Source organism: Porphyromonas sp. COT-290 OH860, assembly GCF_000768935.1.
Lineage (GTDB): Bacteria > Bacteroidota > Bacteroidia > Bacteroidales > Porphyromonadaceae > Porphyromonas.
In genome coordinates this window covers 1-44,576 of the sequence record NZ_JRAR01000038.1, presented here as the reverse complement: position 1 = coordinate 44,576, position 44,576 = coordinate 1, and the positions used below count along the sequence as shown (strand labels likewise).

35 protein-coding genes are annotated in these 44,576 nt (G+C 49.7%); 24 read left to right on the top strand and 11 right to left on the bottom strand.

Annotation, left to right across the window (positions count from 1 at the left end):
* Positions 1-230: 230 nt before the first annotated feature.
* From HQ41_RS04130 to HQ41_RS04105, 6 genes are all read right to left on the bottom strand, one after another.
* A complete protein-coding gene (locus HQ41_RS04130) occupies positions 231-1,274 on the bottom strand; it encodes a ribonucleotide-diphosphate reductase subunit beta (protein WP_044188300.1) in 1,044 nt (347 codons plus the stop codon).
* A 107-nt stretch (positions 1,275-1,381) separates the two neighbouring features.
* Entirely contained in the window at positions 1,382-3,889 is a 2,508-nt protein-coding gene (locus tag HQ41_RS04125; RefSeq protein WP_044188297.1) for a ribonucleoside-diphosphate reductase subunit alpha, read from the bottom strand.
* A gap of 275 nt (positions 3,890-4,164) precedes the next feature.
* Entirely contained in the window at positions 4,165-4,758 is a 594-nt protein-coding gene (locus tag HQ41_RS04120) for a chromate transporter (protein ID WP_044188294.1), read from the bottom strand.
* Complete coding sequence (locus tag HQ41_RS04115) at positions 4,755-5,321, bottom strand: chromate transporter (RefSeq protein WP_044188289.1); 567 nt, start codon at positions 5,319-5,321, stop codon at positions 4,755-4,757. The genes HQ41_RS04120 and HQ41_RS04115 overlap by 4 nt, the downstream gene beginning before the upstream one ends.
* A 12-nt stretch (positions 5,322-5,333) precedes the next feature.
* Complete coding sequence (locus HQ41_RS04110) at positions 5,334-7,379, bottom strand: family 20 glycosylhydrolase (protein ID WP_044188287.1); 2,046 nt, start codon at positions 7,377-7,379, stop codon at positions 5,334-5,336.
* 14 nt (positions 7,380-7,393) lie between these two features.
* Positions 7,394-9,331: a DNA topoisomerase IV subunit B gene (locus HQ41_RS04105; RefSeq protein WP_044188284.1), complete on the bottom strand. Its 1,938-nt coding sequence runs from the start codon at positions 9,329-9,331 to the stop codon at positions 7,394-7,396.
* 1,356 nt (positions 9,332-10,687) lie between these two features.
* Here HQ41_RS04105 and lysS point away from each other — a divergent pair.
* From lysS to cbiD, 24 genes are all read left to right on the top strand, one after another.
* A complete protein-coding gene (gene lysS, locus HQ41_RS04100) occupies positions 10,688-12,412 on the top strand; it encodes a lysine--tRNA ligase (protein ID WP_044188281.1) in 1,725 nt (574 codons plus the stop codon).
* A 56-nt stretch (positions 12,413-12,468) separates the two neighbouring features.
* On the top strand, positions 12,469-13,473 hold the full coding sequence (locus HQ41_RS04095) for an NAD(P)H-dependent glycerol-3-phosphate dehydrogenase (RefSeq protein ID WP_044188279.1): 1,005 nt from the start codon (positions 12,469-12,471) through the stop codon (positions 13,471-13,473).
* Between the two features lie 19 nt (positions 13,474-13,492).
* Positions 13,493-14,848, top strand: a complete 1,356-nt coding sequence (locus HQ41_RS04090; RefSeq protein ID WP_052405277.1) for a glucose-6-phosphate isomerase — start codon at positions 13,493-13,495, stop codon at positions 14,846-14,848.
* A gap of 15 nt (positions 14,849-14,863) precedes the next feature.
* On the top strand, positions 14,864-15,469 hold the full coding sequence (locus tag HQ41_RS04085) for a DUF4290 domain-containing protein (protein ID WP_044188276.1): 606 nt from the start codon (positions 14,864-14,866) through the stop codon (positions 15,467-15,469).
* A 27-nt stretch (positions 15,470-15,496) separates the two neighbouring features.
* Positions 15,497-16,807, top strand: a complete 1,311-nt coding sequence (gene murA, locus HQ41_RS04080) for a UDP-N-acetylglucosamine 1-carboxyvinyltransferase (RefSeq protein WP_044188274.1) — start codon at positions 15,497-15,499, stop codon at positions 16,805-16,807.
* 266 nt (positions 16,808-17,073) lie between these two features.
* The gene (locus tag HQ41_RS04075; protein WP_052405276.1) at positions 17,074-17,682 is read left to right on the top strand and encodes a DUF4254 domain-containing protein; all 609 of its coding nucleotides are present in this window, start codon (positions 17,074-17,076) and stop codon (positions 17,680-17,682) included.
* Positions 17,683-17,713: 31 nt separating this feature from the next.
* Positions 17,714-18,799, top strand: coding sequence for a glycosyltransferase family 9 protein (locus HQ41_RS04070; protein WP_044188271.1), 1,086 nt, complete (start codon positions 17,714-17,716; stop codon positions 18,797-18,799).
* 10 nt (positions 18,800-18,809) lie between these two features.
* A complete protein-coding gene (locus tag HQ41_RS04065; RefSeq protein ID WP_044188269.1) occupies positions 18,810-19,295 on the top strand; it encodes a S4 domain-containing protein in 486 nt (161 codons plus the stop codon).
* Between the two features lie 72 nt (positions 19,296-19,367).
* Positions 19,368-19,901, top strand: coding sequence for a histidine phosphatase family protein (locus tag HQ41_RS04060; protein WP_044188267.1), 534 nt, complete (start codon positions 19,368-19,370; stop codon positions 19,899-19,901).
* Positions 19,902-19,967: 66 nt separating this feature from the next.
* On the top strand, positions 19,968-20,453 hold the full coding sequence (locus HQ41_RS04055) for a ferritin (RefSeq protein WP_044188264.1): 486 nt from the start codon (positions 19,968-19,970) through the stop codon (positions 20,451-20,453).
* Between the two features lie 209 nt (positions 20,454-20,662).
* Positions 20,663-21,253 carry an ATP synthase subunit E gene (locus tag HQ41_RS04050; RefSeq protein ID WP_044188261.1) on the top strand — a complete coding sequence of 197 codons (591 nt, stop codon included), beginning with the start codon at positions 20,663-20,665 and terminating at the stop codon, positions 21,251-21,253.
* Between the two features lie 33 nt (positions 21,254-21,286).
* Positions 21,287-22,201 carry a DUF2764 family protein gene (locus HQ41_RS04045; RefSeq protein WP_044188258.1) on the top strand — a complete coding sequence of 305 codons (915 nt, stop codon included), beginning with the start codon at positions 21,287-21,289 and terminating at the stop codon, positions 22,199-22,201.
* Between the two features lie 227 nt (positions 22,202-22,428).
* Entirely contained in the window at positions 22,429-24,183 is a 1,755-nt protein-coding gene (locus tag HQ41_RS04040) for a V-type ATP synthase subunit A (protein ID WP_044188256.1), read from the top strand.
* Positions 24,184-24,192: 9 nt separating this feature from the next.
* Positions 24,193-25,521 (top strand): V-type ATP synthase subunit B, encoded by a 1,329-nt coding sequence (locus HQ41_RS04035; protein WP_044188255.1) that lies wholly within the window; start codon positions 24,193-24,195, stop codon positions 25,519-25,521.
* Between the two features lie 172 nt (positions 25,522-25,693).
* Positions 25,694-26,212: an HU family DNA-binding protein gene (locus HQ41_RS04030; RefSeq protein WP_052405275.1), complete on the top strand. Its 519-nt coding sequence runs from the start codon at positions 25,694-25,696 to the stop codon at positions 26,210-26,212.
* A gap of 300 nt (positions 26,213-26,512) precedes the next feature.
* Entirely contained in the window at positions 26,513-26,773 is a 261-nt protein-coding gene (locus tag HQ41_RS04020; protein ID WP_044188254.1) for a hypothetical protein, read from the top strand.
* 1 nt (position 26,774) lies between these two features.
* On the top strand, positions 26,775-27,392 hold the full coding sequence (locus HQ41_RS04015) for a V-type ATP synthase subunit D (RefSeq protein WP_044188253.1): 618 nt from the start codon (positions 26,775-26,777) through the stop codon (positions 27,390-27,392).
* Positions 27,389-29,188, top strand: a complete 1,800-nt coding sequence (locus HQ41_RS04010) for a V-type ATP synthase subunit I (RefSeq protein WP_044188251.1) — start codon at positions 27,389-27,391, stop codon at positions 29,186-29,188. Before HQ41_RS04015 ends, HQ41_RS04010 begins: the two co-directional genes overlap by 4 nt.
* Positions 29,189-29,231: 43 nt before the next feature.
* Positions 29,232-29,693, top strand: coding sequence for an ATPase (locus tag HQ41_RS04005; RefSeq protein WP_044188249.1), 462 nt, complete (start codon positions 29,232-29,234; stop codon positions 29,691-29,693).
* A gap of 210 nt (positions 29,694-29,903) precedes the next feature.
* Positions 29,904-31,181, top strand: a complete 1,278-nt coding sequence (gene glyA, locus HQ41_RS04000) for a serine hydroxymethyltransferase (protein ID WP_044188247.1) — start codon at positions 29,904-29,906, stop codon at positions 31,179-31,181.
* A gap of 129 nt (positions 31,182-31,310) precedes the next feature.
* Positions 31,311-33,662: a family 20 glycosylhydrolase gene (locus HQ41_RS03995; RefSeq protein WP_044188245.1), complete on the top strand. Its 2,352-nt coding sequence runs from the start codon at positions 31,311-31,313 to the stop codon at positions 33,660-33,662.
* 221 nt (positions 33,663-33,883) lie between these two features.
* Positions 33,884-34,975 (top strand): glycine cleavage system aminomethyltransferase GcvT, encoded by a 1,092-nt coding sequence (gene gcvT / locus HQ41_RS03990; protein WP_044188244.1) that lies wholly within the window; start codon positions 33,884-33,886, stop codon positions 34,973-34,975.
* A 207-nt stretch (positions 34,976-35,182) separates the two neighbouring features.
* Complete coding sequence (gene cobM / locus HQ41_RS03985) at positions 35,183-37,000, top strand: precorrin-4 C(11)-methyltransferase (protein WP_044188242.1); 1,818 nt, start codon at positions 35,183-35,185, stop codon at positions 36,998-37,000.
* Positions 36,997-38,826 carry a cobalt-precorrin-5B (C(1))-methyltransferase CbiD gene (gene cbiD, locus HQ41_RS03980; RefSeq protein ID WP_044188240.1) on the top strand — a complete coding sequence of 610 codons (1,830 nt, stop codon included), beginning with the start codon at positions 36,997-36,999 and terminating at the stop codon, positions 38,824-38,826. Before cobM ends, cbiD begins: the two co-directional genes overlap by 4 nt.
* 92 nt (positions 38,827-38,918) lie before the next feature.
* Here cbiD and nrfA read toward each other — a convergent pair whose 3' ends face one another.
* The 5 genes from nrfA to HQ41_RS03955 are packed head-to-tail and all read right to left on the bottom strand — an operon-like array spanning position 38,919 to position 44,314.
* Entirely contained in the window at positions 38,919-40,400 is a 1,482-nt protein-coding gene (gene nrfA / locus HQ41_RS03975) for an ammonia-forming cytochrome c nitrite reductase (protein WP_044188238.1), read from the bottom strand.
* 30 nt (positions 40,401-40,430) lie between these two features.
* Positions 40,431-41,015 (bottom strand): cytochrome c nitrite reductase small subunit, encoded by a 585-nt coding sequence (gene nrfH / locus HQ41_RS03970; protein ID WP_044188236.1) that lies wholly within the window; start codon positions 41,013-41,015, stop codon positions 40,431-40,433.
* Between the two features lie 39 nt (positions 41,016-41,054).
* Positions 41,055-42,110: an ABC transporter ATP-binding protein gene (locus tag HQ41_RS03965; protein ID WP_044188235.1), complete on the bottom strand. Its 1,056-nt coding sequence runs from the start codon at positions 42,108-42,110 to the stop codon at positions 41,055-41,057.
* Positions 42,111-42,113: 3 nt separating this feature from the next.
* Positions 42,114-43,145: an iron ABC transporter permease gene (locus tag HQ41_RS03960; RefSeq protein ID WP_044188233.1), complete on the bottom strand. Its 1,032-nt coding sequence runs from the start codon at positions 43,143-43,145 to the stop codon at positions 42,114-42,116.
* Entirely contained in the window at positions 43,142-44,314 is a 1,173-nt protein-coding gene (locus tag HQ41_RS03955) for an ABC transporter substrate-binding protein (RefSeq protein WP_044188231.1), read from the bottom strand. Before HQ41_RS03955 ends, HQ41_RS03960 begins: the two co-directional genes overlap by 4 nt.
* Positions 44,315-44,576: the final 262 nt, after the last annotated feature.

Sequence of the window (44,576 nt, the reverse complement as noted above, 5' to 3'; positions counted from 1 at the left end):
CTTGCAACGACCCACTACCCGTGGGTCTTCTACCTTAGAAAAATAATCTTGTACATCCATAACTCAAAGATAAGCCTATTTTGATGCGGGTGCCCTGCAGGCTTATAAGCAAAATGCGTCTAGATAGAATACGAAAAGCGGCGTATCCTCGCACCGAAAGGTAAGAAGATACACCGCTTGCGTAGCGTAGAGCTCTCTCGTTGAGAGCCTACAATTATTGTTTATACAACTTACAAGTCGTCTTCAATAGCACCACTCTTGGAGTAAGCGCTAGGCTTAGCCTCGAAGAAGTCGGTCTTGATCAGGTTAGCATTACTATACTGAGATACCCAGTTCATACTTGGTGGTTCAGACTCATAGCCCTCGAAGAGCACCCCGAAGCCGAGGTTCTCACTACGTAGATTGGCTAGGTACTTGATGTAGTCGCTAACCATTTGTACTGTCAAGCCCTCGATTTGATCTCCGATGACATATTCACCCCAAGCAATTTCTTGTAGCGCACCTTCTTTGATCATGCCACGAAACGTTTCAATCGCTTCGGGAGTGAATAGCTGTGGTTCTTCCTTCTTGAGTTCTAAGATCATTGAGCGGAAGAGCCAAAGATGTGTATTTTCATCACGATTGATGTAGCGGATCTCCTGTACAGACCCCGGCATCTTACCATTGCGGCCAAGGTTGTAGAAGAACATAAAGCCAGAGTAGAAGTAAACCCCCTCTAGGATATAGTTCGCCACCATCGTCTTGAGTAGCTGCTGTGGGCTCTGATCTTCTTGGAACTCGTTGTAGATATCACCAATGAACTTATTGCGACGTAGCAGATGTTCATCGTCCTTCCATTGGTAGAGGATAGCCGAGCGCTCCTCAGGAGAGCAAATCGTATCGAGCATATAACTGTAGCTCTGCGAATGGACGGCTTCTTGGAAGGCTTGTATCGTCAAGCAGAGGTTAATCTCATTGGCTGTGATATACTCCGCTACGTTAGGTAGGTTGGCAGTTTGGATACTATCTAGGAAGATAAGGAAAGAGAGGATCTTATCGTAGGCCACCTTCTCGGCTTGAGATAGTTCTCTATAGTCTTTGACATCCTGACTGAGGTTGATTTCCTCGGGGATCCAAAAGTTATTCATCGCTTGGCGATACCAGTCCGACACCCAAGGGTACTTCATGTTGTTGAAGTCATTGAGGTTTGTCGTATTACCGTTGATCATACGACGCTTGCTGACATCGACATCACCATGCTCGTTGAAGAGCGCTTTTTTCTTTAATTCAGACATAATTGACGGTCTTTTAAGTGTATGTTGATAGTTTGAGAGAAATTATAATAGCCCTGCTCCCTATCTCATAAGCATTGTATTGCCTAGAAGATCGGAGCAGGTTTACTTTAGCTTGAGCAACTTGTACACTCTTCGACTTCGAGAGATCGGCTACGGATATAGTAGAGTGTCTTTACTCCACCCTCCCATGCTCTCAGATAGAGGTCTAGGATGCGACGGAAGCTATAGTCGTGTGTGATAAATAGATTGACAGACTGCGACTGATCCAAGTGACGCTGACGAACAGAAGCTGCATCTACGACCCACTCTTGGTCTATCTGATGGGCTGTCTTATAGAGCCAGAAGGTAGAATCGGAGAGCTGAGGTGCCACACGAGGAATGATATTACCCTTTTTCTCTTCTAGGAAGTAACGATTCATCACAGGGTCGATACCTGCCGTTGTGCCAGCGATGATAGAGGTCGAGCTAGTAGGTGCAATAGCTAATAGATAAGCGTTGCGCATTCCTCTGCGTGCAACATCCGATGACAGACGCTTCCACTCAGGCGACTCATATTTGCGCATACGAAAGTAGTCCCCTGTCTGCCAGTCACTACCCGGGAAGCGCAGGTAAGAGCCCTTCTCCTCGGCAAGGAGTGAGGATGCTTCGATGGATAGATAGTTGATGCGCTCGTAGAGCTTGTCCATAAACTCAAGGTGCTCTGGGCTCTCCCACTTGATACCCTTCTGGGCAAGCAGATGATGATACCCACTTGTCCCTAGGCCAATGGGGCGCATCTTCATATTCGTAATCTCGGCATAAGGGATTGGGTAGAAGTTCAGGTCTATCACATTGTCCAAAGCTCGAATAATGGTGTGAATTACCTCACGTAGTTCATCTTGATTGTCGGTATTTATATTGCCAAGCACTAGAGAGGCTAGGTTACATACTACGAAGTCGCCAGCCTCAGTCTCGGTCGTGATGATTTCCTTGCCGTTTTCTATGCGTACGGAAACCTTGACATCTTTGATTTCACTTTGGTTCTGAGCGATCTCAGTACATAGGTTGGAGCAATAGATGATACCTTGGTGTTTATTGGGATTGAGTCGATTGACCGTGTCTCGGTTGAAGATAAAGGGTGTACCAGTTTCTACGGCACTCTTAATAATCAATCGGATCATATCCTTGACCTTGATAGCGCGCTTACTGATGCGTGACTCATTAAGGCATTCTTGGTAGCGGCGCTCCCACTCCTCACCGTGGTAATCTTCTAGAGAGTATCCTTTGATAGCTAGTATCTCGTGCGGACACATCATATACCAATTGCCCTCAATATTCTCCTTGACCATACGCCAAAAGAGGTCGGGCACACAAACACCGGGGAAGACGTCGTGTGCCTTCATGCGGTCGTCCCCATTATTTGTGCGTATTTGTAGGAACTCTGGCATATCTCTATGCCAAATATCTAGATAGATGGCCACAGAGCCTTGGCGTACGCCCAGCTGATCCACGGCTACCGCCGTGTCGTTACAGAGCTTAATCCACTTGAGCACTCCACCAGCCACACCCTTGAAGCCTCTAATGTCAGACCCCACGGCGCGTACCTTACCCATGTAGATGCCCATGCCTCCGCCAAACTTAGAAACCTGAGCGAAGTTATCAATAGTACGATAAATACCAGTTAGACTATCTGGCATTACATCTTCGAAACAGCTGCTTAGTTGGCTCAATGGCTTGCGTGCATTGCTCATAGTGGGAGTGGCCATTGTTACCTTTAGGCTACTGATGATGTCATAGATCTTCTTAGCCCAGATAACTCGTGAGTCGCCCTCTGGGATAGCCAAATGCATGGCAATCCCCATAAACATTTCTTGTGGGCGCTCAAGCAACACGTGGTTATTGTCCGTGATTAGGTAGCGCTTAGATACTAGATGTAAACTACTATAGGTGAGTAAGTAATCCCTTGAGCTGTCCAAATAGCGGCCCAGTTCCTCAACTTCACTCTTGGTGTAATGCTCAAGGATGTAGCGGCCGTACAGATTCTGATCTGTCAGATAGGAGATCTTGCCGTAGAATGAATCTATGTATAGCTTCGCTTCCTCACGAGAGATACCACGCTCAATCTGCATAAGCAAGAGGCGAGAAGCGATAAACTCCCAATTAGGAGCCTCGGGTGTAATAAGCTCCACGGCCGCTTTGGTAAGTATTTCTAGTGTATCTGCCTGTTCCTTGTAGAAAGCTTGATACTTAGCATAGAGGAAATCTAGCGAATAAGCTTTGCTCTGGAAGCTAGCTTGAATGTCTTTGAGGAGGCTAATAATCTCTTGGTCCGAGATTGTTTGGCAGAATTTATTGATAACCTGGCGATACTCGGTACGCTTCTCACGATAGAGAATGTAGTTCTTGGCTACTCGATAGTATCCAGCAGCCATTAAGGCATTCTCAACCATATCTTGGATTGTTTCTACCTCTACCATCTCTCGATCGGCAAGTTCAGACTCTAGCTTTTTACATAGCTTGGCGATCTCTTTCTCAGGCATTTTCTCCCCTGAGGCAGTGAAGGCGCGACGTATGGCGTTGGAAACCTTAGATAGAGCGAAATCTTCCTCTGCCCTATCTCGTTTTATTATCCTCATAGTGCTTATATCTAAATGTTTATCTTTTATGCTTATGACAAAGCTCCATTGCTTATAGTTATTAGAATGGAGCCTTATTCGTCTCCAAAGTTACTCAAAAATACCCAACAATTCCTAGCCTCAGGATGAAGATTGCGCAAAAAAAGATTAATAAAAACATGGGCTTACTATACTATCTACTCAACACTACTTGCTATGGATGCCTGTAGATAACAGGATTGCGAGGAATGCTCAGTGGGAAGTAACGGACACCTCCTATTGATAGACAAAAGCTATCAGATGATGGGTGGCAATAATGAATAGATGAGTAGCCCCAAGAGAGCGGCTACACTGAGAACCAATAAAGGACTTTGCTTGTATCGATACACAGCGACGAAGCCCGCAACGAAGAGTACGAGGCTAATAACTAGTTGCAGAGGGGAAGTTTCCCACCTACCGAAGTTCTCGGGTGTCATCAAGATGAGGGCTGCTGCTGCGATTAGCCCTACGATTGTAGGACGAAGAGCACCAAAGAGGCTACGCATGAGAGGCTTATCCTTATGCCGAAGTAGGACAAAACTCAGAGCAATCATGAGCGTGAAAGGTAGCCAAACCACGCCTAGGGTTGCCACAAGTGAGCCGACAGCTCCTAGTAGAGGCGAGTAGCCTGCCTCTACTACAGAGGTGTAACCCACATAAGTGGCCGTGTTGATGCCGATGGGTCCCGGGGTCATCTGGCTTACCGCCACGATATCGGTGAACTCCTGTGCCGTGAGCCAGCCATGCTGCTGCACTACCTCGGCTTGTATGAGCGAGAGCATCGCATAGCCTCCTCCGAAATTCACAATTCCGATCTTGGTAAATACCCAGAATAGCTCTAGAAAAATCATCGTTTACTTCTGCTTTTGATGTTGCGCCCAAAGGCCGTAAGGCGTCCGTAGGTTAAACCAAGGAACGCAGCACACAGGATGATGTACACGGGCGAAACTCCAAACAGATAGATAAGACCAGCCGAGAGCACCGGGATCCACCATGTGTAACGATTGAGCTTGGCCGAACGAGCCATGGTGAAGACAGGCACTGCAATTAGAGCAACCACCACTGGACGAATGGCTCTGAAAGCATACTCGACCCAAATATTGTCCTGTACGTGACGAAAGCCAAAGGCTAAAGCTAGAATAATCAAAAAAGAAGGCAAGATATTGGCAATCGTAGCAACGATGCCAGAGGTTATCCCCCCGAGCTTATGCCCGATATGGCTAGACATATTTACGGCGAAAACCCCCGGGGCGGTCTGTGCCACAGCCATAATGTCCATAAACTCCTCTCGACTGATCCACCCTTTGCGATCGACCAGCTCACGCTCCATCATCGGAATCATCGCATAGCCACCACCAATGGTACCAATACCTATCTTAAAGAAGATACCGAATAACTCTCGATTAAGTCCCATAGTCCTTGAGAATTAGAATGTATGGTAACGTAGGGGCAGTGCCTCTCCAGTTTCTAGGCTCACCAGACTCGCCGTAAACATCCACTTGACTAGACGTGTCTCTGGCGTGCCGAAGCGATCTACAGGTAGCTTGACGAGCACCCTATTCCACCCTGCACGTAACTGTACGGGGATCGGTGGGCGAGCCGTCGCATTCTCATTGCCTAGAGGTATTTCCAGCGAGAGTTCGGTATGTACACTCGTCCACTTGGGAGCAGGGATAGATGTACCATTAATCCAAATCCGACTCTGCCGGTAGTCCCAATGGCCTAGAGGTGGCGGCAAATCGGGTTCGCTGCGACTATAATTCTGCGTTTCGAAGATTAGTCCAGCAGTTTGTGCCTTAGGGCTATGCACCCAAGCCATGGCGTAAGCGGTATGCTGCTCCTCGGGATGCCCATAGACACCCGGCATGATGCGCTCACCCCAAACGTGACGCAGGTAGAAGCCCGAGCCTTGATAGGATCTTGAGCCATAAGTTCGCCCCTCATAGGTATAGCTAGGTCTCTGTCTAGGGGGCGCGAGCCTACCAGAGCGTATATCACTGAGGTACTGCGTCTCTATCGGGAAGATCTTAGCAAGGTCTCCTTGGTTGGATATAGGATCGACGATTACCCAACTAGCTTGGGTCTGTGCCACGTAGGGGAAGGGCTCTTGGGCGAAGTAACGCCTTTTGTACCACAAGAGGCGACGCTCAAAATCGGCAAAAGCCTTGTAGAGAGGTAGCTCACGGCTCTCTAGAATGGAGCTTGCCCTATCGAAGTAGCCATAGCCACCCCCAACCCAAGCACGCTCGGCCAGAGCTAAGGTAGAGGCATAGAGATTATTTTGCGCCGTGATGCCTCGCTCGTCGGGGGCGAAACGATCATTCCAAATGGCAACGATTGCCCCTGCATGGTCGGGCGAACCCTCATCTTGACGAAGAATCCGGCTTCCGAAAAGCGCTATCGGGTCGGCAAAGAGGTCGTAGTGATTGAGGTAGTGCAGGCGGCTATCTATTGCAGGAATGCCGTGCTGTGCCTTGCCTCGATAGCTCCAGAGCTGTGTCATATCAATCTCGCCAGCCTTATACTGCCAACCCGGATTCCACGAGATTACCTTGCGGCCTAGGGAGCGAATGAAAGCCACCATCTCAGGGACAAACTCTGGATCTGTAAACTCTACCTCATCGGTACCTATATGTATGTAGGGGACGTCAAGGGTCTCTGCTACCTCACGCAGAAGGACCTTGAGTACTTCCTTCCCTTGTGGTGTCTGCATCCCAAATCCCATAGCTCGCTCAAAAGCTGAGCTATGTCCCGGCATATCTATCTCGGGAATTAGTAGGACCTCGTGCTGTTTGCACCACTGAACCAAATCTCTGGCTTCATTTAGTGTATAGAATCGTCCCGGCATACGCTCGGTAGCAGCGATACCATTGAGCTGGGGGTAGACCTTACTCTCTAGGCGCCATGCTTGATGCTCGGTTAGGTGCCAGTGAAAGACATTGATTTTGAAGCGAGCAAAGAGGGCAATCTGTTTTTTTAGCTCCTCCATGGAGATGTACGTCCGTCCCACATCGTGCATGAAGCCTCTGATACGCCACGAGGGCCAGTCCACGACTCGACAAGCTGAGAGAGCTTGCCCAGCAGTAGCATCTATCAGTTGTCTAAGCGTCTGTAGAGCTCGATAGGCTCCAGCTCCTGACGCAGCCTCAATAGCGATCCCTTTGGGGCTAATTACTAGACGATAGGCCTCTTCCTCATTGAGGAGTGCTTCATCAATATGCTCGACTAGTTTGATAGTTAGCTTAGTCGGATACATTGAGCCGACTTTGAAGAGCCTCTCCTGCATTAGCGCTACGGCTGTTTCGGCATGTACATCTGCCTCTATGGCAATAGTCTTCGACCTAAACTCCCCCTCTAGCTTAGTGTAGTACTTGGGGCTAGGCAGGAGGTATTGCTCCTGTTGGGCAGTGTGAGAAGGCTCGAACCCTAGTAGGAGTATCCCTAATAATATCCAAACTCGTGAGCTACTCATAGAGATCGGGGTATTTAGTCCTCGGTAACGAGGTTGTCAATGATGAAATTCTGCCGCTCGGGGGTATTCATACCCATATAGAAGTCGAGCAAGTGTTGCAGATTGTCCTCTTTTTTGAGCTTAATAGGGTCGAGCTTGATATGCTCCTCACTGATGAACTCCTTAAACTGCTCGGGCGAAATCTCCCCTAGCCCCTTGAATCGGGTTACTAGAGCCTTCTTACCCAGCCTCTGCAGAGCGGCCTGCTTCTCAGCCTCGTTGTAGCAGTAGATATTGGTTATCTGTGGCTCTTCTTCGCTCTCCGCCTTACGCTTACCACCTCGCTTCTTAGTGGCTGTAGCGGTCTTGTCGGCGAAGCTATCGCCTCGCTTAGCTTCTTTGGGTAGGAAGACACGGAAGAGTGGCGTCTCTAGAATATAGAGATGCCCACGGCGTACCAGCTCGGGGAAGAACTGCAAGAAGAAAGTCATAATCAGCAGACGAATGTGCATGCCATCGTCATCGGCATCGGTAGCGATGATGATGCGGTTGTAGCGTAGACCATCAAGACCATCTTCGATATTCAAGGCCGCTTGTAGCAGATTGAACTCTTCGTTCTCATAGACAATCTTCTTGTTTTTGCCGTAGCAGTTGAGCGGTTTACCTCGCAGACTAAAGACAGCTTGATACTTGGGATCTCGGCAGGTCGTAATAGAGCCACTGGCAGAGTTCCCCTCGGTGATGAAGAGGCTCGTGAGCTCTGGCTCCTTGGCCTTGGGGTCGTTGTAGTGAATGGTGCAGTCTCGTAGCTTCTTGTTGTGTAGACTAGCCTTCTTGGCACGCTCACGGGCAAGCTTGGCTACCCCACTCATCGACTTGCGTTCACGCTCATTATCCTGAATCTTTTGCAGTAGTGTGGTAGCATCTTCTGCGTGCTTGTGTAGATAATTGTCTAGTTCTCGGCTGAGAAAGTCGCTCAGAAACTTCTGAATGCTTGGTCCCTCGGGGCCCATATCCTTAGATCCTAGCTTCGTCTTCGTTTGGCTCTCGAAGACTGGTTCCTCGACCTTAATACTGATAGCAGCTACCATACCATTGCGAATATCGCTATACTCGAAGCCCTTGCCATAGAAATCTTTGATGACGCGAGCCACAACCTCTCGAAAAGCCGAGAGGTGCGTCCCTCCTTGGGTTGTATTCTGCCCATTGACAAAGCTATAGAACTCCTCGCCGTACTGATTGGCATGAGTGAGCACAATCTCGATGTCGTCCGCTCGGAAGTGGATAGGCGTATAGAGCGGCTCTCCCGTCATATTCTCATCAAGCAGGTCCACCAGTCCTCGCTTGGAGGTGTAGCGCTTGCCGTTGTAGACGATGCTCAGCCCCATATTGAGGAAAACGTAGTTTTTGACCATCGCCTCGACGTAGTCGTCTCTATAGCGATAGCCTTTGAAGATCTCGGGGTCTGGGCGGAAGCGCACCTCTGTGCCATTGATCACCTCACTGGGTGTCGATGGGCTCTCCTCAAGTAGCTTGGCGTGGCTATAGCGCACAGACTTGGTTTGCCCATCGCGCCATGCGGTTACTTGGCAGAGCACAGAGAGTGCATTGACTGCCTTAATCCCTACACCATTGAGCCCAACCGATTTCTTGAAGGCTTTGGAGTCGATCTTCCCCCCTGTATTCATGCGGCTGGTGGCATCGACTAGCTTGCCCAGAGGAATACCTCGGCCATAGTCACGCACACAGACCTCCCCCTCGGCGATCGTCAGCTCTATCTTCTTGCCGGCCCCCATGACGAACTCGTCGATCGAATTGTCGAGCACCTCCTTGAGCAGGACATAGATCCCGTCGTCGGCATGTGACCCATCACCGAGCTTGCCGATATACATACCGGGGCGGCGACGTATGTGTTCGTCCCACTCGAGAGTTTTGATGTCTGTATCGCTGTAGCTAACTGGCAATTCGTTCATGCTTAGTTTTTCTATCTATATTTTTAGTTTAAGCGCAAATATACCGAAAAAAGGCTATTACCTGAATACCCCCAAGACAGGGAGCGGCTTTGGTTGCTCCGAAAAAGCTAAGGCGGTGTGCTGAAAGGGAGCTTAACGCACCGCCTTGAGCGATAATTTATAATAATCCTAAGTTAGAGCCAATGGCTAAGCTCTATTCTTGAGCTTCGGTATTGGCTTGAATGAGCCAGCCAGAGTTCTGATACAGATTACTATTAGCTGCCGTCTTGTCTGGAGAAACTAGCTGCATCTCTAGCACGGGAAATGGAGCAATATATTGAGCCTGAATCTATTGATTAATGGAAATCATTTTGATAATCGAGATATCGTCCGATGTGAAAATTTAGGTGTCCAATTTATATTTTCGCTCACTTCTCGGAGTATTAATGGGAAAAGACAAGAGTAGCGAGGAGAAAAAGTATAAACTGCATATTTGCCTTCTAGCAAGCCTAGGATTGCATTCAACCTCGTTTGGGCTCCTCACCTCCGGCCACCCTTCAATACCCTCCTAAATCGCCTATTCTACAACAGACTGACAGTCATATATATAGCAGGATTATTGAAGTCGTTTTTATGTTATACTACCTCACTTCTTGGGTTTTCTTCCCATGAATCTTTTGAGATCAGTGGATATATCCTAGCATATCTGTCCTAGAATCCCTCCCAGTTAGTCCTTCAATTTCTCCAGAGGAACTCATCAGGCTTGGGGAATTGATTCTATTTGCGCTCAAAAGTGGCGCTATTCCTTTTACAATAATTAACCTTAAAGATGAAATAGTTATGGTAGATGTTGGACTTGCTGAGCTGACGCATGACCGAGAGGTCACGCTCATATTTTAACTATTTTTGCGGATCTCTAAGAGGTTTCGATAGTATAATTGAATAGATGTGTTGCTATCAGTAACTATAATCGAACTAGAATGCTAGCTAAATTTATCTTTCTTCTGCTGGGATTGTGTTGTGTCTTCATCGCCCAAGGTCAAATGTTATTCACAGAAAGTATGACAATGGCCATCGACAGCACCAAAACTATACAAGGGACTATCTCTCCTACTATAATACAGTAGAAACTACTCTCGACATTTCGTTCTAATAGCGATCCGAGGGGTATCGGGATAATTGAGTATCTTTGTGGAAATTTAGAGATTATGATTTGTCTTGGCCTCTGCATTATAGACTAGGACAGTCGGGTATCGTGCTCCTCTTACCTTGCTCGATAGTTGGTAAGTGGCCAATTCGTATTATATTTACACCATAGTGCTATTGGCAGTATAAATTGAGCGAATGAGGAGCACAGCCTCAGTAGGAAAATTGAACATGAACGTTTTAGAGTTAAGCGAACAAGAAATTATCAGGCGACAGAGCCTAGAAGAACTAAAGAATATCGGCATAAACCCCTACCCAGCCGAGGAGTTTGAGGTAACGGCATATAGCCAAGAAGTGCTTGATGCATTCGAAGACGGTGCCCCTAGGCGAGATGTTCGGATGGCTGGCCGTGTTATGGGCAAGCGTATCATGGGTAAAGCTTCGTTCTTGGAGCTACAAGACACGACAGGACGCATACAGATCTACATCAGTCGTGACGAGCTTTGCCCAGACGAAGACAAGACAGTGTATAATGCACTCATCAAAAAACTACTTGACTTCGGCGACTTCATCGGTGTAGAGGGGCATGTCTTCCGCACCCAAATGGGCGAAATCTCGATCCATGCCTCCAAGATTACTTTTTTGGCCAAGAGTCTGCGTCCTCTGCCCATCGTCAAGGTCAAGGACGGACAGACGTTCGATGCTTTCACCGATCCAGAGCAGCGCTACCGTATGCGCTATGTGGACTTGGCGGTCAATGAGCACATCAGAGATATATTCGTCAAGCGCACCAAGATCTTCAATGCAATGCGCACCTTCTTCAATGAGAGGGGCTACCTAGAGGTAGACACACCAGTGCTACAGCCCATACCCGGTGGTGCTGCGGCACGTCCTTTCATCACCCACCACAATACGCTCAATATGCCCCTATACCTACGTATTGCCAATGAGCTATACCTCAAAAGGCTGATCGTGGGTGGCTTTGATGGTGTGTATGAGTTTAGCCGCAACTTCCGCAACGAGGGTATGGACCGCACCCACAACCCCGAGTTTACGGCCATGGAGATCTACGTAGCATACAAGGACTACAACTGGATGATGAGCTTCACCGAGGAGCTACTCGAGTACATCTGTATGCAGGTACTCGGGACAACGAAGGTCAAGGTAGGCGATAGAGAGATTGACTTCAAGGCGCCTTACAAGCGCATCAGTATGTTCGATGCGATTAAAGAGCATACGGGCATCGACATCAGCCAGATGAACGAAGATGAGCTACGCCAAGCCTGTAAGCAAATCGGCGTGGAAGTAGACGAAACGATGGGTGTGGGTAAGATCATTGACGAGATATTTGGTGAGAAGTGTGAGGGCAACTATATTCAGCCAACCTTCATCACAGACTACCCCAAGGAGATGTCCCCTCTAACCAAGGAGCATCGCAGCAACCCTCGTCTAACCGAGCGCTTTGAGCTGATGGTCAATGGCAAGGAGATAGCTAACGCCTACAGCGAGCTCAACGACCCAATCGACCAAAGAGAGCGGTTTGAGGAGCAGCTTCGCCTCTCGGAGAAGGGAGATGACGAGGCGATGTACATCGACCACGACTTCCTGCGTGCTCTAGAGTATGGTATGCCTCCAACTAGTGGTATGGGGATCGGTATGGACCGCCTAGTGATGTTCCTCACAGGGCAAGAGAGCATCCAAGAGGTATTGTTTTTCCCTCAGATGCGCCCCGAGAAGGTTATTCAGAAAGACAAGGCAGAGGCCTTCGCCGAATACGGTGTCCCACCCGAATGGGTACCCGTACTGTACAAGGCAGGTTATCTGACAGTAGAGGCTATGCGCGCCGAAGAGAAGCCCGGTCGTATGCATCAGAGTCTCATGGATATTAAGAAGAAGTATAAGCTAGAGGAGCTCCCAACCATTAAGCTGGAGGATGTAAACTCTTGGTTACAATAAAGACACGAGGGCAACCTCAGCGCAATCGTAACCTATTATAGGGATATATAACAGCTATGAATCCAATAGGTAAGATCGGCATCATCGGTGGAGGTAGCTGGGCCACGGCTCTGGCCAAAATCGTTATGCGCACACAGCCACGCATATCGTGGTGTCTGCGTACCTCCAACCATGTCAAGGAGTTTAAGCGACTGGGGCACAATCCGAGCTACTTAACCTCCGTTCCTTTCCCCATTGATCGAATAGATTTCTTCACCGAGGGGGACGTCAATGATTTTGTTCGTTCATGCGACACGGTCATCTTGGCAGTCCCATCGCCGTACGTCAAGGGCTACCTCAAGCGTATTCGTAGTACACTGCTACGCACCAAGCTCGTCTTCAACGCCATCAAGGGTATGGTACCCGATGAGAATATGCTCATCTCGGACTATCTACAGACCGTCAAAGATGTACCACAAGCTCAGGTCGGGGTAATCTCTGGTCCTTGCCATGCCGAGGAAGTGGCTCGTGACAGACGCTCCTACCTTACCGCAGGCTGCTTCGACATAGAGAAAGCTAAGGCTATGAGCCAAGTACTGACCAATGACTTCGTCAATTGCGTTGTGAGCCGAGATGTGATCGGTATAGAGTACGCCTCGGTATTGAAGAATATCTATGCCATAGCAGCAGGGATTTGTAACGGTATGAACTATGGGGACAACTTCCAATCTGTCCTTATATCGAACGCCATCGCAGAGATGAGCAACTTCGTCAATTCGGTACACCTCTTGCGTAGAGATGTGACCGAGAGCGTCTATCTAGGCGACCTGCTCGTCACGGCCTACTCCAACCATAGTCGCAATCGCACCTTCGGGAATATGCTTGGCAAGGGATACAGCGTCAAGGCAGCACAAATGGAGATGAGTATGGTGGCTGAGGGGTACTATGGGGCTAAGTGTGTGTACGAGGTCAATCAGAGCTATCAAGTTAATATGCCCATTGCTCGCACTGTCTACGAGATACTCTACCAAGGTAAGAGGATTGAGGACGCAATAGAGAGCCTAAGCAAACGATTTAAGTAAAACAACGAACTTAAGAGTAATGAATCACGATACTAAGACGATCCGTTTGGATCTATCGGGCATCAGCAGTTTTGTGAGCGATGCCGAGCTAAAAGTATGGCATGACAAATGTCAGGGATATGTAGAAGCGCTACACCAAGGGACTGGGGCTGGGAGTGACTTCCTAGGCTGGATAGAACTGCCAATCCAAATCACAGAGGCCGACTTGGAGGAGATAGAGGTTGCTGCTAAGGCTCTAGCCGACCAATGCGACTACATAGTGAGTGTGGGCATAGGTGGTAGCTACCTCGGCACACGAGCCGTCCTAGAGGCTATGACTAGTAGCTTCGAGGCCTACAAGAGCCATCACAAGCACCCTCAGCTCCTATTCGCTGGGCACAATATCGGCGAGGACTACCTCTGGGAGCTATGCGACTTCCTTCGAGGCAAGCGCTTCGGCATCATTAATATCTCCAAGAGCGGTACGACGACGGAGCCAGCCATCGCATTCCGTGTCCTCAAAGCTCTACTGGAAGAACAAGTTGGTCGCCAAGGAGCCAGAGAGCGTATCCTAGCCGTTACAGACAAGGCCAAGGGGGCTCTGCGCACTTTGGCAGACAAGGAGGGCTACAAGACATTCGTTATCCCCGACGATATCGGTGGCCGCTTCTCTGTACTTACTCCCGTAGGCCTACTCCCTCTAGCTGCCGCTGGCATCAACATTAGAGCTCTCGTGGAGGGCGCCAGAGCTATGAAAGCAATGGTAGATAGCGGTGTGCCCACTGAATGTAATATCTCCGCTCTATATGCCGCCGCCCGTACGGCTCTGTATGTGAAGGGTAAGAAGATCGAGATCTTGGCCAACTACCACCCCAAAATGCACTATATAGGAGAGTGGTGGAAACAGCTCTATGGAGAGAGTGAGGGAAAAGACGGCAAGGGTATCTTCAACGCCTCTGTAGACCTCACCGCCGACCTACACTCTATGGGGCAGTGGATCCAAGAGGGAGAGCGTTCGATCTTCGAAACTGTTATCTCGGTGCTCAACTCAGACAGAGAGCTACGTATTCAGCCTGACAAAGAAGACCTAGACGGTCTCAACTATCTAGCAGGTAAGCGTATAGATGAGGTTAATAAGATGGCTGAGCTGGGCACACGTATGGCGCATATCGACGGAGGTGTCCCCAATATCCGCATCACACTACCCAAGCTCGATGAGTACTACATAGGTCAGCTCTTCTACTTCTTCGAGAAAGCTGTGGGTATTAGTGGTTATATGATTGGGGTTAATCCTTTTAATCAGCCGGGGGTAGAGGCATATAAGAAGAATATGTTTGCCCTACTCGAGAAACCGGGCTTTGAGGAAGCTACCAAAGCAATCAAGGAGCGCCTCTAAAAAACAAGACAATCAATGGAATACAACAATAAGCTAACCCCTATCGCTATGCCCGAGTACGGGCGTCATATCCAGAAGCTGGTGCAGTACTGCATGAGCATCGAGGATAGAGACAAGCGTAACCTATGTGCACGCAAGATCGTACGTACGATGAGTGGTCTATCGCCCGAGCGACGAGAAACCCCAGACTCCGATACGGTCTACTGGGATCACTTAGCCATCATCTCTGGCTTCAAGCTCGACATTGACTACCCCGAGGGAACAATCACCGAGGATAGAATGCTCGAGAAGCCCAAGCCTCTACCCTACATCAACAACCGCATCAAATTTCGTTACTATGGTCATATTATTGAGGGTATGATCAAGAAGGTATGCAAGATGGAGGTCGGTCGTGAACGTGCGATGCTTGAGTACTTCATCGCCACTCAGATGAAGCGTTCTTATATGACGTGGAATAGCGACACCGTAGATGATCTACAGATCTTCAAAGATCTCTTTGAGCTATCCGAGGGGGAGATCATGCTCACTCCTGAGAACTGCAAGCTCGTCATCAATCCCAATAGTATCGACCGAGGCGGCAAGCAGAAGGTTAGCAAGAAGCAACTTAAACAGCGTCGATAAGTTTTACACCAAACAACACCTGTATCAATGGCATCATACGTGATCGAGGGAGGCTACAGCCTCAGCGGAGAGATCCGACCACAGGGAGCCAAAAACGAAGCTCTGCAAATCATCTCTTCGGTACTTTTAACTCCCGAGGTAGTAACGATACACAACATTCCCAACATCCTAGATGTAAATAATCTGATCGAGCTACTGCGTCAGATGGGGGTGAAGGTAGCCAAGCTAGAAGAAGAGGGGAGCTATAGCTTCCAAGCCGACGAAGTCAATCTAGACTACTTGCAGAGCGAACAGTTCCTACAGAGGAGCCGTGCACTCAGAGGATCTATTATGACGGTTGGAGCTCTACTCGGGCGTTTCGGCTATGCTATTTTCCCTAAGCCCGGCGGCGACAAAATCGGTCGCCGTAGACTTGATACGCACCTCATCGGCTTCATGGAGCTTGGTGCTAGCTGTCAGTACGATGCACAGAAGCAGAGCTATATACTAGAGGGTAAGGCGCTCAAGGGGAAATACATGCTTCTAGACGAAGCCTCCGTCACGGGGACAGCCAACATATTGATGGCAGCCGTGATGGCAGAGGGTACGACCACGATCTACAACGCAGCCTGCGAGCCTTATCTGCAACAGCTAAGCAAGCTGCTCGTACGTATGGGGGCAAAGATCGAGGGCATAGGTTCCAACCGTCTGACGATTGAAGGCGTCAAGTATCTAGGCGGTGCAGAGCATAGTATGCTCCCAGATATGATTGAGATTGGTAGCTTCATCGGTATGGCTGCTATGACCAAGAGCGAGCTCCTCATCAAAGATGTAAGTATCCCCGACTTGGGGATTATCCCCTCGGCTTTTCGCCGTTTGGGTATTACAGTAGAGGAGCGTGGTGATGACTTGTATATTCCTAGGCATGACAAGGGGTATGAGATTGATACCTTTATGGACGGCTCGATCCTCACTATTGCCGACGCACCATGGCCGGGCCTTACACCGGATCTACTTAGCGTCTTCCTCGTGACAGCGACACAGGCTAGGGGCTGTGTCCTCATTCATCAGAAGATGTTTGAGAGTCGACTTTTCTTCGTAGATAAACTCATTGATATGGGGGCTCAGATTATGCTGTGCGATCCTCATAGAGCCACGGTTATTGGTCTTGGTCAGAAGCACAAGTTAAGGGCAGCCACAATGTCTTCGCCTGATATTCGTGCAGGGATTGCTCTGCTGATCGCTGCGATGAGTGCAGAGGGCACGAGCACGATACACAACATTGAGCAGATAGACCGAGGCTACCAAGATATCGCCGCTCGCCTAAATGCTCTCGGAGCTCGCATCACCCGCATCTAATCTGTTATGGAGTAGAAATAGTAGCTCCCAATCACCGAAGTAAAAGGGAGATAAGAGCATATCGAGCTCTCCACAATACTCTAGAGGCTACAGGACGCAGCAGAGAGGCGTTTGTGTAGCCTCTGCCACCGAGTGACCATTGCGTTTGGGCTAACCTCGAGGCAAGTACAGAAGCCTACGTGGTAAGGGAAACGAAGTGATGGGAATAATCCTTTTTTACCTATCTTTGAGCCAAGCAATCAGAAGATTATTTATTTAATAGGCTTATGACTACTTTTAGTTCGTTGGCTAAGCAAATATTTGCCGAAGCCATTGAGGTGTATTTACGTGAAGGGGGTATCGACATAGTGGCTCCCAACCCCTACCCTGTACGTACGATCGAGCACGATCTCTTCCGTAAGAATTGGATTGATCATGCCCAATGGGCACTCGAAGATATTATCCGTGACCCCGAGATTTACCCTGAAGAAGCACTACGCATCAAGCGCCGCATCGACAGGAGCAATCAAGATCGGACTGACTTGGTTGAGCTGATTGACAGCTTCTTCCTCGAGATGTACCAAGACGTCAAGCCTCAAAGCGGAGCTAAGATCAATACGGAGAGCCCTGCATGGGCCATAGATCGTCTATCCATACTCAAACTCAAGATATACTACATGGGTCAAGCTGAGGCTAATGCAGCAACGGAGGAGATCAAGCAGAAATGCGCTCAAAAGCTATCCGTGCTACGTGAGCAGGAGTTAGACCTATGTACTGCTATCGACGAATTGCTCGAAGATATTGGGGCGGGGCGTAAGTACATGAAGGTCTACAAGCAGATGAAGATGTACAATGACCCCCAACTAAACCCGATGCTCAAGGGGCAAAGTATCTAATTGCTCAAGTAAACACAGACACTCCCCAATCGTGGCGAAGTTCTTGATCGCTCGTCTATCAGCCATAGGAGATGTGGCGATGGCTATCCCTACTATATATGCTATAGCAAGATCCAACCCAGAGCACCAGTTCACGGTGCTTACTCAACCTTTCTTAACAACGATTATCGTCGAGCCTCCTCGGAACTTGGAGGCTATGGCCATAGATATCAAGCGTGAGGAGCGCAGGTTGCCGGGGCTACTCCGCTATGCTATTAGGCTTAGAGGTGAGGGGTTCGATGGTTTCATTGACTTACATGATGTCCTGAGAACTAAAATCCTACGTGGTATCGTCGGTTTCGGCAAAACTCGTGTCTGGCACCTGCGCAAACCAAGAGCTATGCGAGGGAAGCTATTAGCTCCACCTCCTACCAAAGAGCTAACGCCCCTGCCCAATATGCAGGAGCTATACATAGACACCCTAGTACGTGCTGGCCTACATCCTCCACTAGGGTTGATAGAGTCGATCAAAATAGAGAGTCCGCGTTACTGGAGTGCACTAGCTCGCTATCCAGAGCTAACTAAACCCCAAGGACTAATCCCTATTGGAGTGGCACCGTTCGCCTCTACCGACAGCAAGACCTACGACCTAGGCCTTATGGAGCAGGTCGTCGCTAAGCTAAACGATAGCGGACAATACTATGTATTCCTATTTGGAGGTAGAGGCAAAGAGGCCGATACCCTCTGCCAATGGGCAGAGCGATACCCTAGGGTCAAATCTTTAGCTGGTCAGCTAGAGCTAGCCGACGAGCTAGCCATCATGAGTCGCTTAGGAGCTATGCTCTCCATGGATAGCGCCAATGCACATCTAGCAGCTATGGTAGGTACTCGAGTGGTTTCCGTTTGGTGTGGTACACACCCCTACGTAGGGTTTATGGCCATGGGGCAGAAGTTTGAGGATTGCTTACAGACTAGTGAACTAGACTGCCGTCCGTGCTCTATCTTCGGCAAGGTGAAGCGTTGTTTGCACGGCGATATGCCATGTCGGAGAGCAATAACACCAGAGTATATTGCAGATCGAGTGGCCGCAGCCGCACAAGAGGAAACAAATAAAAGACAACATCAAACAATAAAATAGCAGAAGGTAAATGAGACTGCGCATTAACAAACTGATCAGTGATGCAGGGCTTGGCTCTCGTCGCGATGTAGAGGAATTCATCAAAGCAGGCCGTGTAAGGATTAACGGCAAGCGAGCTAGACTGGGAGATATGGTAGAGCCGACAGATGTTGTTCTCTTCGATGAAGTCGATCTACCCGTCAAAGACCTCATTCGAGAGCATGCATCATTAGAGAAGCTACAAGCCAGAGAACGAGAGCAGCAGGGACGCCCACGCACCAAAGACAAAGCGGCCGAGCGTGCCGAGAGCCAGCGCATCAAGGCGTCGCCCAAAAGTGCAGCTTTACGCAAGACTAGCAAGAATAATCCCGAGAATAAACGCCTAGCTCGCCTACGTCGTGAGCGCATGGAGGAGGACGAGGATCTAGGACTATACCAAGTTCGCCACAAGAACCCCTACAAAGAACAGGCACGTCCAAGCAAATTTGGTCGTCATAGACATCACCACGACGACTAATGAATACCTCCTTTTCGACTAGAGAAAAGGAAGTTTACAAATATGATTTATAGAAATAGTAACCCCCAATAAATGATTGTATATATAGTACGCCATACATCCGTTGTCCTAGATGGCAACGAGATATGCTATGGCTTCACAGACATAGCCCTACGTGATACATTCGAGCAGGAAGCTGCCGTAACCAAGTCCAAACTTCATGGTTTATCTTTCGATGAAGTTTTCACCAGCCCGCTCTCTCGTGCAAGTAAACTCGCCGATTTTTGCGGACACCCCGATGCCGAGCGAGATGATAGACTCAAGGAGATGAACTTCGGAGAGTGGGAGCTTCGCCCATGGGCTGACATCATCGTGGGGCAGTCTACCGAGGAGTTTTTCCTAGAGTACATCACTAAACCTGCTCCCGGCGGAGAGTCCCAGCTGATGCAATACGAGCGAGTATGCGACTTTATCCTAGAGAAGCAGGCGGAGGGACTAGACCAAATCTTAGTTTTCTGCCACGGAGGTGTGATTAACTGTGCCAAGACTATGGCTGGTCTGTGCGATCTAAACGAAGCCTTCGCTACGATACCTGACTTCGGCTCAGTGACACGCCTTGAGTTCTGAACTAAAGGCCTAGGTCGGAGGTTGATTAACTGAAACGGTTTAACTATTTACACAAATTATAGAATTATGAAGTTTACACAAGCAATGCAGGACGCTATCAATGCACAGATCAAACTTGAGATGTGGTCGGCTAACCTGTACCTATCTATGGCGATGCATTTCGCCAAGAACGGCCTAGACGGCTTTGCACACTGGTATAAGAAGCAATCTGAAGAAGAGCTTACTCATGCTTATGATATGATGAACTACATCGTCCTACGTGGTGGTGAAGTAAAGATCGAAGCGATCCCAGAGGTAGAGAACAACTTCGGCAGCTATCTCTCTATCGTGGAGAAAGCATACGAGCACGAATGCCTCGTATCGGAAAAGATTGAAGAAATGGTGCGTATCGCAAGCGCCGAAAAAGATATGGCTTCGCAAGATTTCTTCTGGAAGTACATTCGTGAGCAGGTAGAAGAAGAAGCTACAGCATCTGGTCTTGTCGATCGTGTACGTATGGCAGAGGGGCATGCTATTATCTTCCTAGATAAGGAGCTAGCTAGCAGAAAATAGGCGCCTCGCCACTTCCCTACTCCTCATTGAAGAGTAAACAGAATCGGACGTCCCCACACAAAGGTAGGACGTCCGATTTTTATTTAACCTTTTGCTGCTCCAACTTATTGTACCTCTATGGAGTTTATAAGGAAATTACTTACCTTTGCTATGCTCATTTTTTCAGATGGGGCGTATAGCATAGATAGACATTAACTAAATAGCATATTATGGACTCAAAAATTCAAGAACTGACCGCTAAGATCTATAACGAGGGTGTACAGAAAGGCAACGAAGAAGCCGCTAAAATACTCGCAGAGGCTAAGCAAAAGGCTCAAGAGATAGAGGCTCAGGCACGCCAGCAGGCTGAAGAAATCCTACGCAATACGGAGAAACGCACACAAGAGCTCCGCCAAAATACAGAAGGCGAACTCAAACTCTATGCAGGCCAAATGGTAGAGTCCGTAAAGTCCACTCTGCTAGACAAACTGAACGGTGAGATCGCCTCATCAAGCGTTCGTGCAGCCATGGCAGACCCAGCTTTCATGCAAAAGGTAATTCTTGAACTAGTCAAAGGCTTCGACCTAAACAAGGGAGTAGTGATCGAAACAGCACAAGCCGCCGAGCTAAAGGCTTATTTCGCCTCCACTGCCAAGGGTATCCTAGAGCAGGGATTAGAAATCAAGAGCGTTGCTGGCAAACCCACAGACTTCGTGCTAAAGCCTGCCGATGGTGCCTTCAAGATCCAGATTGGTGAGGCCGAGTTCGTCGAACTATTCAAAAACTTCCTGCGTCCTCAGTTAGCCGAGATGCTATTTTAAGTCGATATATAACCACCATAAATAGCATCGCTAATGGGTAAATACTACGCTTTGGTAGCAGGACTGCCTGTGCTATCAGCAGACGGCCAGAAGCTACCCTACGAGCAAGAGGAGTTCTATCTAGAGCTACAAGACGTCCTAAGCTCCAAGGATAAGGAGCTACTAGAGTGGCTTCACCTAGAGGACGCCAATAGGGAGCTACTACGCTTGCACCAAGAGGAGCTACTGCTCGTCGAGCAGAAGCAGGACGAGGACACCGAGCAGATAGATACGTTGCTACCCCTCGAGGAACTACGTCATATCGCCCGTACTGCAGCCGCAGGCGGAAAAGCTGGCAGAAGTAAGCAGGTACCTAACTATATGCGCCAGTTTGTGCACGAACTCTACTACGAGCCTCAAGACGAGGACGAAGCCGAAAATCTAAAGAAAAGCCCTCTCTCTGCCGAGGATCGGCTTGCTCAGCTCTACTATGCTGAGGCGAGCAAGTCGAGCAACCAGTACCTAGCCGACTGGTTTAGGCTCAATCAAACAATTCGCAACGTCATGGCTGTCTACACGTGCCGCCGTCTTGGCTGGCCAGTAGACCAATTTGTTGTGGGCAACAGCCATATCGAGGAGCAGCTACGCACTTCTCGAGCCAAAGACTTTGAGCTTGGGGAGGAAGTGCCCTATATGCCACAAATCATTCAGGCTGCCGAGGAGGAAGATATTACTCGCCGCGAGCGCATGATTGACATGCTCAAGTGGCGCTGGCTCGATGACGAAACGTTCGTCAAGGTTTTCGACATAGAGAACGTGCTCAGCTACTACATACGCCTCGGGATCATCGAGCGCTGGCTCAAGCTAGACGAGAAGCAGGGCGAAACTCGCTTCCGTAGTATCGTCATGGGACTCAAGGCCGAGAGTAATGCCTCGCTCGACGAGTTTCGCCGTAGCACCAAGAAGTAAGCAGCAAGTACCTAGAGAGCTCGATCGGTTATGAGCTATGACCTAATCGTTTTCTAGCTCCCTAATTCCCGCCCCATCGCAATATAGGACTACGAAGTCGGTCGATCGCCGTACGGAGCTACCTCCAACAGTGCGTTGTCTGTTTGCTCACAAGTACCAAGGGGCGCAGATAGGTTTCGATCTAGGCTCAAAAGGTTTTTTCACAGGAAATAAATAACATTATATATATGGCAACAAAAGGTATTGTTAAGGGGATTGTCTCCAACCTCGTCACCATCGAGGTAGATGGCCCCGTGGCACAAAACGAAATTTGCTACATCACCGTCGCAGGTACACCTCTGATGAGTGAGGTGATTAAGGTGATCGGGAAGAACGCCTACGCACAGGTCTTCGAGAGTACTCGTGGCATGCGTATCGGCGACCCCGTTACTTTTGAGGGGCACATGCTCGAGGTAACCCTCGGGCCCGGTATGCTCGCCAAGAACTATGACGGCTTGCAGAACGACCTCGACAAGATGGATGGTGTCTTCCTGCAGCGAGGCTCATACACTTATCCGCTAGACGAAGGCAAGAAGTGGGCGTTCAAACCCATTGCTAGCGTAGGCGACCGAGTACAAGCGGGTAGCTGGCTCGGTGAGGTTGATGAGAACTATCAGCCGCACAAGATCATGGTACCATTCGTACTCGAAGGTAACTACACGATCAAGGCACTCAAGGGCGAAGGCGACTACACCGTCAAGGAAGTGATCGCCACCCTGACGGACGAGGACGGCAAGGATATTGATGTAACCATGGAGCAGAAGTGGCCCGTGAAGAAGGCTATACAGTGCTACCGTGAGAAGCCACGCCCCTTCAAGCTCCTAGAGACTGGCGTACGTGTGATCGATACTCTTAACCCAATCGTAGAGGGAGGCACCGGCTTCATACCCGGTCCCTTCGGTACAGGTAAGACGGTACTCCAGCACGCTATCAGTAAGCAGGCCGAGGCGGATATCGTGATTATCGCAGCCTGTGGGGAGCGTGCCAATGAGGTGGTAGAGATCTTCAAGGAGTTCCCAGAGCTACTCGACCCACATACAGGTCGCCACCTGATGGAGCGTACGATCATCATCGCCAATACCTCCAACATGCCCGTAGCCGCTCGTGAAGCCTCCGTTTATACCGCTATGACGATCGCCGAGTACTACCGCTCGATGGGGCTCAAGGTGCTCCTGATGGCAGACTCTACTAGCCGCTGGGCGCAGGCTCTGCGTGAGATGAGTAACCGTCTAGAAGAGCTGCCGGGGCCTGATGCCTTCCCGATGGACCTATCGGCCATTGTGGCTAACTTCTATGCTCGTGCTGGTTTCGTGTACCTAAACAATGGCAAGACTGGCTCAGTAACTTTCATCGGTACTGTGTCGCCAGCAGGGGGTAACCTCAAAGAGCCCGTAACCGAGAATACCAAGAAAGTAGCACGTTGCTTCTACGCCCTAGAGCAGGAGCGTGCCGACCGCAAGCGTTACCCTGCGGTGAACCCCATTGATAGTTATTCCAAATACCTAGAGTACCCCGAGTTTAAGGAGTACGTAGCCGAGCGTGTAGGTGCTGGCTGGGTAGAGAAAGTAGGTGAGATGAAGCAACGCCTACAGCAGGGTAAAGAAATCGCCGAGCAGATCAACATTCTAGGGGACGACGGTGTACCCTTGGAGTACCACATTACGTTCTGGAAGGCGGAGCTCATCGACTTTGTGATCCTACAGCAAGACGCTTTCGATAGTATCGACTGCAATTGCCCAATAGAGCGCCAAGAGTATATGGTGGCTCACGTGATCAAGGTATGTAATACAGAGTTTGAATTTGAGTCCTTCGCAGAGGTAGCTGGCTACTTCAAGGAGATGATCAATACCTTCAAGCAGATGAACTATGCCGAGTATCAGAGTGATGACTTCTACAAAGCAGAGCAACAGATGCTCGAAATCGTGAACCAACGTGCTAAATAGAATAAGGATATGACAGCAACAGCTTTTCAGAAGATATACACTAAAATTAGTAATATCACCAAGGCCACTTGTATGCTCCACGCTAGCGGTGTGGGCAACGAGGAGCTTGCAACCATAGACGGCCGTCTGGCTCAGGTAGTACGCATCATGGGTGATGAAGTAACCCTACAAGTCTTTGGTGGTACGGAGGGTATCGCAACCAATGCCGAGGTCGTATTCCTAGGCAAGGCTCCCTCGCTCAAGGTAGGCGATCAGCTCGTAGGGCGCTTCTTCAATGCCTACGGAGAGCCTATTGACGGCGGCCCCGAAGTATCGGGCAAAGAAATCGAGATTGGTGGCCCATCGGTAAACCCCGTGCGCCGTGAGCAACCCTCCGAGCTTATCGCCACAGGTATAGCAGGTATCGACCTAAACAATACCCTAGTGACGGGGCAGAAGATCCCATTCTTCGCAGACCCAGACCAACCTTTCAACGAGGTAATGGCTATGGTGGCCCTCAGAGCCAAGAGCGACAAGATTATCCTTGGGGGCATGGGTATGACCAACGATGACTTCCTGTTCTTCAAGAATACATTCAGCAACGCAGGTGCGCTTGACCGCATCATCAGCTTCATCAATACCACCGAAGACCCATCGGTAGAGCGTCTACTTATTCCCGATATGGCGCTGGCTGCTGCCGAATACTTCTCGGTAGAGAAAAAGGAGAAGGTACTAGTTCTGCTCACCGATATGACCAACTATGCCGACGCCTTGGCTATCGTATCCAATCGTATGGACCAGATTCCCTCCAAGGACGCTATGCCCGGCTCGCTCTACTCCGACCTTGCCAAGATTTACGAGAAGGCAGTACAGTTCCCCGACGGTGGTTCGATCACGATCATTGCCGTAACGACCCTCTCCGGTGGCGACATCACGCACGCTGTACCCGACAACACGGGGTATATCACCGAGGGACAGCTCTATCTGCGTAGGGACACCAACGTAGGCAAGGTGATCGTAGACCCATTCCGTTCGCTCTCTCGCCTCAAGCAGCTCGTTATCGGCAAGAAGACCCGAGAAGACCACCCACAGGTGATGAATGCTGCCGTACGCCTATTCTCTGATGCCGCAGGCGCACAGACGAAGATGGAGAACGGCTTCGACCTGACCGACTACGACGAACGTGCGCTTAGCTTCGCCGACGACTACTCTCGTGAGCTACTAGCTATCGACGTAAATGTAGACACCGAAGAGATGCTTAATACTGCTTGGCGACTCTTTGGCAAGTACTTCAAGCCCTCGGAGGTTAATATCAAGCAGCAACTCATAGATACTTATTGGACTAAGCAAGAGGCCTAAACAAATAACCTAACACCTTCCGCTTGCACCCATTATAGAGTGCCAAAGCACGGTATATAGGGTGCAGATGCAACCACCATAGGGTGCAAATGCACGCTATATAGGACGCAAAGAGGAGGTATTAGGCTAGCGAAATAAGAAGCAGGTATAATAAAATAATCAGTTACTGAATATGGCTATCAAATACAGAGTACTTACTAGAGAAGTACTACTAGGCAAGGATAAGGGCAAGAAAATGCAATTTGCCCAGTCGATCACGTCGAAGAAAATCACGTTCAAGCGTTTCTGCGAGGAGATTGCAGACGGAAGCACCGTGGGCAGCGCAGACGTCAAGGCGGTGCTGGACCGCATGGTTACAGTGCTGCGCCGACACATGCAGGACGGCGAGAGCGTGGACTGCGGTGAGCTAGGCACGTTTAGCCCTACATTCGGCTCGTCGGGCGTTCCCGTTGGCGAGGACTTCTCCGCCAAGGCTAGCATCCGTGATCCCAAAATTTCCTTCCGCCCCAAGCCCGCCTTCAAGGCACTTACGGACGTGAAGTTTGAGCGCATCAGCGCGGAGGAGGAGGCAGCTCGCAACGCAGCTACTGCCAAGAAGAAAGGCATCAAGCCCGGTGCGCCAAATACTGGTGGCACTGCGCCCGAAGGTGGCAACCCCGGTGCGTCCCCCCTACCAGAGGCTGGGCTGTAGCCACTAGAGGCGATTAGTCAGCAAATACGATAGTTGTATTAGCACTATGAAACTGCAAAGTATTAGAAACCGCATTGAGTATTTTCTGGCGACTTCAAGTGGCAGGGTGACTGCCTACATCGCTGGAGTAGTACTTGTTATTGTAGCAGGACTATCTCTTCTGCAGACATTCCATGTGCTTGAGAAGGGAACCATTCCCCTTCATTCACAATGCGAGTATTCATCGTCGTTGTCTGCTACCGTATTGTCAGGAGCTATATCCGTATCAGTAAAAAGGACAACTAAAGTAAGCATTAGGTTATGGCAGAAAATAAATTGGGAGGTGCTTTAGTGCGCTTCTTCGCCAGTCAATTATGGCGAGTAGTTACCTATATCTCATTAGCTATCTATGTGCCAACGGTAGTGATTAGCTTCCTTGAGTTTATCGGAGTGGTTGATGGCGTACTGAGTAGGCTTCCGCAGGGCATGCTATTCTTCATTATACTGTTCCTGCCTGCTCCACGCATGTTGTACACTGACGCTCGCAAGAAACAACAAATAAGTTCGCAAGAACACAGATAAAATGGCTATTAAGTTTCAGTATAACAAGACTTCGCTCCAACAACAGGAGAAAAACCTGAAGATGCGCGTGCGCACCCTGCCTACGATCAAGAGTAAGGAGAGCGCACTGCGCCAGCAGGTGAAGCAAACCAAGCGGGAGGTCGAGGCATTGGAACTAAAGCTCGAAGAAGATATTCGGGGCTATCAGAGCATGATGAGTTTATGGGACGAGTTCAATCCCGAGCTTATTCGTGTGGATCGTGTAGACCTATCCGTGCGCAAAGTCGCAGGTGTGGTACTACCCGTACTAGACGACATCCACTACGAGATCAAGCCCTTCAGCATTTTTAATGCACCCTCGTGGTACGCCCAAGGCATTGACCTGCTCAAAACCTTGGCCACTACGGGCATACAAGCCGAGTTCCTTCGCCTGAAGATGGAGTTCCTCGAACACGCCCGTAAGAAAACCACTCAGAAGGTTAATCTATTCGAGAAGGTTCAGATACCCGGCTATCAGGACGCTATACGTAAAATCAAACGCTTCCTAGAGGACGAAGAGAGTCTGTCGAAAAGTTCGCAGAAGATCATGCGTGCCAATCTGGAGAAGCGTGCGCAAAAAGAAGAGGAGGAAGCCGTATGATACAACGCATGAGCAAATACTCCTTCGTCATCTACCATAGAGAGTACGAGGAGTTCCTTCTGGCATTACGGGACTTGGGCGTGGTGCATATCACCGAGCGCAACAACCCCAAGGAGGTCGATCACCTCAAAGCGATGCTCGATCGGCGAGCCAACTTGGTGGCTCTGCGGCGTACTCTAGCGGACTATCTGCCAGAGGATATGCCAGAGCCTAAGCCTCTGCCTACTATAAGCGAAGAGGCAGGTGAGGCCGCTGTACAACAGCTCGAGCATGATCTAGCACAGCGCAGCAAAACGCTCTCGAGCATACAGCTCAAGCGTCAGGAGATCGCCGAGCAGGAGATTTGGGGCGACTTCGACCCTGCACAGATAGAGCGTCTAGGCGAGGCGGGCTACCGTCTGGCATTCTACACGATGCCTGCGACCGCTTTCACCGAGGATTATCAAGCAGAGTACGATGCCATCGCCATAGCTCGCAATGGGGCTAGCCAGTACTTCGTACGTCTAGAGCAGGCTGGCACTTCCCCCGCACCCGATGCCGAGGCGATCAAGCCACCAACCCATAGCCTTACAGATCTGCACAACGACCTTGCTATGCTAGAGCAGCGTCTAGAAGCCGAGAGTGAGGCTCTGCGTGCGACAGCTCTAGATAGGCTCATCGAGCTCAAGGCCTACGATAAACTCATAGATGACGACTATATGCTCGGCGCAGCACGCCTGCAAGCCGTAGGTCAAGCCGATGACAAGCTGATGCTCCTTGAGGGCTGGGTGCCAGCCGAGGGTGCCGAAGCGATGGAGCAGGCTCTTGCCCAGACGGGCTACTACTACCAGCAGGTAGAGATAGTCGATGAGGACAAGATCCCTATTCTTCTGAAGAATAACTTCTTCGCTCGCCTTTTTGAGCCGATTACTTCGATGTTTTCGCTACCGAATTACAGCGAAATCGACCAGACAGCACTCTTCGCTCCATTCTTCCTGCTCTTCTTTGGGCTTTGCTTCGGCGACGGAGGGTACGGGCTACTGGTATTTGTCCTTGCGACGATCTACCGCATCAAGACCAAAGACGGCAAAGATATGGCTCGCCTCTTGCAGTGGCTAGGCGGTGGTGCCTGTGTCATAGGCCTCTTGATGGGGACGTTCTTCGGTGTGACGTTAGGGTATGCCAAGGCGGAGGATTACTTCCTCAATCAAGACAATTTGATGAAGCTATCGGTCGTGCTGGGGCTTATTCAGATTTTCTTTGCCAAGGGGGTGGCGGCTTATAAGATCAAGGTGCAGCGTGGCGTCAAGTACTCGCTTGCTCCCTTCGCTTGGATTGCGATGCTTTTGGGGTTGGGTGCTATGATTCTACTACCTCGTTTGGAGCTAGAGCTACCTGCTTTCGTACCTTATATTATATATGGTATCGTCGGCGTGTCTGCCCTTGTGGCATTCTTCTACAATATGCCGGGCAAGAACCCATTCCTCAACTTCGGTTCGGCACTATGGACGGCCTACAATATGGCATCGGGCTTGCTGGGAGATACCCTCTCCTACATTCGTCTTTTTGCCATCGGTCTGACAGGGGGTATCCTTGGCGGCGTATTCAACCAGCTTGCCGTAGAGCAGACTGAGGGTTTGCCTTGGCTGGTACGTGTGCCCATGATGCTCCTAATCCTTCTGGTTGGCCACGGGCTAAATATCAGCTTGGCGATGATTAGTTCGTTCGTTCATCCGCTTCGTCTTACCTTTGTGGAGTTCTATAAGAATAGCGAGTTCGAGGGTGGCGGTAAGGCCTATCAACCTCTCAAGAAATAATTAAAAACAAAATCAAATAAACAACCTAAAAAGTTTTATCAGTATGAATGAAATGTTGGCGTACTTAGGCGTGGCTCTCATGGTCGGCCTAACTGGCATCGGTAGCTGTATCGGTGTGACGATTTGCGGTAACGCAGTAGTGGGATCTCTCAAGAAGAATCCCGATGCCCTAGGGCAATACATCGGTCTGACGGCTCTCCCCAGCTCTCAGGGGCTGTATGGATTCGTAGGCTTCTTCCTTGCCAAGCTAGCGATTGACAATATGATCGGCGCAGGTGGCGTAACGCCCTTTGCCGCATGGGCAATCCTAGGTGTAGGTCTAGCTCTCGGTGTGGTAGGTCTATTCTCTGCGATCCGTCAGGCTCAGGTTTGTGCCAATGGTATTCAGGCTATCGGTAATGGTAATAACGTATTCGGTAGCACTATGGTGGTAGCCGTATTCCCAGAGCTGTATGCGATCCTAGCTCTGCTGGTAGTGATCCTAACGATGCTCCCAATGATCTAATCTAACTTCGTAAGTCCATCAAGGCTGCACCACGACAACTCCTCGAGAGCTCGTGGTGCAGCTTTTATTTTATATCCACAAATAAGGCAAAACAAAAGAAAAATAAAGGTCTAGGGAGCTATTCATCAAAAGGTATTTAGTATCTTTGCGCTACATGTGTGCGCATTTTAATTAAATAGTTCTCAATACTAACAATAAACAGAAACAACAATGAAGGATTCTGTCATCTCTAACCTCATTCAAGAGGAGTATCAAAGGCAACTAAAGGGCATTGAGCTGATTGCCTCCGAGAATTTCGTAAGCGAAGACGTGATGCAGGCTATGGGTAGCTGTATGACCAATAAGTATGCCGAGGGGTATCCCGGTCGTCGCTACTATGGAGGCTGCGAGGTCGTAGACAAAAGCGAACAGATTGCAATCGATCGTCTCAAGGAACTATTCGGAGCTGAATGGGCCAACGTGCAACCTCACTCTGGAGCGCAGGCCAATATGGCTGTCTTGCTCGCTTGCCTAGAGCCCGGCGACACATTTATGGGACTAAATCTAGCACATGGCGGACACCTCTCGCACGGCTCACTGGTCAATAGCTCAGGGATACTCTACAAGCCAGTTGAGTACAACGTGGGCGAAGAGGACGGACGTGTAGACTACGATCAGATGGAAGCACGTGCCCTAGAGCATAAGCCTAAGCTCATCATCGGTGGGGGCTCGGCCTACACCCGTGAGTGGGACTACAAGCGTATGCGAGAGATTGCAGACAAGGTGGGAGCTATTTTCTTGGTAGATATGGCTCACCCAGCAGGGCTAATAGCTGCTGGCCTGCTCGATAACCCAATCAAGTATGCTCATATCGTTACCTCTACGACACACAAGACCCTGCGTGGCCCTCGTGGTGGGATTATCCTCATGGGTAAAGACTTCGACAATCCTTGGGGCAAGACCACACCCAAGGGCGAAATCAAAAAGATGTCTGCCCTACTCGACTCTGCCGTATTCCCCGGCGTACAGGGCGGCCCACTAGAGCATGTGATCGCTGCCAAGGCTGTTGCCTTCGGGGAGGCACTCAAACCAGAGTTTAAGCAGTATCAAGCACAGGTGCAGAAGAATGCTGCGGCTATGGCAGAAGCCTTCGTTAAGCGTGGATACAAGCTCATCTCTGGAGGGACAGATAACCATTGCTTGCTGATCGACCTACGTGCCAAATTCCCAGAGCTAACAGGTAAGGTGGCAGAGAAGGCTCTCGTAGAGGCAGATATTACTGTGAATAAAAATATGGTTCCTTTCGATAGCCGATCAGCTTTCCAAACGTCGGGTATCCGCATCGGAACTCCTGCGATCACGACACGTGGCGTCAAGGAGGATATGATGGAGATCATTGTAGATAAGATAGATCGTGTACTCTCGGCTCCAGAAGATCAGGCTGTGATCGCAGCCGTCCGTAAGGAGGTCAATGAGATGATGACTAAGTATCCAATCTACGCTTGGTAAGCCTCGACATATTCGCAAATAGCAAAGCAGTCAAGAAGAAGGAGGCTCGTTGCTTCGATTAGCTTAATGGTCGGGGCAAGGAGCTTCCTCCTTGTGCTTAAAATCAAACATCAATCAATATAAATCCGTATGAAAAAAACTTTGCTTAGCGTAGCTATGGCAGTAACTGGTCTACTCGTGGGCTGTACCCCACAGGTAGAGAAGACAACGCCCGAGTACGACAAGGGAATCAACATCATTCCTACTCCAAAAGAACTCGTAGAGGCCACAGGGCACTACGAACTAACCGAGAAGAGTAAGTTTATGGTCGAGGGCGACGAGGCCAAGACAATAGCCGAGTTCTTCGCTGCCAAGATCAAGAAGTCTACAGGCTATACCCTTGCCGTTGAGCAAGGGAGCAAGTCTTCTGGTACGATTAGCCTACGCATTGACCCCAGCCTTGGGCTCAAGGACGAAGGCTATACGCTCAAAAGCTCAGCCGAGGGCGTAGAAATCGTAGGTCAGACCGCCCATGGCCTCTTCTATGGTATGCAAACATTCTTGCAGCTACTGCCTGCCGAGATTGAGAGCCCCAAGGTGGTAAACAACGTACATTGGTACGCCTCTGCCGTAGACATCAAGGACGAACCCGAGTTTGGTTACCGTGGTATGCTCATAGATGTGTGCCGTCACTTCCTCACGGTGGACGAAATGAAGCGCCATATCGATGTGCTATCTATGTTCAAAATCAACCGTCTGCACTGGCATCTCACAGAAGACCAAGGCTGGCGTATCGAGATCAAGAAGTATCCTCGCCTAACTGAGGTAGGTAGCAAGCGTATCGAGGGCGATGGCACCGAGTACGGAGGCTTCTACACTCAGGAGGAAGTGAAAGAAATCGTAAGCTATGCACAGGAGCGCTTCGTAACAATTATTCCAGAGATCGAGCTACCGGGCCATGCTATGGGCGCTATCACAGCTTACCCAGAGCTAGCTTGTAACCCCAAAACACAGAAGGGTAATGACTACTCCGTACGCAACATCTGGGGGGTAGAGGTTGATGTGTACTGTGCTGGTAAGGAGAGCGTATTCGATTTCCTTGCAGACGTCATCGACGAAGTAGCTCCACTATTCCCCGGCGAATACTTCCACATCGGAGGTGACGAATGCCCCAAAGATCGCTGGAAGGTTTGTCCAAACTGCCAGAAGCGTATCAAGGAAGAGGGGCTCAAGGACGAGCACGAGCTACAGAGCTACGTGATCCGCAGAGCTCAAAAGATGCTAGAGAAGCATGGTAAGCGTCTTATCGGTTGGGACGAAATCCTAGAAGGAGGCCTTGCTCCCTCGGCAACCGTAATGAGTTGGCGTGGAGAAGAGGGCGGCATCACTAGTGCCAATATGGGGCACGACGTGATTATGACCCCCGGCAGTGGAGGTCTATACATCGACCACTATCAGGGTGATCCTAAAATTGAGCCCGTGGCAATCTGCTGCTATGCGCCACTTCAACAGGTCTATAACTATCACCCAATCCCAGAGGCCATTGCTCCAGACAAGCGTCACCACATACTAGGGGCACAGGTAAACGTATGGGCAGAGTATCTATACGACAATGCAATCCGTGAATACCGCTCATATCCTCGCACCCTAGCTCTAGCAGAGGCTGTTTGGTCGCCCAACGATCGTAAGAATTATGAAGACTTCTCTCGTCGTCTTAACAATGCTTATGTACGTCTAGACCAATATGGCGTAAACTACCACATTCCACAGCCAGAGCAACCTAATGGCTCTTGCAACTTCGTGGCATTCGTAGACTCCACTAAGCTAGAGCTTACCACGACAAGACCTATTAAGATTGTCTATACGCTAGACGGAAGCGAGCCTACTGCTAGCTCTACCGAGTACACTGCTCCTATCCTTGTAACAGAGAATAAGGTCATCAAGGTAGCCTCTGCTCTCCCAAGCGGTAAGCTAAGCCCAATCCGAGCTATTACTTTCGAGAAGCAGGCACTTAGCCCAGCCGTTGAGCTTACGGGCGTTAAGGATGGTCTTCGCACCAAAACTTCTGTTGGCGACTACATGCAGGCCTCAGACTTTGCTTCGGCCACCAACTGGACCGAGGGTACTATTGAGAAGATCTCCCAGATTATCCCAGACCGTCTAGTGAATAACTTCGACGAGTTCGCACGTAAGGCTGTGGTAGCCGAGGGCTACATCGAGGTACCAGAAGATGGTGTGTACTTCTTCTCAACCAACAATGACGAATTCTGGATCGACGGAGAGAAGCTCATCGACAATGCTGGAGAGGTTAAGAAATTTAGCCGTAAGGATAAGAGCCGTGCCCTCAAGGCTGGCTTCCACCCCGTGAAGGTAGTCTTCGTTGGTGCTATCCACGGCGGATTCCCAAGCTACTGGGACGATGGTCGCGTGACGATGCGCCTCTCTACCAGCAAGGAGTTTAAGGATATTCGCTTTGTAATGGGTCAGCCAGTGAACAACTAAACCACCCAACTCGCCCTAGTCGTAACTTATAGAGATCGGTGCCATATCCATAAGGGTGTGGCACCGATTATTTTATTCTAGAGCTTGCTGCCAATGGCACTCTCCCCCTTCGCTCTAGGAGTATAAATGTTGCAGACTGATTTGCTGCAGATTTGAGATAATCTCATTACCTTTATCCACGTATTACTAAAATAAAGTCAAACGATTAGATGTAATTCATCATGAAGCAAACTCCATTCACCGCTATTCATCAAAGCCTAGGAGCTAAGATGCACGAATTCGCTGGCTATAATATGCCTATTGAATACACCACGGGCATCATTGACGAACACATGACCGTAGTCAATGGTGTGGGTGTATTTGATGTGTCGCACATGGGCGAGTTCTGGGTCAAAGGTCCTAAGGCTCTTCAGTTCCTACAAGACATCACGAGCAACGATGTTTCTAAACTCAAAGTAGGCGATATCCAATACACTTGCTTCCCCAACGATCGTGGCGGTATCATAGACGATATGCTCGTCTACCGCTACGAAGATGAGAAATATATGCTTGTAGTCAATGCAGCTAATATGGACAAAGACTGGGCGTGGTGCGTTGCACATAATCAAGTAGGAGCAGAGCTAGAGAATAGCAGTGACAACATCGGTCAGCTCGCCATACAAGGGCCTCTAGCTACGAAAGTGCTACAGAAGCTCACGGATATAGACCTAAGCCAAATCCCCTACTACACGTTTAAGGTAGGGAAGTTCGCAGGCTGCGACAATGTGATCCTATCCAACACTGGCTATACAGGTGCTGGAGGCTTCGAGATTTACTTCTACCCCCAAGATGGTGAGAAGATCTGGCACGCAATCTTCGAGGCTGGTGCCGAGGAAGGCATCAAGCCTATTGGTCTAGGCGCTAGAGATACGCTACGTCTAGAGATGGGATTCTGCCTCTACGGCAACGATATTACAGACGAGACCTCTCCACTAGAGGCTGGTTTAGGCTGGATTACCAAGTTTGCCGAAGGGAAAAACTTCCCCTCTCGTGCTATGCTTGAGCAGCAAAAAGCCGAGGGAGTAGCTCGCAAACTCATTGCCTTTAAGCTAAAAGACAAAGGGGTACCCCGCAGTCACTACGAGATCGCAGACGAAGCAGGCAACATCATCGGAGAAGTTACCTCTGGCACGATGTCACCAAGTCTGAAGATCGGTATCGGTATGGGCTACGTCAAGAAAGAGCATAGCACAGTAGGCACCAAGATCTACATCGTAGTACGTGGACGCAAGCTAGAGGCAGAGATCGTTAAGCCTCCTATGCGTATCCAATAGCCTAGCGATCACAAGCACAAGGCATAGTCTGGCATACTGCCTACTCGTCTTGGAGGAGCATATCGTGAGCCATTTATAGATGGCTCATGGTATGCTCCTCATCTATTATCGTATTCGCAGGTCTAACAATACCAAAATAAACCCTCAATTCGACCTTTTTATCTAAGTTTGTGTTATCATAATATATTTAGAAACAAAGCCAAGATAATGAATATAGCAGTCATCGCCGTTTCTCCTGCAGGTCAGCAGATAGCTCGCCTCCTTCTAGGCGAGTATCCCCAAGAAATCAGTATTTTCTCCCCTCATGCAGGCGAGAGCGTAGAGCAAATCTCCGATATCAAGACATTCACAGCTGAGAGATTTCATCAGTATGACGCATGGGTCTTCATCGGGGCTATGGGGATCTGCGTGCGAAGCATCGCCCCACATATCCAACACAAGTACCAAGACCCTGCGGTCATCAACATAGATAGTACGGGGCGGTTCGTTGTTTCTGTTCTCTCTGGGCATATTGGTGGGGCAAACGAATTGACGAATCGGATTGCTGCGACACTGGGGGCAGAAGCCGTAGTGAGCACGCAAACAGACAATACGGGGCTATGGGCACTTGACTTGCTCGGGCGGAAATACGGCTGGAAGACCATCAACAACTGCGACGGGCTAAACCGCCCCATTGCACTATACACCAACGAGCGAAAGACTGCACTGCTACTTGAGGTCAAAGACCGAGGGACTTTCGACCTTGAGCGTAGCAAAGCCTCGCACGTAGACGTTTTCTACAAGAGAGAGAGTTTCCGCCCAGAAGACTATGAATTAATTCTTGTTGTCAGCCCAAGACGATACGAAACCACAACTCCGACGATACAGTTTATTCCTCGTGTCCTAACTCTTGGCTTGGGGTGTCGCTATCAGTGCGATCCGCTTGATATACCACAGTACATCGAAGAGCAGATTAGGGAGAGAGGGTTCTTCCCCGAGGCGATTTGCCGCATTGGCACGATTGATCTCAAGAAAGATGAACCACTGCTCCACGAGCTATTGAGCCGCTGGAATATCGCCCAAGCCAACATCTACACGGCCGAGGATCTAGCGCCCGTAGAGATCCCGAACCCTTCGCAAAAGGTCTATGAGGTAACAGGCGTCTATGGCGTAGCGGAGAGCTCAGCTCGACTATCAGCTCGGCTTGGCTCGATACTCATCGAGAAGCAAAAAGGTATGATCCACAAAGGGAATGACTTCACATTTGCTCTCGCCATAGATCGCGAGGCTGAGCGACGTGGGCACATCGAGATCGTAGGAGCTGGCCCCGGAGATCCTGATCTATGCTCCATACGTGGCCGAGCGTTCCTAGAGATAGCAGACCTAATCCTCTATGCTGGGAGCTTGGTCCCTCGCGCTCTGACAGATTGCGCCAAGCCAACTGCTACGGTCAGGAGCTCAGCGTCGATGAATCTAGAAGAGCAATTCACCATTATGAAGGAGTTCTACGACAAAGGGCTACTAGTAGTTCGCCTACACACGGGCGACCCCTGCATCTACGGAGCTATTCAGGAGCAGATGGCTTTCTTCGACCAGTACAATATGAGCTATCATATTACCCCGGGTATCTCTTCCTTCCAAGCTGCCGCAGCTGCCCTACGCTCCCAGTTCACAATCCCCGAAAAAACGCAGACTATTATCCTTACTCGTGGGGAAGGGCGCACACCGATGCCTGACAAAGAGAAGCTCCACATGCTCGCTCGCTCACAGAGTACGATGTGTATCTTCCTCTCAGCTGGTATTGTGGACGATGTGCAAGCTCAGCTCCTAGAACATTACCCTCCGACAACGCCAGTAGCAGCATGCTACCACTTAACGTGGCCAGATGAGCGCATCTATCGAGGGGAGCTACAAAACCTTGCCGAGATCGTCAAAAGCAATAACCTTACCCTGACGACAATGATCGTCGTAGGCGAAGCTATTGACAATCGTAAGGGGCTATCCCGCCTATACGCAGACGAATTTAAGCACCTATTCCGCCGATGATACTCGTTTATGGTGGCACAACCGAGGGGCGAGTCGTTTGCTCTGTTCTTGATGAATCCGGGCGTGAATACTACTACTCAACCAAAGGTGATACACAGCAGGTAGACCTCGTACATGGGGTTCGCCTCACGGGAGCAATGAATGAGGAGGCGATGAAAACCTTTATCCAAAAGCAGGATATTCGCCTTGTCATCGATGCAGCACACCCCTTCGCAGCCGAGCTGCACCGCACCATTGGTCTAGCCACTGCTGCCCTTGGGATCCCTGTGGTACGCTACGAACGTCGCTATCCCCCACTCGACCCACGTATCATTCCCTGCGAGAACTACGAGGAGATGGCTCAGTGCCTCCTAGCTCAGCCTGCTCATAGACTACTTGCGCTCACGGGAGTCAATACGATACCACACCTCAGAGCTTTCTGGTCAAAGCGAGAAACCTTCTTCCGTATTCTCGATCGTGACGACTCACGAGAAAAAGCCGAAGCCGCAGGTTTCCCAGCCTCACACATCAAATACTTCGCCGAGGGAGAAGACCAAAAGCTCTTCAACGAAATAAACCCCGATGCAGTGATCACAAAAGAAAGTGGAGAGAGCGGTTTTTTTGACGAAAAAATAGCTCCTGCACTTGCCGCAGGTGTACCTATCTATATGATTACTCGCCCCCGTCTGCCAGATCACTACCAAATGGTCAATGGCCCTGTAGGGCTTCGCAAGGCGGTGGAGCGAATTGTGCCAGAGTTCTTCCCTCTAAAAACGGGCTTTACCACTGGAACTACTGCTACGGCAGCTACAGTGGCAGCTCTGCGTGGGCTACTCTACGGCGAGCAAACCGATTCGGCAGAGGTAACACTGCCTAGCGGAGAAACCGTGTCGCTCCCTATCCAGAGTGTTGAGCCGACAGCCAAAGGCTATTTAGCCAAGGCAATCAAGCACTCTGGCGACGACCCCGATGTTACTAATGGAACTGAAATATGGTCAGAGGTTACACTGGCGAGCGACCTATCCGAGGTACGCTTTCTACAAGGCGTAGGGGTCGGCATAGTAACGCTCCCGGGCATAGGGATAGAGGTCGGAGAGCCTGCTATCAACGCCACTCCAAGGCGAATGATGACCGATGAAGTCCGTAAACTAATCCCCGAGGGGGGCGTGGATATACGTATCAGCATTCCAGATGGGGAGGAGCTCGCCAAGAAGACATTTAATCCAAGGCTTGGGATCGTCGGGGGGATATCCGTCATAGGCACTTCAGGGGTAGTCAAACCTTTCTCTTCCGAAGCCTTCATCGCCTCAATAGCACGCCAAACGAATGTAGCCTTGGCTCTTGGAGCAGATACGATCGTCATCAATAGCGGTGCCAAAAGTGAAAATTACCTCAAGGCTGCTTTCCCTATTTTGCCACCGCAGTCCTTCGTCCAGTATGGTAACTTCATAGGCGAAACCCTTGCCAAGCTAGCCGAGCATAGAGTGCCTCGTATCTATATGGGTATTATGCTTGGTAAGGCAGTGAAGCTAGCCGAGGGTAATCTCGACACGCATAGCAAGAAGGTAGTTATGAATAGGGACTTTCTGCACCAAGCAGCCACCGCCTCGGCTTGTAGCGCTCAAGCTCATGAGCTCATAGACCGCATCACATTAGCTAGAGAACTGTGGACGGAACTAGGGCTTGACGATCTCGACAAACTGATGTGCTATATTACCGATGCTTGCTACGGGGCTAGCAAAAAGCTCGTCCCCGATAGCAAACTGAGCATCCTACTCATTGACGATGAAGGGCAGATTAGGTATTCATATCCAAGAGAGTTTATCGAGAGCCTAGCAGGGCAATAGCTATTACAAGAGTACAACAAAAACATCGCAGCCGAAGACTAACCTAATAGTTCTTCAGCTGCGATGTTTATTTTCTAATAACCAATGAGGCGCTAAGCATCTGCGAGTTTGCCAGCGGCTTTGGCTTTGGCCAACCACTCTGGCACCGTCGTGTGGATAAATTGCTCCTTGGCACTCTCCTCAGCTTCCATATCTAGACCGATATACTTCTGAGCCTTAGCCTTGGTTGAAACATCGGGTAGAGGCACATCGCCGACATACCCGTTGCTTGCCAATACTTTATGGATAGCCAACCGTGCTTGCTGTGCTCGATCTAACCCGTGAGAGAGAATACGTTGAATCTCTTGTGGAGCATGGAAAGAAGCTCCGTGAGAGGCCACACCGAAATCCCAGCGCCACTGAGCCTGTCTGATGAGTTGTAGTGCCTCATGCATCTGCTCTTCTTTTGCACCATGCTGCCAAGCGAATTGAGCTTCGAGATGCGCTTTAGCCAACTCCTGCTCTAGTCTATTACGTGTTTCATTGGCTTTGCGCTGACGCTCGTAAACATTATTGCGTAGTGTTTCTTCGCTCTCACGATGACAAACTTGACAAGTGCGGTCGATCATATTGAGAGGGCTCTGAATGTGATGATCACTAAACTTCAAACCTCCCTCACTCTTATAGGGCATATGACAGTCGGCACAAGACACACCTCTCTGCCCATGGATACCCATCTGTGATATCTCGTAGTCTGGGTGCTGAGCCTTGAGGATCGGTGCTTTACTTAGGGTATGGATATAGTCGTAGTATCTATGCTCATCGTAGTAGGCCTCCATATCTTCCATTGTGAAGCCCTTATCCCAAGGAAAAGTAAGATACTTGCCATCTCCTCTGAAGTAATACTCTACATGGCACTGAGCACAGACTAGCGAACGCATCTCCTGTGGTGTCGCTTTGGAGATGTCACGCCCCTGACGCTCAAATGCCTCTACAAGTGCAGGACGGCTGATGTGCAGGTTCATCGTTTCTGAGTCGTGACAGTCTGAGCAGCCAATGGGATTAACAATCTCCTCTCCCATGGCCGACCATTTGTTCTTGTAAAACTCTGCTACACCTAGCTCCTGCATCATACGAGGCACATCTGGGCTCTTACACACCCAGCAAGTAGCGGGTTGAGGTTCTTTGCCAGTAACAGTAGGAGAGCCAACACGTAGCGTACGTGTCACATCTTCTACCGCATGCATGTGCCCACGAGGAGTCGTGTAGTCTTTGGAGAATGCATATCCAGCCCAGAGAATAACCATCTCGGGCCTCTGTGCTAGGACATCGACAGCCTCACTCCCATTAAATTCGCTCTTGAAGTCCGTCTGAGCGGTTTCTGTCCAAGTTTGATACTGGCGAGGGAAGTCGTCGCGGAATAAATCGTTACGTGCCACAATACCTTTCATCTTGGTCTTGCGGTTGTTGTAGATGCTGGCCACCTCGGCGCGTCGCTCCATGAGAGCCGAAACGCATAGTCCGAGAAAGAAGACGACGATCATCGATCCTCCGAACAATGCCCAGCTTTGCCAAGGTTTAAGATTCCGTTTCATTGTTGTATCCGAGGTATTAAGTGAATAGCTCTAATTAATCATTTTCTTTAGCCACTCTGGGACAGGGCTAGGAGGATGAGGCACGATGGCCGAGGGAGTGGAGGAGATCGCATTTTGTCCTCCGTGTGGTACATCTCGATGACAATCCCAGCAGGCTTTGCCTGCACCAACTTGAGCCATCATATAATCAATCCTTCCCGTGGTCACAAACTCTGTATTGAGCTGAGTGTGGCAGCGAATACAATTATTCATAATGACTTGCGAACCGGGAGTGTGAGCTTGGATCACTTCTGGCTCGGTATTGGTGAGGAAAACGTAGACATGGCGCATACCATCTCTCGCTTTCACAGCCCACTTTCTCACAAAGTTTTCATGAGGGATATGACAGTCATTGCAAGTTGCATTGCGAGCGTGTGAGCTATGGGACCACGAAGCATAGTAGGGCGTCATGACGTGACAGTTCATACAAGCGGCGGGGGCGTCTGTGACGAGGGTGTGCGCACGCAAGTGGTATAGGAATAGCCCGAAGCCTCCAACGAAAGAGCCTGCTAGAACTAGGGCGGCTACTTTCCAATTACGTGTCGGCAATAGCCGATTGACAACAGAACATTTCATAACATTAAACCATTAGTCCTAAGGCAAATATATAAAATATTATTGACTCCACAATTTTTGTTGGAGATCCTCCTTTGGCGATAGGCTCTTCTGTGAGCAGTCGCCTAGTGCTTCCAGCAGAGCGGTAATACTATGATACTGGCTCGAGGCGTCCTCTGTATGTAGGAGCCAAAGATCTTCCTTGACGAGCACTCTAGGCGTAGTGATACAATCTACCTGTACGGGCAAGAAACCAACACGCTTAAATGCTTTGAGTGTCCAAAGATATCGAAGGCCTTGGCCCTGTACGACAATATGGCGTGCTTGCTCTAGCTGCACGGAGAACTCGGCTCGCTCGGAGTCGTAGCTTAGCTTATCGCTGCCGAAGACACGTTCTATCTCTCCTTGTAGCACTAGGTCCTCGGGGCTAGCCGAGGATATCTGGCCCGACCGATCCATGAGCCAAATGGTGTCTGCCCACCCGAGAGCTAGATCAAGCTCATGCGTGGAGATAAGAATACTCTTCCCCATAAGCCGGGCAAGGTTGCGTAGCATCAAGACGACCTCTAGCCTAGAGGGTAGATCTAGATGCGCAGTGGGTTCGTCGAGCAATATGAGTGGCGTTTCCTGAGCTAAGGCACGGGCTATAAGTACACGCTGCTTCTCTCCGTCACTGAGCTGGCCAAAAGGCCTACCCTCCATACCCTCTAGGTTGCACACTCCAATAGCCTCTTCGATGCATAGTCTGTCTTGTACTGATAGGTGACCTAGGTAGCCAGTATGTGGGTGCCGACCAATGACGACGACGTCCCACACGGTCATATTATCGACTAAAATCCGCTCAGTAAGCACTAGGCTAAGCTGCCTAGCCCTGTCCTTCATTTTCATCTGACTAATACTCTGCCCTGAGATGAGGACATCACCAGAGATGGGTGGGAGCAGGCCGGCCATAGTGTGCATCAGAGTGGACTTCCCGCTCCCGTTTGGCCCCATAAGCATTACCATCTCCCCTTGACTAATAGACAGATTAAGGTTTCGTGAGATCACTCGCTGAGCCGATCGACCGCTACTATAGCCCGTAGAGAGCCCTTGCACTCGAATATTCTCGCCCTTCATAGTCTAACGAAATACCTGATTATTCTTTCTCCCTCTCATAATAACCCAAATCACAACAGGTGCCCCCAATAGAGATGTCAGCGCATTGATTGGGAGGACGAATTGATACCCGGGAACCTGCGTAAAGATATCGCAAATAAGCAGTAGCAGCGCCCCCGAGAGCATAGTCGCAGGAATAAGGATATGATGATCTGCCGTGCGAAATATCGTACGGACGAAGTGCGGTACGGCAATGCCAAGAAATGTAATCGGCCCTACAAAAGCAGTGATGCACCCAGTGACCAAACTTGTGATACCTACAAGAGCGACACGGGCGAGCGTGACGTTAGTGCCGACCGAGCGAGCGTAATGCTCGCCGAGATTAAGGGCATTCATCTGCTTGGGCATCAGCATAGAGAGCCCGAGCCCAAGCCCAATAATAGGGAGCATTAGACTAAGCTGCCGCCATGTCACACCAGATACACTCCCGAAGGACCAGAGCAGATAGGTCTTGAGTGTCGCTTCGCTACTAAAAAACTGTAATACCGAAATCACAGAGCTAGCCAAGAACCCAATCATAACGCCGACGATGAGGATCGAGATCATATCACCAAGACGACTAGCTACGAGGGAAATAACGAGCAACACCCCTACCGAGCCTAGACAAGCGGCTACGATGATTCCCCAGCTACTTGCTACGGCTGAAGAGATTATCAAGCTCGGGAAAAGGGTATAAGCCATAGTGTAGACCGCTACACCAACTCCAGCACCACTATTAATCCCGAGGATTGAGGTGTCGGCTAGAGGATTGCGAAATAGGCTCTGCATCTGTAACCCAGATATAGCGACTCCTGCCCCAACGAAGAGTGTTGCTAGCGCTTTGGGCAAACGGAAATTCTGCACTATATAGTTGTAGGTCGTATCAGTACTCCCAGAGAGTGCCTTGAGCACATCGCCAATGGGGATTGAGGTCGCCCCCCATACAATGTCGAGGACGAAAGCTAAGCAGATGCAAACGGCTATAAGTATGAACAGAAGTGTAGTACGTGCCTTCATCTCTTCAACTCCTGCCAGTAGGTGGTTTCATACTCGGGTAGTAGATCGGGGTGTGCGATCTTGATTAAATCCTTGAGTATGAGGTGTGGCTGATAGGGACCACTCTCCCATATATCATTACCTCCATACTCATTGATTCGTTTATTGTCTACCCAAACCGAGCCCGTCTGGGTAGCGTCAAAATGAGCATAGCGCTCGTTAGCACCAATGAAGTCCTCAAGGGTTCTGACCCCTCCTGCCACAGAGCTTAACCAAATCTTACTATGTCTGTGCCGGCTAAAAACATACTCAAAGCTCATGGGTTGGCTGGCAACTTGATTGGGCACGTAATCGTATCTAAGCCCTGCATCATGGAGCATTGCGGTGACATACGAGTATTCGCCCGGCACATACCACTGTCCCTTGTAGTCCTGACCGTAGAGAATAGGGATAGATTGACGATCTCCGCCTAGCAATGCTTGAGCTTGACGATACTCCTGCTCAATAACGTGGAACGTCTGCTCGGCTTGTCTGTTTCGCCCAAAAAGCATGCCCAGCATCTTGAGCCACTCCGCTCTGGCCAATAGAGTCTGCTCCTTCCACCCATTGAAGAGGACAATCTCGACACCAGAGGCTGTGAGATCTTCATCTTTGGCCGAGGCATCGGTGAAGGTCTGTATCAGTATCTCAGGTCTAACCGATAGGATCTGCTCCACATTGCGACTCATGCCGAGGCCTATATCTGCTATTTTCCCTTCGCTTACATATTGCCTCAAGATGCTATCGCTAATGTTGCGCACATCGCCACAAGCCACTAGCCTATCACGTAACCCCAAGAGCGGCAATGCTCCGATCTCGGTAGTGGAAATACAGCCGAGGGTGCGTGCAGGCACGGGGATAAAGCGTGCTTGAGCGGGAACTGTGTTAAGCTCTGGGCGGTGCCCTCTAGGATAGAGAATATAGACGGCTAGTGTGTCGGGCGAGTCTGGAGCGAAGACAACAACCTCTTTGTAGCCCTCCTCATTGGTTACACTCAAGCCTCTAGCATGGTCAAAGTGTACGATATGTGCAAAGTCCAGAGTATCTATCCCCCCCTCTACACGACTATGCTGGCCACTCCCCTCCCCGCTCGTACAGCCAGTAGATAGCAGTAGTGGTAGGAGCGATAGGAGTAAAAATATCTTTTTCATCAGTCTAAGTTTTGCTACGTATTTATTTATAGTACTGCCTACGCAGAGCGAGGAAGCATAGGCCTATATATCCAGCCTTTCGGATGCTCTAGTAAGCTTTGATCATCTTATTACAAGGAACAAATATAGCTAACTTAGCCGTTAGCACGCATAGCAATGGCGATATGCACATTCCTCCTTCCAGCGCAACAATGTTGATCTAAGTTAGTCCTAAAACTTGGCTTGGCGTTAGGTATCCTAGCCGTTTTCTGGGTCTTCGATT

What these genes read in the sequence shown, in the direction of transcription:
- HQ41_RS04090 (WP_052405277.1), top strand. Translation starts at nt 13,493, where the DNA reads ATGAATCACGATACTAAGACGATCCGTTTGGATCTATCGGGCATCAGC.
- cobM (WP_044188242.1), top strand. Translation starts at nt 35,183, where the DNA reads ATGAATATAGCAGTCATCGCCGTTTCTCCTGCAGGTCAGCAGATAGCT.
- gcvT (WP_044188244.1), top strand. Translation starts at nt 33,884, where the DNA reads ATGAAGCAAACTCCATTCACCGCTATTCATCAAAGCCTAGGAGCTAAG.
- HQ41_RS04110 (WP_044188287.1), bottom strand. Translation starts at nt 7,379, where the DNA reads ATGAGTAGCTCACGAGTTTGGATATTATTAGGGATACTCCTACTAGGG.
- nrfH (WP_044188236.1), bottom strand. Translation starts at nt 41,015, where the DNA reads ATGAAATGTTCTGTTGTCAATCGGCTATTGCCGACACGTAATTGGAAA.
- HQ41_RS04120 (WP_044188294.1), bottom strand. Translation starts at nt 4,758, where the DNA reads ATGATTTTTCTAGAGCTATTCTGGGTATTTACCAAGATCGGAATTGTG.
- HQ41_RS04105 (WP_044188284.1), bottom strand. Translation starts at nt 9,331, where the DNA reads ATGAACGAATTGCCAGTTAGCTACAGCGATACAGACATCAAAACTCTC.
- HQ41_RS04125 (WP_044188297.1), bottom strand. Translation starts at nt 3,889, where the DNA reads ATGAGGATAATAAAACGAGATAGGGCAGAGGAAGATTTCGCTCTATCT.
- HQ41_RS04060 (WP_044188267.1), top strand. Translation starts at nt 19,368, where the DNA reads ATGATTGTATATATAGTACGCCATACATCCGTTGTCCTAGATGGCAAC.
- HQ41_RS04130 (WP_044188300.1), bottom strand. Translation starts at nt 1,274, where the DNA reads ATGTCTGAATTAAAGAAAAAAGCGCTCTTCAACGAGCATGGTGATGTC.
- HQ41_RS04050 (WP_044188261.1), top strand. Translation starts at nt 20,663, where the DNA reads ATGGACTCAAAAATTCAAGAACTGACCGCTAAGATCTATAACGAGGGT.
- murA (WP_044188274.1), top strand. Translation starts at nt 15,497, where the DNA reads ATGGCATCATACGTGATCGAGGGAGGCTACAGCCTCAGCGGAGAGATC.
- HQ41_RS04030 (WP_052405275.1), top strand. Translation starts at nt 25,694, where the DNA reads ATGGCTATCAAATACAGAGTACTTACTAGAGAAGTACTACTAGGCAAG.
- HQ41_RS04015 (WP_044188253.1), top strand. Translation starts at nt 26,775, where the DNA reads ATGGCTATTAAGTTTCAGTATAACAAGACTTCGCTCCAACAACAGGAG.
- HQ41_RS04095 (WP_044188279.1), top strand. Translation starts at nt 12,469, where the DNA reads ATGAATCCAATAGGTAAGATCGGCATCATCGGTGGAGGTAGCTGGGCC.
- HQ41_RS04010 (WP_044188251.1), top strand. Translation starts at nt 27,389, where the DNA reads ATGATACAACGCATGAGCAAATACTCCTTCGTCATCTACCATAGAGAG.
- HQ41_RS03955 (WP_044188231.1), bottom strand. Translation starts at nt 44,314, where the DNA reads ATGAAAAAGATATTTTTACTCCTATCGCTCCTACCACTACTGCTATCT.
- glyA (WP_044188247.1), top strand. Translation starts at nt 29,904, where the DNA reads ATGAAGGATTCTGTCATCTCTAACCTCATTCAAGAGGAGTATCAAAGG.
- HQ41_RS04115 (WP_044188289.1), bottom strand. Translation starts at nt 5,321, where the DNA reads ATGGGACTTAATCGAGAGTTATTCGGTATCTTCTTTAAGATAGGTATT.
- HQ41_RS04085 (WP_044188276.1), top strand. Translation starts at nt 14,864, where the DNA reads ATGGAATACAACAATAAGCTAACCCCTATCGCTATGCCCGAGTACGGG.
- HQ41_RS04005 (WP_044188249.1), top strand. Translation starts at nt 29,232, where the DNA reads ATGAATGAAATGTTGGCGTACTTAGGCGTGGCTCTCATGGTCGGCCTA.
- HQ41_RS04035 (WP_044188255.1), top strand. Translation starts at nt 24,193, where the DNA reads ATGACAGCAACAGCTTTTCAGAAGATATACACTAAAATTAGTAATATC.
- HQ41_RS04020 (WP_044188254.1), top strand. Translation starts at nt 26,513, where the DNA reads ATGGCAGAAAATAAATTGGGAGGTGCTTTAGTGCGCTTCTTCGCCAGT.
- HQ41_RS04065 (WP_044188269.1), top strand. Translation starts at nt 18,810, where the DNA reads ATGAGACTGCGCATTAACAAACTGATCAGTGATGCAGGGCTTGGCTCT.
- HQ41_RS04040 (WP_044188256.1), top strand. Translation starts at nt 22,429, where the DNA reads ATGGCAACAAAAGGTATTGTTAAGGGGATTGTCTCCAACCTCGTCACC.
- lysS (WP_044188281.1), top strand. Translation starts at nt 10,688, where the DNA reads ATGAACGTTTTAGAGTTAAGCGAACAAGAAATTATCAGGCGACAGAGC.
- HQ41_RS03995 (WP_044188245.1), top strand. Translation starts at nt 31,311, where the DNA reads ATGAAAAAAACTTTGCTTAGCGTAGCTATGGCAGTAACTGGTCTACTC.
- HQ41_RS04055 (WP_044188264.1), top strand. Translation starts at nt 19,968, where the DNA reads ATGAAGTTTACACAAGCAATGCAGGACGCTATCAATGCACAGATCAAA.
- cbiD (WP_044188240.1), top strand. Translation starts at nt 36,997, where the DNA reads ATGATACTCGTTTATGGTGGCACAACCGAGGGGCGAGTCGTTTGCTCT.
- HQ41_RS03965 (WP_044188235.1), bottom strand. Translation starts at nt 42,110, where the DNA reads ATGAAGGGCGAGAATATTCGAGTGCAAGGGCTCTCTACGGGCTATAGT.
- HQ41_RS04075 (WP_052405276.1), top strand. Translation starts at nt 17,074, where the DNA reads ATGACTACTTTTAGTTCGTTGGCTAAGCAAATATTTGCCGAAGCCATT.
- nrfA (WP_044188238.1), bottom strand. Translation starts at nt 40,400, where the DNA reads ATGAAACGGAATCTTAAACCTTGGCAAAGCTGGGCATTGTTCGGAGGA.
- HQ41_RS04045 (WP_044188258.1), top strand. Translation starts at nt 21,287, where the DNA reads ATGGGTAAATACTACGCTTTGGTAGCAGGACTGCCTGTGCTATCAGCA.
- HQ41_RS03960 (WP_044188233.1), bottom strand. Translation starts at nt 43,145, where the DNA reads ATGAAGGCACGTACTACACTTCTGTTCATACTTATAGCCGTTTGCATC.